This window comes from Neisseria sp. P0014.S009 (assembly GCF_051958155.1).
GTDB classification, from domain to species: Bacteria; Pseudomonadota; Gammaproteobacteria; order Burkholderiales; family Neisseriaceae; genus Neisseria; species Neisseria flavescens_C.
In genome coordinates, this window is the sequence record NZ_JBQCVS010000017.1 from 668 (window position 1) to 41,151 (window position 40,484).

Genomic DNA, 40,484 nt, shown 5'->3' on the forward strand with positions numbered 1-40,484 from the left:
TGAAAGCAGCGGAAGCGGCAGAAAAAGCCGCGGAAGACGCGTTGGCGGATGCGAACGCAGACGGCATCATCAGCCAAGCAGAAGCGGACAAACTGACAGCACTGAACGCCAAAGTCGCTGAAACCAAAGCGGCGGCGGATGCGGCAGTGAAAGCATTGCCGGAAGGTGCGAAAGATGCGGAAGGCAACACCAAAGCATCCTTGCAAACCCGTACAGACGATGTGAACGAAGTGACCGTACCGTCCGTCACCGATGCAGACAACAACGGCATCAAAGACAGCGACGAGCAAGCGGTAGCCGATGCATTGGCGAAAGTGAAAGCAGCGGAAGCGGCAGAAAAAGCCGCGGAAGACGCGTTGGCGGATGCGAACGCAGACGGCATCATCAGCCAAAAAGAAGCAGATAACTTAACTAAGTTAAATGCTAAAGTGGCTGAAACCAAAGCAGCAGCAGATGCAGCAGTGAAAGCACTTCCTGCAACAGCAAAAGATGTGGAAGGAAATACACCTGCTTCATTACAATCTCGCGTAGATAATGTAAATGAAGTAAATGTTCCAGTAGTGACTGAAGCTAAAGTAACTATCGTTAACTATACTGATGATTACGGCAGCCAAACAGGTACATTTGGAACCAATACAAAAACTGATGACAATACGCCAACTATTAATGGTAAAACAACGCTTCCATCTAGCACAGTTCATCTCTATGAGATCAACTTAGATGGTGTGTTCGTGAAATTGGGTTCAACAACAGCGGATTCTTCAGGTAGCTGGAGTTATACGCCGACTTGGGTAACTAACCGTGAACACAATATTTATGCATCTAGCACTGAAATTACAGCAAAAGAAGATGCACAATCTTCTATCGTAATTGATGTAGAAGGTGTAACAACACCTCCAACTTCAGTAGGAAACCAAAGAGAATATTGGAGTGCAACGACCGTTGGTGATATCAATGGTGATGGCTATGACGATATTGGTATGGGATCTTGGAATGCTGGTAAAGCTGATACGATCCTAGGTGGTACGACCTTGAAGTTGGCTGGCAACAATTATATCGGTAGTCCTGTATGGCACCAAGCTGGTGTGGGTGATGTCAATGGTGACGGCTATAACGATGTATTGTTTGGTACTGCTGCAGAAAATGGTGGTGCAACTCGCCTCTATACTGGTAGTCCAATTGGGTTGGTGAATGCAGCCGGTATCGGTAACGGTGTTGCTGCTGCAGCTGGCGATGTAAATGGCGATGGTATCGTTGATATGATCTTAATGGGGGCGACCTCATCTAATGTTTACTACGGCAGCACCAATGGTAGCTATACTAAGAGTGGAAACTTGTCATTTGGTTATAATAGTGGCGACAATAGTGCATCTTGGGGAGCTCAACAATATGCTGCTGGCGTGGGTGACTTCAATGGTGATGGCTATAATGATGTTGTGACAACTACAGGAATCTATTTAGGTAGTAAAAATGGTCTGAGTGAATCCAATAAAATTAGCTTTAACCATGCTGTAACTTCTGCAAATGCGGCTGGTGATGTGAATGGTGATGGCTATGCTGATGTAGTTGTTGTTGACGGAAAATACGGTAATTCTTACGTATTATTTGGTGGTGAAAATAAAGCTCCAATTTCACTTTCAGCAACAAAAGGAAGCGGTTCAATTTCTGGTGCTAATGGTGGTTTTGCAATTGCTTCAAGTAATTCTGCATATCAAACAGTTATATACAGTAATGCTGTAGGGCTTGGTGATGTGAATGGTGATGGCTTAAGTGATGTATTAATTACGACATTTGGTAACAATGGAAGAGGTACTGCGACAAGAGCTTATAATCAGATGACTACTGATTCTTATATTGTATTCGGGAAAACGAATTCAGAAGCCGTAAATCCATCATCTTTAGGTAAACAAGGTATTTTTGTACCACACAGTCAAGCGGATGGCTCATCTTCAGTCGGTATGGTTGATGTAAACGGTGATGGTTTGGGTGATATTTACGTTAACTCATACAATAGTTCTGGTAAATTGTTCCTTGGTGGTTCAAGCTTAGGTGCTGAACCAACAGTACAAGGTTCTGGAGAGGTAAGAGGTAACGCACACAGTAACTTTATTGCTGGAAGTAATGGTGATGACACCATCTATGGTGAAGGTGGTGCGGATATCATCTACGCTGGTTCAGGTGATGACCGCATCGTATTAAATGCTGATAACTTGAACTATTTAAGCAAAGGATTCCAAACTGTTAATGCTGATGGTTCAGTAATCAATGAAGGTAAAGGACGCCTTGCTCGCATTGATGGTGGTAATGGCCATAATACGCTAGCCTTTGACAGTGATGTAACCGAAGTTGATTTAACTAAAATCGACAATGTAGGTACGGGCTTTATGAAGACTGCTGTAGGTATGTCTCGTATTGCTAATATCGACCACATTGATTTAACAAACGGTGTCGCAACTAAATTAGTGTTGGAAGCTAAAGATGTATTAGATATGAACCCTGGTTTGAAATCTTATACTTCCGATGCTAAACACCAATTAATGATTAGCGGTGAGGGTGGTGATACTGTTACAATCAAAGATGTTGGTAACTGGAATAAAACTTCAACCACAACCATTGTAAACGGAGAAACTTATGACATTTACACATCAACAAGCACAAACGGTGTTCAACTCTTGGTTGAGACGGATGTTCATGTTGAATTTGTTGGTTAATTTATAAACTAAGCATAAAAGCCCTCCTAGTGATAGGAGGGCTTTTTTTTTATTTTAGCTTTGATTGAGAATGAATTGAAATTGGGTAAAGAAAAAGGCAAAGGTCTCAGGCCGTCTGAAATCTGAATCTTGGTTTCAGACGGCCTTTTTTAAACCACTTTTTATGGACGGTATTCCGGTTTCATGCCGTTGGGCAGGAGCTGCCATACATAGCCGGTGGTTTTCATTTTACCGGCCACTTCGCCTGCTTCGTCACCATAGCCCCAGAAATAATCCACACGGACCGCGCCTTTAATCGCGCTGCCGGTGTCTTGCGCCATAATCAGGCGGTTGAGGGCTTTTTTGGTGATCGGATGGGCAGTGGCGACAAATAATGGTGTGCCAAGCGTGATGTAGTGACGGTCGATGGCACCGGCGTATTCGCCCATCAACGGCGTACCCAATGCGCCCACCGGGCCGGAATCGCCGCTGCCGGTCAGCTCGCGGAAGAAGACGTAGCTTGGATTTTGTCCCAAAACTTCGGCAAGGCGGCCGGGGTTTTGCTTCATATAGGCCTTGATGCCCTGCATGCTGGTCTGACCCAGCGGCAGATAGCCTTTGTCCGCCATATAGCGGCCGATGGAAACATACGGATGTTCGTTTTTATCGGCAAATCCGACACGGATGTATTTGCCGGACGGCGTTTTCAGACGGCCTGAACCTTGAATGTGCATAAAGAAAAGTTCGACCGGATCATCTGCGTAACCCAAAATCGGCGCTTTGCCGTTAAGCGCGCCGCCGTTGATTTGGCTGCGGGTGTAGTAAGGAACGAAACGGCTGCCTTCAAAACGGCCTTTCAGCGCGGTGCTGCGTGCTGTAATCGGGAATCTGGACAAGTCGGCCGTGTATGCGCCGCTGTTGTCGATGACGCCGCTGTTTGGGCCGGTTTGGCGGATGCGGACGGTGGCTTTGCTGCCCCTCAAGTTTGCAGCCAGCGGAACGGAAACAAAATCGTTCGGAATGCCGTAAATAGGGAAACGGGATTGGCTCGTGGATTTGTCGTCGCCGCGCAGGACCGGTTCGTAATAACCGGTAATGGTGCCGGCAGGATTGCCGCCGTTATCGACGCGCCATGCGGTGAAATAGCGCTCGAAAAAGTGCTTGGCTTGGAAATGGTGCACCGGTGTTTGCATGGCCTGGATACAAACGTCCTGCCAGCCTTGGCGGTTTTTAAGTTTTTCACAGCCTAAACGGAAAGATTGCAGGCTTTTGGTAAAGTGTTGGAGGTCCCAGTGCGGCAATTCGTTGTAGGAAACTACGGTGTAGTTTGCTCCTCCCCCGCTCACTGTCGTACCGACGGGATCGGGCGTACCGGTGGGGCGGTCAGGGCCTTTGATAACGCTGGTGTCGGTTTCGGGGAGGTTTTTAATGCTTTTGCTCGGACAGGCGGCAAGAATGGCCGCGGCAATGCTGACGAGCGTAATGCGGTACAAATGTTTTTTCATGAAATCAATAGCGTGTCGAAAGGCCGTCTGAAAGCGATTTTTCAGACGGCCTATGTTGGAAAGTGCTGATTTTACATAAACATAAAATACACTAAGTTATTTTATTGAACATATATCGTACTTTATCTATCCGACTATTTGGACGACGGGGCTGGCAAACAGGTTCACCGGTAGTAACATGGTACCCTTTTAACTCTGTTAAACAAACACTACGTCCATTTGTAAAGAAAGTTAAATCACTACGATATTCTTGAATACACCGAGCAGGGATTTCTCCACTAAGAATGACCTCATTATTTTTCAATTGAGTGTCTACGATGTTCGCACAATATTTAGGAGCATCGTTGTATGCTCGTGAAAGATATTCCTGTGGCGCATAAATTTTAAAACTAAGATATGGCTCTAACAATTCTGTTCCAGCTTTTTTTAAGACTTGTTCCAATACAATAGGAGCAAGCATCCGAAAATCTGCTGGGGTACTAACAGGGCTATAGTATAAGCCATACTTAAAACAGATTTTACAATCCGTCACATTCCAACCATATAATCCTTGTTCGCAACCATAGCGTATCCCTTCCATAACTGCATTTTGAAATGATTGATTTAAGTATCCAAGAGAAACCGAGCTCTCATACTGCATTCCACTTCCCAACGGAAGCGGTGATACAGATAAACCAATGGAAGCCCAGAAAGGATTTGGCGGCACTTCGATGTGAATGGTATATTCTGCATTTTTTAACGGTCTCTCCATATAAATGACTGTAGGCTCTTTTAGTTCTATCTCCACATGATACTTTTCTTGCAACAGTGCACTAATCACTTCCATTTGTACTTTCCCTAAGAAAGAAAGTATGATTTCATGTGTCGCAGAATCCACATAATATCGCAGAAGCGGGTCACTGTCGGAGATTTCTAAAAGTGCATCAAGTAACATTTCCCTTTGTTGAGGTTTGCTCGGTTCAACAGTCGTTTGCAGCAGAGGGAGGGGATTTTCAATTCTCTCTCTCTGTGGCAATAGCTTTGTATCTCCAAGAACACTATTTAACTTCAAAAACTCATTCTGCAAAATAACAATTTCCCCGGAATAAGCCTTATCGATTTTACATAATTCACCATTTATTGAAGTATACATTTCTGTAATTTTTATTTTTTCCTTTTCCGATATTCTAACCGAATCTCGCAAATGCAGTACGCCACTATAAAGACGTATATATGCAAGACGCTGTCTTTTTTCCGAATACTCAATTTTGAAAACTTTTCCGCAAAGTTCAGACTGACCTCGATGTGTTGATGAATAAAATTTATTCGTAATCACTTCTATAAGGTTATCAATCCCTATATTGTTTTTTGCACTTCCGTGATAAACAGGGAACAGGGAACAATTATGAAATCTTATGCTTTCCTCTTGTTCGAGTTCTAATGCTTCCAATAATTTCCCAGACGTATATTTCTCCAAAAGGTAATCATTTCCTTCTATTACCATATCCCATTGTTCAGATTCGGTAAAGTTCATTACACGCATATTAGGATGCAGTTCTACCTTCTGTTTGATTACAATTTCGGCAGAAAGTTTCTCTTTAATATCCTGATAAACCGTTGATAAATCAATTCCATTTTGGTCAATCTTATTGATAAAAAAGATTGTGGGAATCCCCATTTTCCTAAGTGCATGAAATAATATACGAGTTTGTGCTTGTACGCCATCTTTTGCAGAAATCAGTAGAATTGCCCCATCTAAAACTGATAATGAACGATATACTTCTGCTAAGAAATCCATATGTCCTGGCGTGTCTATGATGTTCACCTTCGTATTTTCCCACTGAAAAGAGGTTATTCCTGTCTGAATTGTAATTCCTCTCTGACGTTCTAAAAGCGTATTATCCGTCCTCGTTGTACCTTTGTCCACGCTTCCTAATTCTGTAATCGCTCCACTGTTATATAATAAGCTTTCTGTTAAGGTAGTTTTTCCTGCATCAACATGAGCTAAAACTCCAATATTAATAATTTTCATGTGATTTTCCTCCATTCAAAAACCCAAAAGGGCATAAAAATCCCAGTGATAAATACTTTTATCACTGGGATTTTTATGCATAACCATAGGTATACAAAGCATACAGATATTCTCTGGATACTTTAGAATCACATGATAAAGGTATTCTTAAACTGGGTACAAAAAACTAAGCCCTCCTAAAAAAGGACATCTAATTATTTGTTCCCGCTATCAAATTGACAGTTTATTTAAGAATACCTTGCCGCATATTTATTAACTCCTTTTAAATAGTCACTTAAATAATAGCACGTAAGAGCATATTTGTAAAGGAATCTCCAATTTTTTATCAAAAAAAGCGATTTATCGGCGCGGCGGCAATTTGACGACAACCGTATCGGCCAGCATATCGTAGAGCGTGCGGCGGTCGCGTTTGACGGAAAAGAGCATGATGAAGTTGATGAAGGCTATAAGCAGAGAAATCAGGTTTCCACCCGTGTCACTTATTGCCAACGATACAATAGTTACCACAACACCAACAGCAAGCGCCCAAACAACTTCGCGGATTAAAACTGTTCCTTCAAAACCTGGATTATTCCCGTCACTTTTTAACACGCGGATGCCCATAATTTTTTTACCTAAAGACTGACCGTCCCGGCTCATGTAATACAGTTGGAAGATACCGAAAACCAAATAAACAGCCAAAGAAATAAAAAATGTTATGGCAAAATATTCAGGGGTATTAGAAAGAGAAGACTCCGAAACTAATTCTTTGCTTTCATCTAAAGTGAAAACTACCATCACAATGAATGGCAACCATATCAAAAAAGTAAACAGATTATTCAACAAATATGCCGCAACCCTCGCCCCCGGCGAAGCAATATGGACATCTACTATTTCTGTTTGGGGCAAATCCGACAAATTGATTTTGCTCATTTAATCTTCCTCTGTACCATTAATGAAATGCAATTTCATTGCCATCTTAACCTATTTTCCTATCATTCTAAAAATTTTCGATAAAAACCTTTACATTTTCCGCAGACGGCGTTAAAACGTTTGTTTTCCCCTTTTTTATAGTGGGTTAACAAAAATCTGAACAAAGCGGCAGGCGATGCCGTTCCGATTTTTGTTAATGCACTATAAACTTATCCGGATTTTCTTTGTAAGGAGTAACACATGAAAGTAGGTTTTGTCGGCTGGCGCGGTATGGTCGGCTCTGTTTTGATGCAGCGTATGAAAGAAGAAAACGACTTCGCCCATATTCCCGAAGCGTTTTTCTTTACCACTTCCAACGTCGGCGGTGCTGCCCCTGATTTCGGTCAGGCGGCCAAAACATTGTTGGATGCCAACGATGTTGCCAAATTGGCAAAAATGGACATCATCGTTACCTGTCAGGGCGGCGATTACACCAAATCCGTGTTCCAACCCCTGCGCGACAGCGGCTGGAACGGATACTGGGTTGACGCGGCTTCTTCCCTGCGCATGAAAGACGACGCGATTATCGTCCTCGACCCGGTCAACCGCAACGTCATCGACAACGGCCTCAAAAACGGCGTGAAAAACTACATCGGCGGCAACTGCACCGTTTCCCTGATGCTGATGGCTTTGGGCGGCCTGTTCCAAAACGATTTGGTCGAATGGGCAACCAGCATGACCTACCAAGCCGCTTCCGGCGCGGGTGCGAAAAACATGCGCGAACTCATCAGCGGCATGGGCGCGATTCACGCCCAAGTGGCAGACGAGCTTGCCGACCCTTCCAGCGCGATCCTCGACATCGACCGCAAAGTGTCCGATTTCCTGCGCAGCGAAGACTATCCGAAAGCCAACTTCGGCGTACCGCTCGCCGGCAGCCTGATTCCTTGGATTGACGTGGATTTGGGTAATGGCCAGTCCAAAGAAGAATGGAAGGGCGGCGTGGAAACCAACAAAATCCTCGGCCGCAGCGACAATCCGACCGTAATCGACGGCTTGTGCGTGCGCATCGGTTCTATGCGCTGCCACAGCCAAGCCATTACCCTGAAGCTGAAAAAAGACCTGCCTGTTTCTGAAATCGAAGCGATTTTGGCAGGCGCGAACGACTGGGTGAAAGTCATCCCCAACGAAAAAGAAGCCAGCATCCACGAGCTGACTCCTGCCAAAGTTACCGGCACGCTGTCTGTTCCTGTTGGCCGTATCCGCAAACTGGAGATGGGCGGCGAATACATCAGCGCGTTCACTGTCGGCGACCAACTCTTGTGGGGCGCTGCCGAACCGTTGCGCCGCGTATTGCGCATTATCTTGGGCAGCCTGTAATTTAGGTTGGCATGAAAAAAGCAACGGTTTGGGCCGTTGCTTTTTTTGTCACAATAAGGCCGTCTGAAATGTTCAGACGGCCTTATTTCCTATTCTTTCTTACCGGCCAAACCGATTTCTTTGGTAGAGTCGCCAACTTTGATTTGCGCCTTACCGGCAATTTCTTCAGCCTGCGAGCCGAAGAGTTTCAAATCATAACGGCCGTTTTCGATACCGTTCAAACTGGTTTTACCGCTGATGGCGGCTTTGCCATTGTTATTGGCAATACCTGCGGCAAGCAGGTCGACATTATTGTGGGAAGCCATGCTGCTAATTTTGCCGTAACCTTGTTTTTTATCGAAATCAACGGTGTATTTCAGACGGCCGCTGCGGTCGTCGCCGTTAAACGCGATCCCCGAATACTGATAGCTGCCTTGTTTGGGTAAATTGCGATACGCTGTTTCATCGCCTTGGACTTCGCCGACGGTGAATGTGTATGTATCAAGGTTTTGCAGCTTGCCTGCGTCATCGGCTTTTTGTTTGGTGTAACGCGCAGCAACAGTGGAATAATTTTGTTTATACACTTGGAAGTCGCCCGTTTCCAAAGTAATGACTTGGCCGTTTACCTTAATTTTTTGGGCGTAGTCGTAAGAAGATACTTTATCGGTTTTCAAAAAGCCGGTATCGAGTTTGCCGCCTTTTTGCAGGGTTTGCGTTTTACCGTTGGCCGTCAGCTCCAACGTACCGTTTTCAGGGACGGATTCGTTCAATTCAACGGACAACACGCCTTTCGGATGCGGATTGAGCGGCTCGGTCACGGCATTCGACAAGCCGCTTGTTGCGCCGCCGCAGGCAGCCAACATCAAAGACAGGGAAGCAGTCAAAGCAGAAATACGGAGGGTTCTCATCATTTTTTCCTTTCCTTTTTTATTTGGTATGATATTTATCATATACCTAAAAAAATGAACAATAAATGATTTTTGTCAAAATTAAGTATTTTGAATATTAATTTTATAAATATTGAAACATTTTTAGAATATCGGACATTCAGTCTATCCCGCCTCCCTTCCGCTATAATCATTTTATTTTGCAAACGGACTTCATCATGCCGAAAATCACCCTTATCGCCGCCTACGCCGCCCGCCGCTGTATCGGCATCAACAACACCATGCCTTGGCATTTGCCCGAGGATTTTGCCTTTTTCAAATCCTACACCATCGGCAAACCCGTCATTATGGGCCGCAAAACATGGGAGTCGCTGCCGCGCAAGCCGCTGCCCGGCCGTCAAAATATCGTCATCACCCGCCAAGATTATCAGGCCGAAGGCGCGCAAACAGCGGCTTCTTTGGAAGATGCGCTGGCTTTGTGTCAGGGGGTTGAAGAAGTCATCATCATGGGCGGCGCGCAAATTTATGCACAAGCCCTGCCGATTGCCACGGATTTGCGTTTGACCGAAGTCGGTTTGGATGTGGACGGCGATGCGTTTTTTCCTGAGTTTTCCACAGAAACATGGAAAGAAGCCTCTCGGGAAAACCATGTTTCCGCCAAAGGCATAGAATACGCGTTTGTGCATTATGTGAAGGCATAATCCGACAACGCAAAGGCCGTCTGAAACCCTGTTTTTCAGGTTTCAGACGGCCTTTTTTTATCTCGTTTGTTTACGGTATTCCGTTTAAGCCGTTTTGTTTTTCAAAGGCAGCTTGATATGCGGTTTGGCCGGTTTGGGCGCTTCTTTTAGTCCAAGTTCGATTTGCTGCTCTTCGCTCAACAAATTGCTCCAGTCGCCTTTTTTATACCAGTCGCGGCCGTCCAACTCGATAGGATGTTGGATGCGCTCGCAACCGTTGCCGCATTGCAAATCGTCTTCTTTGCAGTATTTGTCGCAACCCCAGCAGATACGCTCGGGATTTTTCGGAAAAATGGGAAATTTCTTGGCCATGATGTTCTTCTTTTGTTTGTGTGCGGTACGGGCAGAATTATAAGTGATTTGAATGGGGCTGGCGGCGGGTTTATCGTGTTTTACGCTGATTTTTTAAGATGTGTTAACCTTTCAGACGGCCTATACTGTAAAAACTATCCCTATGCGGTACAACAAGAGGAGCCAATATGAACATATGCCGTCTGAAGCCTGAATTTGTTGAGCCTTTAGCCCTCGCACTGTTTGAGGAATGGCACGATTTTGCGCCATGGTCGTCTCTGGATAAAATCCGTGCGTACTATGCGCAGTGCCTCGATGGGGATGATTTGCCGCTGGCGTTTGCGACTGTGGATAAAGAAGGGCGGCTGATGGGTTCGGCGGCATTGAAGCAGTTTGATATGGCGTGTTTTCCCGAATACGAATATTGGCTCGGCGATGTATTCGTTTTGCCGCAATTTCGTGGTTTGGGCGTAGGCAGGCAACTGGTTTCGTTTTGTCTGGATAAAGCACGCGAACTGGGTTTGCCGCATCTGTTTCTCTATCCAGCCGCTGCTTTTGTTGTTGCTGCGTTCGCTGCTGCTTTGTTCGGCGGATTGGAGTGTGATGTCGTTATCGGCAATCAGGCCGGTTCCTGCTTTACCTGAAACATCCGATCCTGTGATGTTGATATTGGATTGTTCGCCTGCACCTCCGGCAATAAGGGTAGTTTTACCGCCTGCTTGAATTTGGCTGGCTTGGGCTTGATTTACTTGAACTTGGGTGGTTTGTCGGTTTTGCTGTTCGCCGTAGGTTATGGAAATGCTGACTTCTGCTGCTGCAACCGCTGCTTCTAAATACCGCTTGGGCAAGGATATACGCGGTTTTTTGTCATGTGCTTAATTCTTCTTGCTTGGTTTTTTCGGTGAGTTGATTTTCTTTTTTTACACAGGCAATAGGCACTTGGCGGTGCATGGGATTGATACCACAACCAAGTGATAGCACCGGGTGCTTCGCTTTCGTTATATGGCTCACTGGGATAGAGCTTGGGTGAGAGAATGTTTAGGGGGGAGTGGGCATAGTTTAGAGTTACGATTAGTTCAAAGTAAAAAGGAAGGTAAGTGGTTTTAAGGCAGCCTGAAACGGAGTTCAGCGAAACCAAAACCGCGTGTGCATGAATGCACATCCTACCATTTCACTTTTTTGGTTGGTTACACAGGCTATGCTGGTTAGTAGTGCCAGTTAATCTACATCTTGATAAAGTTTATCTATAAAACTATCAAAATCAGGTGCGATGGGAACTGTAATCATCTTGGTATTACCTAGTTCATCTTCGTAAAATTCATCATGATACATAAGTACGATGGATGGATTACTTGAATTTTTACGGTAATCAAAACAAATATAATCGCCATTTGCACTTATTCCAAATGCAACAACTTGGTTTCCATAGCCATATTCATTATCAATGCATGAATAGGTATAGATATTTTCATGACAGGAGGCATCTTTTTTATATCCTAAAAATAAAATATTTCTGTCATCTGTATTCTTATTATTATCAATAAAAATAAAACAATCTTCTTCGGGATATAAATAATCATGTTCACTTATCAAATCTATATACGATCTAGGGAATGTTACACCTAAATTTTCTGCAAATTTTTCAATGATTGAAGCAGAAACTTTTCCTTCATCTCTCCAGATATTTAATTTTTTCATTATTTATTTCCTTGATTAACGTCCTTTTTTTAATGCATTTTGACCAGTATGTCTAACTGCATCATGTATTTCCAATGGTACTAGCTGCATGTTATTTGGTGCACTTTGTGCATTATGATGCCAAATATATCCATTAATAGTCCGTTTTCCAGCCATAATATCTTCTAACTGTGTGCTAGTAAAATTTGATTTAGGAATTACCCCACGCCGGATGTGCAGGCCGTGTATGAAAAGTTCAGCTGGAAAGAAATCACGCAGACTTGCACAATGGGGAAACCGTATCCGTCATGAAATTGGATTTATAGTTTGAAAAGAATAAAAGGCCGTCTGAACATTTGGTTTCAGACGGCCCTTTACCTTTTGAACAATCCACAACTACCCTATCCGCTTAAACGGCGGTAGACAAGCCAATAATTGTTGGCCATAGCGTTGCGTTTTGACGCGGTTGTCGAGGATGGTCACGCGGCCGTAATCCTGTTCGGTACGGATAAGGCGGCCGACGGCTTGGATTAATTTGATGCTGGCTTCGGGAACGGTGATTTCGATAAAAGGATTGCCGCCGCGTTGTTCAATCCAACGGTTTTGGGTTTTCTCGATGGGATTATCCGGCATGGCAAACGGCAGCTTGGCAATAATGACTTGCACGCAGGCCGTGCCGGGCAGGTCGAGGCCTTCGGCAAAACTGTCGAGGCCGAAAATAATGCTGGCTTTGCCTTCGGCAATGGCTTGATGGTGTCTTTGTAAAAGAACGGCCTTGGGCAACTCGCCCTGCACAAGCAGAAGCGGCAAGTATTCGTCAGGCAGTCGTAAGGCGACATCCTGCATTTGCTTGCGCGAGGAAAACAACACCAGCGTACCGATGGCTTCAACCGGCGAAACCAGCTTCGGCAACCATTCGACAATGGCGGCCGTGTGCGCATCAGGATCTTTCGGGCTCGCATGTACGGGCGGAATATACAGCTCGCCTTGCGTATCGAAATTAAACGGGCTTTCCAAAGCAAGCGTAGTGGTTTCGGGCAGCCACAGCAGACCGGTTTGGCGCAAAATCAGGTTGAAGCTGCCGAGCGATTGCAGGGTGGCCGAAGTCAACACCGCGCCTGCCGCGCGCCGCCACAGGCTGTTGGCAAGGTGGGATGCGCTGCTGATGGGGCTGGCGTTGAAAATGTAGTCGTTTTTGTCGTCGGCACGGCGGGTTATCCATTTCGCCAACGGCTCTTCGCCCTCAATGGGAACGGTAGAGAGTAAATCCCAAACCGCGCTGATTTGTTCGATACGAGCAATAAAAAGGCCGAACTCGCTGGTCAGGCGGTCGATGAGCGCGCCGTCCTGTTCTTTTTCGCGGCGTGCGGCGGAAAGCGCATCGTTCAGGCCGATAACGTGTTTGAGCAGGCTGCGCGCAGCAATGGCCGTATTGGAAACCGTCGTTTCCAGGCCTTCGGGGATTTTGCCGTCTTCCCACAGCCAAGTCGGTTCGTTGTGTTTCCGCCTGTCGTTTTCAGACGACCCCAGACTTAAAGACGGCTCTTCCGCCAAATGAAACTGCCATTCATGCAGGCTGTCGAGCAAGGATGTTGCAGCTTCGTCGGCAAGGTTGGCAAGTTCGGCTTTATCGGTAAGCGCGGCAATTTTGCCGGTCAGCTGCGGCAGTTTTTCCAGCGTCCAAACGGCAATATTCCATGAATGTTCGGCGGCAAAACGGCTGAGGGCTTTTTTGGGTAGGTGGTGCGCTTCGTCTATGCAATAGAAACTGTTTTCAGGCGCAGGCAGAATCACGCCGCCGCCCATGCTGATGTCGGCAAGCAGAAGGTCATGGTTGGCAACGACGACATCGACGGTTTCCAAGACATCGCGTGCCAGGTAAAACGGGCATTCCGGACGGTTGGGACAGGCGGATTTCAGGCAGCCGTGGCGGTCGTTGGTCACTTTGAGCCAAATCGTGTCATCGATTTTTTCCGGCCAAGTGTCACGGTCGCCATCAAAGCGGCGGGCGGAAAATTCATCGGCAATGTCGCGCAGCAGGTTCAATTCTTCCGGCTTGGGTTTGCTGTCCCACAATACTTCCGGCGCTTCAAAACCAAGCAGGTTTTGCTGGGCGTTGTTTTGCGTCAGTTGATAGAGTTTGTAGGGGCAAAGATAACGGCCGCGCCCTTTGGCAAGCGCAAAGGTCAGCTCCAAACCGCTTTTTTCCACCAGAAACGGCAAATCGCGGTCAACCAACTGCTCCTGCAAAGCCACCGTAGCGCTGCTGACGATCAGCCGTTTGCCACGCGTTTGCGCCATGATGCCGCCGGCCAAAAGATAGGCCAACGATTTACCCACGCCGGTCGGCCCTTCGATCACGGCAATGCTCTCACCCTCGCGTTTGGGCGCTTCTTCGCCTTCTTCACGCGTCAACGTCCGCGAAAAAGCGTTGGCAATCGCCGCAATCATTTCCCGCTGCGAAGCGCGCGGACGGAAACCGGGCAGGTTTTTGCCGATGTTTTGGTAATGGTCGCGGATGGCGTTTTTTTCTAAATCGGTGAGCATTGAGGCCGTCTGAATGGGTTTGCAAGAATAGCGTATTTTAGCATTTTTACCTTCATGAAGCCTTCGTAAAGTCTTACTCTATTTTAGGGTTTGGCATTTTGATGGCGCTGGACGAACCGCAAAGGCATAATCGGTTTTAATCAAGCAAAAGGCCGTCTGAAACTTTAGCCGCACTGATGCAGAGGCACCCACAATTTTTGCTTTTCGGATTTATTTTTCTCGTAGCGGTTCCACGCTTTTTCATGAAAATAAAAGACGACGGTATTGACGATGGGTTCGACCAAAGCGACCGCGCTGGAAACGCCGATACTGCCGGTCAGAATATAGGCGACACTAAATGCGACGCTGAAATGCAAAATAGCAAATGTAATGGTTTTAATCATTTTGTTTTCCTGCTACATTGATGTTTTAATTGCTACATAATAATTATTATCAACTAACGCGTATATTTTAAATCCTTTATCCTGATTTAGATTTTATAAATAGATATTTTATTTTTGATAGGAATTTTATGAATCCGCTCCATATTGTCGTCCTCGACCGCGACACCCTTGTCACCCGTCCGTTTGACTTTGATTTTCCACATACATTGAGCAGCTACGGCACAACCGAAGCGCACGAAACACTGGAGCGCATCCGCGGCGCGGACATTGTGATTACCAACAAAGTCGTGATTTCCGCCCAAGCATTTGCCGAAAATCCACAACTCAAGCTGGTTGCCGTTACCGCGACAGGCGTCAACAATGTGGACGTTGAGGCTGCCAAACAAAACGGCACGGCCGTGTGCAATATCCGCGCTTACGGCAATGAATCCGTGGCGGAACACGCGTTTATGATGATGATTACCCTGATGCGCAACCTGCCTGCCTATCAGCGTGACGTTGCGGCAGGCTTGTGGGAAAACTCACCGTTTTTCTGCCACCTCGGCGCACCGATGCGCGATTTGAACGGTAAAACGCTGGCGATTTTCGGTCGCGGCAATATCGGGAAAACGCTGGCAACTTATGCTCAGGCTTTCAAAATGAATGTCGTGTTCGCCGAACATAAAAATGCCCAAAGCGTCCGCGACGGCTATGTTTCCTTTGACGAAGCCATCCGCTCCGCCGATGTCGTGTCGCTTAATTGCCCGCTCACGCCGCAAACGGCCAACATGATAGGCGAAGCCGAATTGCAGCAAATGAAACCCGGCGCTATCCTCATCAACTGCGGGCGCGGCGGTTTGGTTGATGAAGCCGCTTTGGTTGCGGCGTTGAAATACGGACAAATCGGCGGGGCAGGTTTTGACGTGTTGACACAAGAGCCGCCGCGCGACGGCAATCCTCTGCTGAAAGCCCGACTGCCCAACCTCATCGTCACGCCACACATTGCATGGGCAAGCCAAGAAGCCGCCAACCGTCTGTTTGACATCCTTTTGGACAACATCAACCGCTTTGTGGCCGGCAATCCGCAAAATCTGGTTTAATCTATGGAAAACCTGTTGATAAGGTTGTGAACAATTTTAAAGGCCGTCTGAAATATTCAGACGGCCTTTATTAATCTTTATTTATTTCATAGAGTTATCTATCAAATAGGCTAAATCGTTTCTTTCTTTATTGTGGATAACCCTATAAAAGCTAAAATCAGGCTTTCGGCTGGATGAGGTGGACATCGCGTTGCGGGAACGGGATGTTGATGTTGGCTTCGCGCAGGTTTTCAACCACTTGCTCGTTCAGGGCGAATCGGAACGGGCCGAGATTTTCTTCTTGCGTCCACGCCCAAAGGGTAATTTCGATGGCACTGTCGCCAAGGTTGGTAATGTATACGACGGCAGGTCGTTCTTCGGTTTGAACACACAATGGATGCTCGGTTGCCGATCTCAATACGGCGGCTTTGGCGGCTTTCAAGTCGCAGGCGTAGTCGACGCCGACAACGACTTGGGCGCGGCACAGGGGCAGGGAGGAGCGGTTGGTGATGCTGTTGGTCATGACCACGCTGTTGGGCAGGACGACTTCTTCGTTGTCCGGTGTGCTTAAAGAGGTCTGCACCATTTTGATTTCGCGGACGATGCCTTCAAAACCGTTGACGCGGATAAAGTCGCCGACTTTAAACGGGCGGAACAGGATAATCAGCGCGCCGGCAGCGAAGTTGGACAGTTGGTCTTTCAAAGATAAAGCCACGGCCAAGCCTGCGCCACCGATCAAGGCGGTCACGGAAGTGGTCGGGATGCCGAGTTTGCCCAGTGCGGCGATGATGACGAGGATCAGCAGGCCGATGTTGGCAACGTTGCCGAGGAAGCTGACCAGCGTTTTATCGACTTTGGCGCGAGTCAGCGCGGCTTTCATCAGTGTCACCACGCGCGTGGCGACCCAGCGGCCGATAAAGAAGATGGCTAAGGCGGCCAGCAGGTTTGTGCCGAAAGACATGCCGGTTTGGGCGAGTTGTTCCCAGCCGGAGAACGAAGAGAGGACTTGAAGATCGAAATTCATAATTGTGTGTGCGTGTGAAGTTGTTTAAAAGGTTATTGTAAAACAAGGCCGTCTGAAAACCTAATGATTTGGTTTTTCAGACGGCCTTGATGTGTTTTTAAGTTTTTCGGTTTAACGTAAAACAGTTTTGCTCCAACGGCTCACCCATTGTTTTTGTTTGGTGTTGATGTCGGCGCGGTTGGGGGAATCGCTGTGTTTCGGGGTTTGGGCAAACTCGAATACTTTGGGCAGCGGCGTGTTTTTGGCAGCCGGATAGACCCACATTTCGGCAGGCAGGGCTTTTTGCACGTCGCCGCTTTGCAGCCAGCTCACCAGTTTGGCCGCCAGCTCGGGTTGTTTCGCACCTTTTAAAACGGCCGCGCCTTCAACTTGGCGGAATGTGCCGCCTTTGAGGAAGAGGTTGCCGGTGGGCGGGGTGCTGTATTTGCCTTTGGAGTAGTGGACTTCGGCCGCCGGGCTGGTGGCATAGCTGACCACGAGGGGATAGGCGCCGCCGTTTTGGGTGAAATCGGTGTAGTAGGCTTCGCTCCAGCCTTTGGCAACTTTCACGCCGTTTTGGCGCATTTGCGCCCACCATTTGAACGCGCCTTCTTCACCCATGCCGCCGATGTTGGCCAAGAGGAAGGAGAGGCCGGGCGAGGATGTGGCGGGAGACGGGGTTACCAGAAGGTTTTTATATTCCGGTTTGGTCAGGTCTTGCAGGGTTTGCGGCAGGGGCAGTTTTTTCTGTTCAAACCATTTTTTGTCGTAGTTGATGGCGACATAGGCGTAATCGACAGCCAGCGCATCGGGCAGGGAAGCGGTTACGGGCGCGGATTTGGGTTGGTTGGCGGCGAGGATGCCGGCGGCTTTGGCTTTACCAATGTTGGCGTTGTCCAAACCGTAAACCGCATCGGCAATCGGGTTGGCCTTGCTCAAAATCAGCTTGTTGAGCATTTCGTTGCCGCTGCCTGCCTTGATGACGGACACTTTGGCATCGTTGGCTTTTTCAAATTGTGCGATGACGGTTTGGGGCAGGCTGAAGGATTTGTGCACAGCCAAACGCACTTCGGTTTGGGCGTACAGGTTTGCTGAAGCCAGCAACAGGGCCAAGGCGGACAATTTCAGTTTCATTCTCTTTCCTTTGTGCGGGTAAAATACGAAATATCATAACAAAATCTGCATATCAAGGCACGATATGAATCATTCTCCCGTTTGGCTGTTTGACCTCGACAATACTTTGCACAATGCCGAAGCCGGCATTTTCTACATCATCAACCGCGCCATGACCGAATACATGGCAGGCCGTCTGAAACTTTCCGAAGAAGCCGCCTCCCATCTGCGCCAAGATTATTGGCACCGATACGGCGCGACGCTTGCCGGTTTGCAAATCCACCATCCCGAAGTCGATATCGATGAATTTTTGCGTGAAAGTCACCCCCTTAAGCAAATTTTGGCAAAGGTGGAGGGTATGGATGGAACTGATGACGTTTTAGGCCGTCTGAAAGGGCGAAAAGCCGTATTTTCCAACGGGCCTTCGTTTTATGTCCGCGCATTGGTTGAAGCCTTGGGCTTGGAAGCGCATTTTGACGGCTTGTTCGGCACGGACGACTTCGGCCTGCTCTACAAACCCAATCCGCAAGCCTATCTCAACGTCTGCCGCCTGTTGGGCGTCAAACCCGAACAGTGCATTATGGTGGACGACAGCGCCGACAATCTGCACCAAGCCAAAGCCTTGGGCATGAAGACCGTTTGGTACGGCGAAAAAGCCCATCCGCTGCCATTTGCCGACGGCATAGCGAAAGATATGCAGGGTTTGCTTGAATTTTGCACAAAACTGCCGTGAAGTTTTGAAAAAACAAGTACAATACACGGTATTGCCGACATTTAAAAACAAGGACAACATCATGCGTAAACTCGCTTTAATTCTGACCGCCACCGCCGTTTTGGCCGGTTGCTCTTGGGAAACCTACACCAACGAATCCGGCCGTACCGCCGTACGCCAAAAATATGCTACTGGCACACCTATCGTTTATCAGGACGGTACTTATTCTAAAAACATGAATTACAACCAGTTCCGCCCTGAGCGCCGCGCCGTCCAATCCAATCAAGCGGATCATGCTGAACACGGCGAACGCGGCCAGCACTGGCAAAAACCGCAATTTGCCAACCAACAGCCAGCAACCGAATAACAATATCCCCAAGGCCGTCTGAAACGGAGTGAAAAACAATCAACACTTGTTGCCACACTTTTCAGATGGCCTCAAACAACGACAACGGAAACCGTATCATGGCTCAGACAGCTTTAAATATCGTCATCCTCGCCGCCGGCAAAGGCACGCGCATGTACTCCAAAATGCCCAAAGTGCTGCACCGCATCGGCGGCCTTCCCATGGTTGAGCGCGTTATCGACACCGCTGCCTCCCTGAATCCCCAAAACATCTGCGTCGTCATCGGCCACGGCAAAGAGCAAGTCTTGGACACCGTCAAACGCGATGTCGTTTGGGTTGAACAAACCGAACAGCTCGGTACCGGCCACGCCGTCAAAACCGCCCTGCCGCACCTGTCTGCCGAAGGCCGCACGCTGGTGTTGTACGGCGACGTTCCCCTGATTGATGCAGCCACCCTCGAAACCCTGCTCGAAGCCGCAGGCGACGAAGTTGGCTTGTTGACCGACGTGCCCAACGACCCGACAGGTTTGGGCCGCATCATCCGCGACAGCAACGGCAGCGTAACCGCCATTGTCGAAGAAAAAGACGCCGATGCCGCCCAAAAAGCCGTGAAAGAAATCAATACCGGCATTTTGGTTTTGCCCAACGCCAAACTCGAAGCTTGGTTGAACAGCCTTTCCAGCAACAATGCCCAAGGCGAATACTACCTGACCGACCTCATCGCCAAAGCCGTTGCCGACGGCATCAAAGTTCATCCCGTCCAAGTCCGCTCCTCCCATCTGGCTGCCGGTGTGAACAACAAACTCCAACTGGCCGAACTCGAGCGTATTTTCCAAACCGAACAGGCGCAAGAATTGCTCAAAGCAGGCGTAACCCTGCGCGATCCGGCACGTTTCGATTTACGAGGCCGTCTGAAACACGGACAAGATGTCGTGATTGACGTCAACGTCGTCATCGAAGGCGAAGTCGAACTCGGCGACAACGTCGAAATCGGTGCCAACTGCGTGATCAAAAACGCCAAAATCGGTGCCAACACCAAAATCGCCCCATTCTCCCATTTTGAAGGTTGCGAAGTCGGCGAAAACAACCAAATCGGCCCATACGCCCGTTTGCGTCCGCAAGCCAAACTGGCCGACGACGTACACATCGGCAACTTCGTCGAAGTCAAAAACGCCACCATCGGCAACGGCACCAAAGCCAACCACCTCACCTACATCGGCGACGCCGAAGTCGGCAGCAAAACCAACTTCGGCGCAGGCACAATCATTGCCAACTACGACGGCGTGAACAAATACAAAACCGTCATCGGCGACGAAGTCCGCATCGGCTCCAACTGCGTCTTAGTCGCCCCCGTCACCCTCGGCAACAAAGTGACAACCGGCGCAGGCAGCACGATTACCCGCAACGTCGAAGACAACAAACTCACCCTCGCCCGCGCCCGCCAAACCGTGATCGAAGGCTGGGTGCGTCCGGAAAAAGGCGATAAGAAGTAAGGCCGGTCTTTTATTTACTTTCAGACGGCCTTGAGAAACAACAGGCTGTCTGAAACCTAGATTTGCCGTTTTAATGAATATAAAACGGCGTTTTCCGACTGCCGCTTTCGGGAGCCGGAGCAGCAGTCATTTTCTCAAACTTTTGATACTAAGGAACTTATATGTGCGGTATCGTAGGTGCTATTCGCGCCAATCACAATGTAGTCGATTTTCTGACCGACGGTCTCAAACGCCTTGAATACCGAGGCTATGATTCGTCGGGTATTGCCGTAAACATGGACGGCAAAATCAAACGCGTCCGCCGTGTCGGCCGTGTTCAGCTGATGGAAGATGCAGCACGCGAAAAAGGCGTGTTCGGCCATATCGGCATCGGCCACACCCGTTGGGCAACCCACGGCGGTGTAACCGAGCCTAATGCCCACCCTCATATTTCCGGCGGCATGATCGCGGTTGTCCACAACGGCATCATCGAAAACTTTGAAGCCGAACGCGAACGCCTGAAAGCGTTGGGTTACACCTTCGAATCGCAAACCGATACTGAAGTCATCGCCCACAGCGTCAACCACGAATACACACAAAACGGCGGGAAACTGTTTGAAGCCGTCCAAGCTGCGACTGCCCGTTTCCATGGCGCATACGCCATTGCCGTTATCGCACAAGACAACCCTGAAGAAATGGTTGTTGCGCGCATGGGCTGCCCGCTGTTGGTGGCCTTGGGCGACCAAGAAACCTTCATCGCTTCCGATGTATCCGCCGTGATCGCCTTTACCCGCCGCATCGCTTACTTGGAAGACGGCGACATCGCCCTGCTGAACGCAAACGGTATCGAAAAATTGCTCGATAAAACTGGTGCGCAAACCGAACGCGCGGTTAAAGTATCCGAGTTGTCTTTGGCTTCTTTGGAGTTGGGTCCATACAGCCACTTCATGCAAAAAGAAATCCACGAGCAACCCCGTGCCATCGCCGATACTGCCGAAGTCTTCTTGGACGGCGGTTTCGAACCTGAAAATTTCGGTGCCAACGCCCGCGACGTGTTCGACGATATCCACAGCATCAAAATCCTTGCCTGCGGTACGTCCTACTATGCCGCGCTGACCGCCAAATACTGGCTCGAATCCATCGCCAAAGTGCCGACCGACGTGGAAATCGCCAGCGAATACCGCTACCGCGACGTGATTGCCGATCCGAAACAACTGGTCATCACCATTTCCCAATCCGGCGAAACTTTGGACACCATGGAAGCCCTGAAATACGCGCAATCCTTGGGACACAAACACAGTCTGTCTATCTGTAACGTGATGGAATCCGCCCTGCCGCGTGAAAGCGAGTTGGTACTGTACACACGCGCCGGTGCAGAAATCGGCGTTGCCTCTACCAAAGCGTTCACGACCCAACTGGTTGTCCTGTTCGGCCTGGCCGTTACCCTGGGTAAACAGCGCGGCCTGGTTTCCGATGAACAGGCGCGTGAATACGTTGAAGAATTGCGCCAACTGCCGGGCAGCATTCAGCACGTTCTCAACCTTGAGCCGCAAATCGCCGCTTGGGCGCAAAAATTTGCCAAGAAATCCAGCGCACTCTTCCTCGGCCGCGGCATCCACTTCCCAATCGCCCTCGAAGGCGCATTGAAGCTGAAAGAGATTACCTATATCCACGCCGAAGCTTATCCTGCGGGTGAGTTGAAACACGGCCCGTTGGCCTTGGTGGACGAAAATATGCCTGTTGTCGTGATTGCCCCGAACGACAGCCTGTTGGACAAAGTGAAAGCCAATATGCAGGAAGTCGGCGCACGCGGCGGCGAACTCTTCGTCTTCGCCGACCTCGACAGCAACTTTAACGCCACCGAAGGCGTGCACGTTATCCGCGCCCCACGCCATGTCGGCGTACTCTCGCCGATTGTGCACACCATCCCCGTGCAACTCCTGTCTTACCACGCAGCCCTTGCACGCGGTACAGACGTGGACAAACCGCGTAACTTGGCTAAATCGGTAACGGTTGAATAAAGCCTAGCTTGAACGATAAAAGGTCGTCTGAAAAGTTTCAGACGACCTTAATTATTAATTGAAGGCAAGCATAATGAATAAAATCTACAAATACCTACTGGCAATCGCTGCTTTGGCGGCAGCAGGCTTCGGTATATATCAATATACCGCGCCCGACAAATATCAATACTGGAAAGAACTGATTGCCAAAGACCCGAAGCCTGACAGAGTTTCGGAACAGGAATACAGGGAAAAACTCAAGGCGGGCTATTGCTGGCGGGATAGGAAGTTTTACACCCCTGAGGAATTACACAGGAAAGCAATGGTCAGCTTCACAGAAATAATGCTAGGAGTAGCAATTATTCTACAGAATAGTTCTATTACTACTTTAGCAGGAAATTCTTATGTTGATTGCCAAAAAAACGTAAACTCTTGCAGTGTTTGGCTTATTCCGAAAAATTATACTAACAGGCAGTGGGATAACTTATTTTTATCGGCAAAAAAATCCACAGATTATGTTTTATTAGAGGAATACCCTAAAAAACAAATTAAACAATCTATTGATTTAGAGAAGTATTTTATACAATACGGTAATAAGGGATTTACCTTGGTGGCCACAGGTGCAGAAGGGGGAGAATCAGTTTATGGTTCGGACTGTTGTAAGGTTTTAAGTAGAAAGGACGTAGAACCTATAATTAAAAACAGACATTTAATTACTTTTGCAGAAGTTTTTCCTGAGAAATATATCCCAAGCAGTATTGAGATCGAAAATTATGGAATAGGAAATTTTTATTTCAATTCTAGGGAAGTAATTCCAAGCTTGTCCTATTCAAATAAGGAGGGAAAAGTTTCTCATCAGGCAGATTATTCAGAACTTCTCTTAATGAACAATTGTGGTGATGTTCTGTGGAAACCATATTATCATTTATCTTTGTATTGATTATAAAAGGATGTAGGAAATGCCAAATTTAAGCATTCAAAAATCTCTATCGGTTTCCGAGGTAACTATTGATAACGTTTTATCACGATACTTATGGAATAGTCCTACACCACCTAAACGAGAAGATGTGGGAATATCTATAACATCAGCTAATCGTACACCAGTAAAAATTGACGCAACCGACTATATGCAAAATGGTGCAAACCAATATGCTGTATTGGAACTTCTTACAAACAAAGAGGTCGTCTGAAAAGTTTCAGACGACCTTGATTATTAATTAAAGGCAAACAAATGAATAAAGTCTACAAATACCTACTGGCAATCGCTGCTTTGGCGGCAGCAGGCTTCGGTATATATGAATATACTGCGCCCGATAAATACCAATACTGGAAAGAACTGATTGCCAAAGACCCCAAGCCTGATGGGGTTTCGGAACAGGAATACAGGGAAAAACTCAGGGCAGGTTACTGCTGGCGGGATAGGAAATTTTACACATCTGAGGAATTACACAGGAAAGCAATGGTCAGTTTTGCAGGTAGGTTGTTGGGGGAGGCTGAAGCCTTTCGGACAGATTCGACTACACTTCAGGGAGAAATCAGTTTTACAGGAGGGCAGTGCAGAGCATATCAGGCAGAAAAAGCCTGTAGCATCTGGTTTTCTACAAAGGGATATTCTAATGATCAATGGGATAAACAATTTTTAGCAGAAGAAAGACCGGCTGACTTTAAATTTCTTGAGCAATATTTAGACAAAGAGATCAAGCAGACTAAAGATTTGGAAAGATATTTATCAGAACATGGAAATAAGAAGTTTTCTTTGATTGATAGGTGGATGGGTAAGGAAGGTGCGTCTGTTTACGGTTCTGATTGTTGTCGAGTGTTAGATAAAAAGATGGCAGCTCCAGTCATAGGGGGTAAGGAGTGGAGTGGTTATTTTGAACTATCTTCTGTTTTCCCTGAAAATAATATTCCAAAAGGAGTTAATATTCAGGATTATGGCATTGGAAATTTCTATTTTGATTTTAGAGATGTTGTTCCAATGAATCAAACTGATTGGGGAAAAGATGAGAAAAAAACTTATCAATCAAAATTTCCAACTATACTGATGATGAATAACTGTGGTGATATATTATGGTTATCTTCTATTGTATATGAGATTTAATCTAACTAAGGAGTAAGTTGATGAAGAATAAGCAAAAATCATTAAGGGTATTAGAAGTAACCATAGATAGAGTTTTATCTCATTATTTATGAAATACTGCAATGCTTCCAAAGAAAGAAAATATGGCTTCATTAGTAACTTCCACAAATCGTAACCCTATCAAAATAGATGCAACTGATTATATGCAAAATGGTGTAAACCAATATGCTGTATTGGAACTTCTTGCAAGCAAAGAGGTCGTCTGAAAAGTTTTAGACAACCTTGGTTATTAATTAAAGGCAAGCAAATGAATAAAACCTACAAATACCTGTTGGCAATCGCTGCATTGGCGGCAGCAGGCTTCGGTATATATGAATATACCGCGCCCGACAAATATCAATACTGGAAAGAATTGATTGCCAAAGACCCCAAGCCTGACGGGGTTTCAGAACAAGAATACAGGGAAAAACTCAGGGCGGGCTATTGCTGGCGGGACAGGAAGTTTTACACGCCCGCAGAATTACACAGGAAAGCAATGGTCAGCTTTGCAGGCAGGTTATTGGGAGAAACAGAAGCCTATAAGGCCAACATGACCACCAATCAGGGCGGACGGGATTATTCTACGGGAGCAGACTGCGTACGTCACGAAAAAGCCTGTAGTGTTTGGTTTGTCCCGCAAGATTACACCAATGAGCAATGGGACAGGATGTTTTTGGCGGAGAAAGACCCGACGGATGGGGCATTGCTGGCAAAGTATTTAAAATATGAAATTAAACAACAGGATGATTTAAAAAAATATTTGGAACAATATAATGTAAAAGGTTTTTCATTGATTATCAGAGGATATAATCAGGGAGGAGCAAGCATTTATGGATCTGACTGCTGTAAAGTTTTAAGTATCAAAGAAGCTGCCCCGATAATAAAAAATAATACGTTGATTACTTATTTAGAGGGAGCGGCAACGTTTCCAGAGAGTGAGATACCAAAGAATATCGATATCGAAAATTACGGGGTTGGTAATTTTTATTTTAGTTATTCAGAGGTTAGTCCAGGATTTCACCAATGGGGTGAAAATAAAGAAAAAACTTATCAGATTGACTTTTCAGATATGTTATTCATGAATAATTGTGGCGATGTATTGTGGCAGCCTCATTATATTTATTAACCTATATCCAATAGGAATGTTATGTAAGACAGCGAAAATCATTAAGAGTATCAGAAGTAACCATAGATGGAATTTTATCTCATTATTTATGGAATATTGCAATGCTTCCAGAGAAAGAAAATATGGCTTCATTAGTAACTTCTACAAATCGTAATCCTATCAAAATAGATGCAACTAACTATATGAAAAATGGTGCAAACCAATATGCTATATTGGAACCTCTTACAAGCAAAGAGGTCGTCTGAAAAGTTTTAGACAACCTTGGTTATTAATTAAAGGCAAGCAAATGAATAAAGTCTACAAATACCTACTGGTAATCGCTGCTTTGGCGGCAGCAGGCTTCGGTATATATGAATATACCGCACCCGACAAATACCAATACTGGAAAGAACTGATTGCCAAAGACCCAAAGCCTGACGGGGTTTCGGAACAGGAATACAGGGAAAAACTCAGAGCGGGCTATTGCTGGCGGGATAGAAAGTTTTATACGCCCGCAGAATTACACAGGAAAGCAATGGTCAGTTTTGCAGGTAGGTTGTTGGGGGTTGCAGAAGCTTATCGGACAGATTTTACTACTACATTGGCTGGGGATGCTTATACCAGCGAGGATTGTATTCGTAATAAAAAAGCTTGCCGTGTGTGGTTTGTCCCACAAGATTATACTAACGGAAAATGGGATAGCCTTTTTTTAGAAAAGAAAGACCCAAGAGATCATCCTCTATTACCACAATATCAGGAAAAAGAAATAGAAAAAACTGAAGATTTAGAGAAATATTTAACCGGCTATGGCAGCAAAGGATTTACCCTGGTGTTTAGAGCACCTGAAGAGGAAGAAGTTATTTTTGGCTCGGACTGCTGTAATATCTTAAATAAAAAAGAAGCTATATTAAAAATAAAAAATAGTGAATTAGTTACCTATATAGAATTTGCAAGAATTTTTCCGGAAAACGAAATTCCAAAAAATATTAATATTATGGATTATGGTGTGGGGAATTTTTATGTAGAGATCAAAGAGATTATTCCTGGATTACGCCAAGATGAAACGAAAAAAGAAAAAACATATCAGAGTAGATTTTCAGAAATCCTATTTATGAATAATTGTGGAGATATACTCTGGCAACCATATTATATCCATCAAACTAAACTGAAAGGATAAGACATGCCTAATGTAAGTGGAATTTCTCGTAATGCGTTAAAAGTATCTGAAGTATCAGTAGATAAAGTTTTATCACATTATTTGTGGAATGCTGCAATCCCTCCAAAGAAAGAAGATATGCTTACTGCGGCAACCTCTACCGAACGAAAACCTATTCATATTGACGCAACAGACTATATGAGAAATGGTGCAGGACGATATGCTTCGGCAGCAGATTTTAAAATGTTTGAAAACTTTTTTAATGCTAAAAATCTACTTGTTAGAGATAAGCCTTACTCTTTTGATGAAGCTATCGATTTGATTTATGGAAAGACAAAGATTGCTCAAAGAGTTAGAGAATTACCTAAAACAGAAAGAGGATTTACTACAGCTATTTCCCAATACGGCATAGATACCTCATCCTCCGATTACGTCGAACGCGCTTTTATTTTCGGCTCAACCCAAGTAACCGTTACCCAAACGGATATTGCCAAACTCCAATTCTTCGTCCGGCCCGACGGCAGTCGAGAAATCCGCAACCTCAGAATCACGCCTAAAAACGACAACTTCGACTTTATCGGAGGTTCATCTTCCCAAGACGCTTCGGGAAAACTTCAGAAATGGGCGGTAGGCAAAGCAAATGCAGTGTTCAATTCCGTATTGGACCCGAAAGGTATAGGCAGATCGGTCCCGCTCGTCTATACCGATACCGACAAGCTGCCATTTGTCAATATTACGGATAAGGACTTCAAAAGACTCCAATCGGAGAAATCGAACCAAGAAAAACCAGATATTCTGATGGAAGAAACAGGTATTCTTCTGTTTCGTCAAGGAGGAGGGTTATTTAATAAGCTGAAAAAATCACCAGCCTTATATGATAAAAGCCTGCTGGGGCGTTGGCGAGACATTGAGCAGAATGCCAACGAAATGTACCAAAAAACCCGTGACCTTATCGAAAAAGATCCGAATATGATGTCTTTGGATGAAAGGGATGAACGCGATCAATACGCGGCGGATATTGATAAACCAACGGCTTTAACTATTGAGGATATGCCGCAAAACGCCCAAAAAATCTATCATCAAGGGAAACAGATTTTTGCTGATTTTTGTGCCCAGAAAAACATCGCTTACGATGCAAATAGTTTGGACAATATTGCGATGTCGTTAGCTTCAGTGGCTTATAAAAACAAGATGAGTGGTGTGTCTTTAATCAATATTAACGATAATGGGAAAGTCTCGGTCGGACACAGAGCCCCCGGATTAATAATGGCTTCTGTAGATATGTGGGAAGCGGCTAAGACGCCGGTAGAGGAAAGCCTGAGCCAAATTCAGCAAACAGCACAACAAATTGAATATGAGGAGCAACAAAAACAAATCGTGCAATCCCAATCACATGGAGCGAGGATTTCTTAAGTAAAATCAAAAGAAAATGTAAAAAGAGGACTTAAATTCTACCAATTATCTACAAATGGTTTGATTGATTTTAAACAAAGCTAAAGGCCGTCTGAAAAATCTTTCAGACGGCCTGTTGTTTTAAAGCGTTTTATTCTGCACCGACAACGACGGTGTTGAGGTCTTTGAATTTGACGCGGTGTTGCCATGCGTCGCGGACTTGTTCGACGGTCAGGCTGTTGATGGCTTTGGGATAGGCTTCCAAGTAGTCGTTGGGTAGGTCGTAGAGGCCGATCAGGCTCAGGTAGTTGAGCAGCTTGTCGTTGGAGTCGTAGCGCAGGGGAAAGCCGCCGACGATGTTGGCTTTGGCCTGTTTCAGCTCGGCTTCGGTCGGGCCTTCGGCGATAAACTGCTCGATGACGGCTTGGGTGTCGGCCAGTGAGGCTTTGGTGTTTTTCTTTTGGGTGGAGTAGGAAACGGCAAACGTGCCTTCTTCTGTCGCCGGGGCAAGGCTGCTGTATACGCCGTAGGTGTAGCCGTGTTGGTCGCGCAAAACTTTCATGAGGCGGCTGTCGAAACCGCCGCCGCCGAGGATGTAGTTGCCGGCAACGAGGGCGTAGTAGTCGGGGTCGTGGCGTTTGATGAGGGAGGTGCCGAGCAGGACTTGTGCCTGTGTGCCGGCAAAGGGGATGTCGCGGCGTTGGGCGGTTTGTTTGGGAACGGGCGGGATGGCGTGGGTTGCGGTGGCTTTGGCCGGCAGGTCTTTGAGGACGCGTTCGACCAGTTGCTCTGCCTGTTTGCGGTTGAGGTCGCCGACGATGGCGACGATGGCGTTGTCTTTGCCATAGTGGGTGCGGTGGAAGGTGCGGATGTCGTCCAGACTAACTTGTTTGAGGCTGTCGACGGTTATGTTTGCGCCGCTGCCGTAGGGGTGGTTCGGGTAGATGAGCTTGGTCAGTTCGCGCGTGGCGGTGTAGTCGGGGGTGGTTTCTTGTTGCTGCAAGCCGGTAATGGATTGGATTTGACGGCGGCGGAAAACGGTTTCGTCAAAGCGCGGACGGGTCAGCGAGTGGTTGAGCAAGTTGGCGGCTTTGTCGCGGATGTCGGCTTTGCTGAGGCTGCGGAAGCCTGCGGACGCGCTTTCGGCATTGCTGTCGCTGCTGATTTGTGCGCCGATGTTGTCGGCTTCGGCATTGAAGGCTTCTTCGTCCAGCTCTTGGGTGCCGTCGGTCAGGAGGGCGGCAGTAAATTCGGCAACTTGGCTTTTGCCGTCCGGATTGGCGACGCTGCCTGCGCCCTTGAAGCTGACTTCAAGGTCGATGATGGGGTTTTCGTGGCGTTCGACAAGGAGAATTTGGGTGCCGTCGCGGTTGCGCCAGCGTTGGATGTCGGTGGCGGCTTGGACGCTTAAGGGCAGGAGTAGGGCAAGGGCGAGCAGGGTGGGTTTCATGTTGTGGCTTTCTGTTAAGGCCGTCTGAAAGGGTATGGGCTTTCAGACGGCCTGATGTTTATCGGCGTTTGGCAGCTTTTTTGCTTGGCGCGGTGGCTGTTTTTTGCGGCTCGATGATGACGGTACTCATGCGCTCGTCGGTCAACATCCGGGCGGCGGCCTGTACTTCTTGCGCGCTGACTGCCTGTAAGCGGCGGTGGATTTCTTGTTCGTCGGTATATTGGAAACCGCGCGCTTCGAGGCGGCCCATCATGGAGGCTTGGGAAGATATGGAGTCTTTGGCGTAGATTTCGCTGACCGCTGCCTGGGTTTTGACGCGCTGCAATTCTTCTTCGGAAACGCCGTTGTCGGCAATGTCTTTGATTTCTTGGCGCAGCTGGGCAATCAAAGTATCGGTTTTCACGCCTTCGGCAGGCATGGCCATTACGCTGAACAGCGGCATTTCACGGCTGATGATGTCGTAATGCGTTCCTGCGTTCAATGCGGTTTGCTTGCCGCGCACGAGGTTTTTGTCAAAACGGCTGGACGCGTTGCCTGCCAAAATATCGGAGAGGATGTCGAGGGCGAAAGGCATCGTGTCATCCAATTTTTGGAGTTTCGGCACACGGAAGTTGATGGCAATCAGCGGTTGGTGTGTGACCGGAGAAGTGGCTTTGACCGTAACAGGCTTGCGCAAATAGGGTTCGGTATGGAGTTTGTTGCGCGGTGGCTGGGCTTTGGCCGGAATATCGCCAAAGAGTTTGGCGGCCGTATGAAGCGTTTGTTTGGCATCGACATCGCCGACAATGACCAATACGGCATTGTTGGGTGCGTAATATTGTTTGTACCACGCGCGCAGGTCATCGGCTTTTAGCGTGTGCAAATCTTTCATGTAGCCGATGACGGAGGCGCGCATCGACGGTTGGGTAAAGGCGGCAAGATAGGCTTGCTCCCACATTTTGCCGTCGGCCGTGTCTTCCGTGCGTTGGCGGCGTTCTTCGCGGATGACGTTCATCTCGTTGAGGAATTCTTTGTCACTGAAGTTGAGGTTGTGCATGCGGTCGGCTTCGAGCTTTAGAATCTCGGGCAGATTGACGGCGGCGACGTTTTCGTAATACACCGTTTCATTGCGGTTGGTATAGGCGTTGTTTTGTCCGCCCAGCTCGGATACGCGGCGGTTGAACTCGCCGGAGGGAACGTCTTTCGTGCCTTTAAACATCATGTGTTCCAAAGCGTGGCTCAGGCCGCTTTTGCCCGGTTTTTCATCCACGCTGCCGATTTTGTACCAAATCTGCGAAACGGCCACAGGCGCGCGATGGTCTTCTTTAACGATGATTTTCAGACCGTTGGGCAGGGTTTCAGAAAGCGTCTGCGCCCATGAGGCGGCAGGCAGCGCGAAGGCAAGCATTAAAACAATTCGGCGTAACATGGTTCAATCCGTAAAATGAAAATCAATTGCCAAAGTATAGCGGAAAATCTGAAAGATTGGCCGAATGTTTCAGACGGCCTGAGACTTTATCTGCTGATTCACATCAAGCGCGGCCGTTGCCAATCTTTACCATCGCGCCTCATTCGCGGATAATCCCAAACATTCCCGTTTCCAACCATCACAAAGGAATCATCATGGCATTTTTGAAACTGACCGAACAAAATGTTCAAGGCAAAACCGTTCTGATCCGCGCCGATATGAACGTACCGTTTAAAGACGGCAAAATCAGCGACGACACCCGTATCCGCGCTTCGCTTGCATCCATCAAATACTGCTTGGACAACGGCGCGTCTGTGATCGTGATGACCCACCTCGGCCGTCCGACCGAAGGCGAATTCCATCCTGAGGACGATGTGGCGCCTGTTGCCGCGCATTTGGGCAAACTGTTGGGCAAAGACGTGAAAGTATTGAACGACTGGCGTGAAAACAAACCAACTTTGAACGCCGGTGATGTTGTGATGTTGCAAAACGTGCGCATCAACAAAGGTGAGAAGAAAAACGACTTGGAGTTGGGCAAAGCCTACGCTTCTTTGTGCGACGTGTTCGTCAACGACGCATTCGGTACTGCCCACCGCGCCCAAGCTTCGACTGAAGCCGTTGCCCAAGCCGCACCGGTTGCCTGCGCCGGCGTGTTGATGGCGGGCGAACTCGACGCTTTGGGCAAAGCACTGAAACAACCGGCTCATCCGATGGTCGCCATCGTTGCCGGCAGCAAAGTGTCTACCAAACTGACCATCCTCGAATCTTTGGCCGATAAAGTTGATCAACTCATCGTCGGCGGCGGCATTGCCAATACTTTCCTGTTGGCAGAAGGCAAAGCCATCGGCAAATCTTTGGCCGAACACGACTTAGTGGAAGAATCCAAAAAAATCATGGCGAAAATGGCGGCTAAAGGCGGCTCTGTTCCGCTGCCGACCGATGTGGTTGTCGCTAAAGCCTTTGCCGCCGATGCCGAAGCTGTGGTGAAAGACATTGCCGACGTTGCCGAAGACGACATGATTTTGGACATCGGCCCGAAATCCGCTGCTGCTTTGGCCGATTTGCTCAAAGCTGCTGGTACGGTCGTATGGAATGGCCCGGTCGGCGTGTTTGAATTTGACCAATTTGCCGGCGGTACTAAAGTATTGGCCGAAGCGATTGCCCAAAGCGATGCGTTCTCGATTGCCGGCGGCGGCGATACTTTGGCGGCGATTGCCAAATTCGGCGTAACCGACCAAATCAGCTACATTTCTACCGGCGGCGGCGCGTTCCTTGAATTCTTGGAAGGCAAAGAGTTGCCTGCCGTTGCTGCTTTGGAAAAACGCGGTGCGTAATCGGTTTTAATATCGATGGCTGAATAAAGGCCGTCTGAAATCCAAATCGGGTTTCAGACGGCCTTATTTATTTTGTTGAAATGTGTTATCGGTTTAGGCGGTTTGCGTATCCGACTGTCTGTGCAATGCCTGATAACACGGTGCAAGCTGGCGGATGATGAGGTCGAGCTGGTGTTTGAGGATTTGGTTTTGTTGGGACTGCTCTTTGTCGGTCTGCTCCAAATCGGCAAACTCCTGTCGGATGGCTTCGATGCTTGCATCGAAGGTGGCCGGTTCGGTCTGCGGCATTTGGTTGAGGAGTTCGGCGATGTGGTGGGTCAGGCGAGCATATGGGGCGAAGGTATCGCTGCCGTCGTGATGAACCTGGTCGCGGTACGCGCCGAGCGCGGAAATGTGGCCGGTCAGCGCATAGCTGGTTTTGAGCAGGGTAAAACCGTCTTGCAGGCGGTCTTGGTATTTTTTCGGGTTGCTGCTCATGTCGGATAAGGTGCTGCTGAGGGCGGCGGTACTTTCGTGGGCTTGGCGGCGGGTGAGGCGGTAGTCGACATCATCGCGGCTGCCGTTTTGCAGCTGGTCGAGGATGGCGTCGAGATAGCGGCCGTTGGCAGTGATGGTCTGGGCGGCGGTATGGCTGAGGGTGAGGTAACGCCAATCAGGCCAGAGGTAGGTGGCGGCAGCCCATGCGATAACGGAACCGACGATGGTGTCGATGATGCGGATGGGCATGGCGTGGTACACGTCCAAACCGGCAAGCGAGAGGCTGGTCAGGGCTTGGATGGTGATGAAGAAGGTGGAGAAGCTGTATTTGTAGCTTCGGGTCATGAAGAACAGGGTGGTGCTGGCGATGACAATCCAGAGTTTGGTTTCAACGGACGGGGTGAAGTAGGGGACGAGAGAACCGACAATTACGCCGAGAATCGTGCCGGCGATACGTTGGTACACGCGGCTTTTGGTGGCGGTGTAGTTGGGCTGGCAGACGAAAAGGGCGGTCAGCAGAATCCAGTAGCCGAGATTGAGATGGAGGATTTCGACAATGATGCAGGCCGCGGCCACGACGATGGAGAGGCGGGTGGCATGGCGGAATACGCCGGAGTCGAAATTGAGTTGGCTGATGACGGTTTCGCCGATATTGCGGAACTTGGTGTTTTCAAGGGCGGCGATGCGGGTGTCGGCGTTGTCGTTTTCGGCAAGGGACGCATCGTTTTGCAGTTGCCGCAGTTGGTAATCGACGCTGCTGAGATTGTCGAGCAGACGGCGGATATTGTAGAGGTTGGCATTATCGGCATGGGTCTCGGCAAAATGGCTGAGGGATTGGCGGCAGCCTTCCATGGCGCGGCCGAGGCGTTTGCTGTATGCGTAGGGTTTGTTGTTGCGCAGGGAGGCGGCAACGTTGCGGCACGCCTGGCCTTGCATTTCGAGCAGGCGGCGGATGCGGAAGATGAGGTCGGTATTTTTGAGCTGCTCGGCCATTTCGCTGTAATCGACGTGGGCGGAGCTGATGCGTTCGTGCATGTCTTGCGCGCAGAGGTAGTAGCGCAGCATTTTGGCGGTACGCGGATGGCGGTGTTGGCCGCGCAACCGGTAGAAAAGTGCGCCGCGGCATTGGTTGAAGGCGGTAATCACGCCGGTGTTGCTCATGGCCAAGTCGATTTGGCGGTTGCCCAACCATGCGGCTTCGTCTGGATCGAAAAAGTCGGCTTTGGCATCGAAGTAGTTGCTGAGTGCGTCGTAGGCGTTGGCAACGGTTTCTTGGACGGGGCGGTGGGGCAGGATGATTTGGAAGATCAGGGTGTTGACGCTGTATAGAACAGTGCCCAACAGAATCATGACGGGATTGGTCAGCCGGTAGGTCTCGGGGGTGTAGGTCAGCGTGGTGTAGGTGGCGACGGCGAGCGCACCGAAAGCGAAGGTGCGGTATTTGAGGCCGACGGTGCCGAGGATGGTAAAGCCGAAAGTCATCAGGGTCATGGCCAAGATGAAGGGGACGCCTGTGCCGATGGTGCTTTGGGCAAGCAATGAGGAGAGGGTAAACAGGGCAACGGTGATGACGATGTTTTTCAGACGGCCTGTGAGGCGGTTGTCCAAATCGACCAAACCGCCGGCAATAATGCCGAGTACGAAGGGCATCACCAGTTTGGGCGTGTCGAAGTGCCAAACGAGGGTGGCGGCGATGAATACGCTGGCGAAGACGGGCAGGGAGGCAATGATCAGAGGTTTGAGCGGCGGAGTGTTCATGATGGTGTTGTTTATTATTCGTTATGAGGAGAATGATTGGATTTTAACAGGATTTTCAGTCGGTTTCAGAATGCTTTAAATGAGATAAGGCCGTCTGAACGGATACGGGGAAATACTTGATTTCGTTTCCACATCCGTTCAGACGGCCTTGTTTGGCTTATGCCATCAGGTCATCAGGTTGAGGTCGCTGATGCGGTCGTAGAGGCGTTCGGTATTGTTGCCCTCGTCGTGCATTTGAATGCGCAGGCGCAAATCGTTGGCGGATACCGCTTGGCGCAGAGCTTCGCTGAGTTCGATCTGGCCCTGTGCGTAGAGGTTGAAGAGGTTTTGGTCGAACGTCTGCATGCCGTTGCTGCCGGAGCGTGCCATCAGGTCGCGGATTTCCAGTAATTCGCCTTTGAAAATCAGGTCCTGCATGGCTGGAGTGTTGAGCAGGAGGTCGGTAACGGCCGTGCGTTGGCGGTTTTTCTTGATGGTGAGGCGTTGGCCGATGATGCCGACGAGGTTTAACGCTAAATCCATCAAAACCTGTTGGCGTCGGTCTTCCGGATAGAAGTTGATGATGCGCTCGATGGTTTGGGAGGCTGTGCTGGCATGGATGGTGAAAACGCACAGATGGCCGGTTTGAGCCAACTGGAGGGCGTATTCCATGCTTTCTTCGCTGCGGACTTCGCCGATACAGACGACATCGGGTGCTTGACGCATGGCGCTTTGAACGGCGGTTTTCCAGTTGTCGGTATCGATGCCGATTTCGCGCTGGGTGAAGATGCTGCGGCAAGGTTTGTAGATAAACTCGATGGGGTCTTCGATGGTGACGATATGGCCGGGCAGCTTTTGGTTGCGGTAGTTGAGCATGGAGGCCATGGTGGTGGACTTACCCGAACCGGTCGGGCCGGCGAGGATCAGCAGGCCGCGTGGCGCGAGTGCAAGCTCTTGGAGCTTTTCGGGTAAGCCGAGTGTCTTCATTTCGGGAATGTCTTGGCTGACGCGGCGCAATACCATGCCGACGCGGCCTTGCTCGTGGTAGGCGTTGACGCGGTAGCGCGTGTTGCTGCGCGATTGGACGGAATAGTTGATTTCCCAGTCGCGATTGAAGGCTTCGAGCTGGTCGGGGTTCATGGTGGATTCGGCGATGGCGGCGGTGTCCGCGCCGGTCAGCGCCTTGTGGGGCATGGGCGTGAGGGTGCCGCCGACTTTGATGGCAGGGGGAAAGCCTGCGCTGATGAAGATGTCGGATGCGTTGCGTTTTTCGGCCTCTTCACACATGCGGTCGAGCAGGGGATGAAGATGCGTGCCGATTTCGGCCGGGGTGGGGATGTGCGGTGCTTGGTTTTTTTGTGAGTAGGCTTGCACCATTTCGCTTAACAGGTCGTGCAGAGGGGCGAGGTCGCTCATGATGATTCTCTTTAAAACGGGTATTCGGTCAGGCTGAAAGGCCGTCTGAAAACGGGATGATGGGGTTCAGACGGCCTGAATATGGTTTAGAAAACAGAGAGGTTTTCGATGTTTTGCGCTTTGCTGCGTGCCAGCTCGGGGCTGATGGTGCCTTGGCGGACAAGGGTTTGCAGGGCTTGATCGAGGGTTTGCATACCGTGGGCCTGACCGGTTTGGAGGACGGCGTTGATTTGGGCGATTTTATTCTCGCGGATGAGGTTGCGTACGGCCGGTGTGGAAATTAGGATTTCGTGTGCGGCGACGCGGCCGTTGCCGTCGCGGGTTTTCAGCAGGGTTTGGGAAATAATGGCGCGCAAGGATTCGGACAACATGGAGCGCACGATTTCTTTTTCGCCTGCAGGGAATACGTCGACAATACGGTCGATGGTTTTGGCGGCGCCGGTCGTGTGCAGCGTGCCGAAAACCAAGTGGCCGGTTTCGGCGGCGGTCAGGGCGAGGGAGATGGTTTCAGGGTCGCGCATCTCACCGATCAAAATCACGTCGGGGTCTTCGCGCAGTGCGGAACGCAGGGCGTTGGTGAAGCTGTGGGTGTGTTGATGCAGCTCGCGCTGGTTGATGAGCGCCTTTTTGCTTTGGTGGACGAACTCAATCGGGTCTTCGATGGTCAGAATGTGGGCCGGTTGGGTTTCGTTGATGTAGTTGACCATCGCCGCCAGCGTGGTGGATTTACCCGAACCGGTCGGGCCGGTTACCAAGACCAAACCGCGTGGATTTTCGGCAATTTTTTGGAAAATGCGCGGCGCACGCAATTCTTCCAGCGTTAGGACGGTGCTCGGAATGGTACGGAATACGGCGGCCGGGCCGCGTTCGGTCATAAAGGCGTTGACGCGGAAACGGGCAACATTGGGCAGCTCAAATGAGAAATCGACTTCAAAATCCTGTTGGTAGAGCTTGCGCTGGTGGTCGTTCATGACCGAGGTAATCATGGTACCGACTTCTTCCGAACTCATCTCGGGCAGGTTGATGCGGCGGATGTCGCCGTGTACGCGTATCATGGGGGAAATGCCCGAACTTAAATGGAGGTCGGAGGCTTTGTTTTTCACGCCGAACGCGAGTAAGTCGGTAATCTGCATAATGTGGCCTTGTTTTGGTTTAGAATAATAAAATCGCTTTATTTTAAATAGATAAACCCGTTCGACCAAGTAAAATTTTCAAAATGCCGAGTGATGAACGGGTTAAAGGAGAAAACCATGTCGGTATTGCAACAAAACTATCGGGACGTATGCCGGGCGGTTGAACAGGCGGCTGAGGCTGCCGGACGGCCTGCGGAAGCGGTGAAGCTGGTAGCGGTCAGCAAGACCTTTCCGGCAGACGATATCCGCGCAGTATATGCGGCCGGTCAGCGCGATTTTGGCGAGAACTATATTCAGGAATGGTTTGAGAAAACGGAAACGCTGGCCGATTTGCCGGATATTGTTTGGCACGTTATCGGCGATGTGCAGTCCAATAAAACCAAATTTGTGGCCGAACGCGCACATTGGGTGCATACGATAGGCCGTCTGAAAACGGCGCGGCGCTTGAGCGAACAAAGGTCGTCTGAAATGCCGCCGTTGCAGGTGTGCATTGAAGTGAACATTGCCGCAGAGGAGGCGAAACACGGCGTAGCGCCCGCAGAAGCGATTGCGCTGGCCCTTGAAGTGGCCAAGTTGCCGAATATTAAAGTGCGCGGATTGATGTGTGTGGCCAAGGCCGACAGCAGCGACGATGAGTTACGCAGCCAGTTTCATACCATGCAGCGGCTGTTGGCTGAGTTGAATGCGGCAGGCGTCGAAGCAGATGTTTTGTCTATGGGTATGTCCGGAGATATGCCAATCGCGGTAGAATGCGGCGCAACCCACGTCCGCATCGGCAGCGCGATTTTCGGTAAGCGGCATTATCCTCAATAAAAGTAATAGGCCGTCTGAACAGGGTAGACAGCAGTTTCAGACGGCCTGATCGATATCACAAAGGAGTGACATATATATGAATATCTATTTTCTCGGCGGCGGCAATATGGCGACTGCCATTGCAGGCGGTTTGGTCAAACAAGACGGTTATCGTGTTCACATTGTCGAACGCGGCGCCGAAAGACGAGCGCAACTGGAGCAAGAATTGGGCGTAGCCACTTCTGAAAACCTGCCAGAATTGAGTGCGGACGATGTCCTCATTCTCGCCGTCAAACCGCAAGACATGCAGGCAGCCTGTCAAAACATCCGTTTGAATGGTGCGCTGGTGTTGTCCGTAGCGGCAGGTTTGTCCATCGATACCCTCAGCCATTATCTGGACGGTACACGCCGTATCGTGCGCATCATGCCCAATACGCCGGCCAAAATCGGTTTGGGCGTATCCGGTATGTTTGCCGATGCAGGCGTTTCAGAAGCCGACCGCACAGCCGCAGACGGCATCATGCGCTCTGTCGGCACAACCGTTTGGCTGAACGAGGAAGAGCAACTCCACAATATTACCGGCATCAGCGGCAGCGGCCCCGCCTATGTTTTCTATCTGTTGGGCGCGCTCCAAAATGCGGCTTTGGCACAAGGTTTCAACGAACAAGATGCACGCGAACTGAGCCTCGCTACATTTAAAGGCGCAGTGGCTTTGGCCGAACAAACCGGCGAAGCATTCGCACAATTACAGCAAAACGTGACTTCCAAAGGCGGCACGACACACGAAGCCATCGAAACCTTCAAAGCACGTCACGTTGCCGAAGCCATCGAACAGGGCGTAGAAGCTTGCGTTAAACGTTCGCAAGAAATGGCACAACAATATAAGGCCGTCTGAACATGCGTGGCGACTTGCTCTTATTATTGGCAGACGCTATTGCCATCCTGTGTATCACACGCTTTTTGCTCCGATACGCAGGATTGGCAGCAGAACATCCCCTGCTCAAATTCAGCATACAGGCAACAGGTTGGCTGACCAAACCTTGGCAAAAAGCATTTCCATCCGGCGCGAAAACCGATTGGTACTGCCTGCCTTCAGGTTTTCTGGTGTACTACCTTGCCTGTACCGCCATTATTTTCATCTCGCCGGCGCTATCCATCAGCAATAAGCTGATTTTGGCAAACTTCTGGTTTGCCGCACTCCATATGCTGAAGGCCGCAGCTTATACATTACTTATTGGTCTGATTATTAGAATGGTGTCCAGTATACAGGGCCGGTATTCGCCGTTGACTTATGCCATCGAACGAATCTTGCAGCCATTGCTCAAACCGTTTTCCTTCTTACGCGCAGGACGATACGATTTTTCAGGCAGTTTGTTGGCACTCTTATTATGGTTGTGGCTGACCCGATGGTTTCCCCAACTTATCCAGCAAACCAACCTGTGGTTGCTTCAATAGGCCGTCTGAAAGCGCAGCAGGTATTAACGACCAAAAATACAACGTCCTAAAAAGTGCTTTAATACATTTAGGTGTAAGGTAGTGCAAAAAAGTGCAAATCGAAATATAAAGAACAAATGAATAGGTAAAACATGATATGATTCGCCCAATTTCCAAAACGGAAATTCAAGAAAACCCAATAAAAGCAAACCCGTAGCATCCAAATCATTAACAACAAACCGAAAGCAGACACCATGGCAAAGCTGACAGAACAAGATATTTTAAACTGGGATGGTCCTGAAGAGGACTACATGAACAGCGACCAATTGGCCTTCTTCCGCGAACTACTGGTTAAAATGCAAGAAGAACTGATTGAAAATGCAAACACCACTACTGGCCATCTTCAAGAGCACGAATCCGCTCCCGATCCTGCCGATAGAGCTACTCAAGAAGAAGAATACGCTTTAGAACTGCGCACCCGCGATCGCGAGCGTAAACTTCTCAATAAAGTGCAAGCGACTCTCCGCAGTATTGACGAAGGCGATTACGGTTTCTGTGCCGATACCGGCGAACCCATCGGCCTCAAACGCCTGCTGGCACGTCCGACTGCGACATTGTCCGTAGAAGCGCAAGAGCGACGCGAACGAATGAAAAAACAGTTCGCCGACTAAGAATTATAGATATAGAAACCTCAAAAGGCCGTCTGAAAGAGCAATTCAGACGGCCTTTAGTTTGAGACCTTTGCAAAATTCCCCAAAATCCCCTAAATTCCCACCAAGACATTTAGGGGATTTTCCATGAGCACCTTCT

Annotated in this window: 37 protein-coding genes and 1 pseudogene; 20 read left to right on the forward strand and 18 right to left on the reverse strand. The window is 48.6% G+C overall.

Going from position 1 to position 40,484, the window contains the following annotated elements; all coding sequences use genetic code 11:
- Positions 1-2,711: GA-like domain-containing protein (locus tag ACTHS4_RS10255; RefSeq protein WP_440365897.1), on the forward strand; the 2,711-nt coding region annotated here is incomplete at its 5' end.
- 161 nt (positions 2,712-2,872) lie between these two features.
- On the opposite strand, the gene mltA is transcribed toward ACTHS4_RS10255, so the two are convergent.
- The 4 genes from mltA to ACTHS4_RS10275 all read right to left on the reverse strand — a co-directional run bounded on the left by mltA (position 2,873) and on the right by ACTHS4_RS10275 (position 7,118).
- Positions 2,873-4,195 (reverse strand): murein transglycosylase A, encoded by a 1,323-nt coding sequence (mltA, locus tag ACTHS4_RS10260; RefSeq protein ID WP_070606572.1) that lies wholly within the window; start codon positions 4,193-4,195, stop codon positions 2,873-2,875.
- 91 nt (positions 4,196-4,286) lie between these two features.
- Entirely contained in the window at positions 4,287-6,206 is a 1,920-nt protein-coding gene (tet(M), locus tag ACTHS4_RS10265) for a tetracycline resistance ribosomal protection protein Tet(M) (RefSeq protein WP_063856397.1), read from the reverse strand.
- Positions 6,207-6,221: 15 nt separating this feature from the next.
- A complete protein-coding gene (locus ACTHS4_RS10270; protein ID WP_011058339.1) occupies positions 6,222-6,308 on the reverse strand; it encodes a tetracycline resistance determinant leader peptide in 87 nt (28 codons plus the stop codon).
- A 237-nt stretch (positions 6,309-6,545) separates the two neighbouring features.
- A complete protein-coding gene (locus ACTHS4_RS10275) occupies positions 6,546-7,118 on the reverse strand; it encodes an RDD family protein (protein WP_070587859.1) in 573 nt (190 codons plus the stop codon).
- A gap of 240 nt (positions 7,119-7,358) precedes the next feature.
- On the opposite strand from ACTHS4_RS10275, the gene asd reads away from it, so the two are divergent.
- Positions 7,359-8,474: an aspartate-semialdehyde dehydrogenase gene (gene asd, locus ACTHS4_RS10280; protein ID WP_049344926.1), complete on the forward strand. Its 1,116-nt coding sequence runs from the start codon at positions 7,359-7,361 to the stop codon at positions 8,472-8,474.
- Between the two features lie 89 nt (positions 8,475-8,563).
- On the opposite strand, the gene ACTHS4_RS10285 is transcribed toward asd, so the two are convergent.
- Positions 8,564-9,361: a factor H-binding protein gene (locus tag ACTHS4_RS10285; protein WP_440365903.1), complete on the reverse strand. Its 798-nt coding sequence runs from the start codon at positions 9,359-9,361 to the stop codon at positions 8,564-8,566.
- Positions 9,362-9,558: 197 nt separating this feature from the next.
- On the opposite strand from ACTHS4_RS10285, the gene ACTHS4_RS10290 reads away from it, so the two are divergent.
- Positions 9,559-10,041: a dihydrofolate reductase gene (locus tag ACTHS4_RS10290; RefSeq protein ID WP_107868155.1), complete on the forward strand. Its 483-nt coding sequence runs from the start codon at positions 9,559-9,561 to the stop codon at positions 10,039-10,041.
- Between the two features lie 84 nt (positions 10,042-10,125).
- On the opposite strand, the gene ACTHS4_RS10295 is transcribed toward ACTHS4_RS10290, so the two are convergent.
- Positions 10,126-10,392, reverse strand: coding sequence for a DUF3079 domain-containing protein (locus ACTHS4_RS10295; RefSeq protein WP_003686685.1), 267 nt, complete (start codon positions 10,390-10,392; stop codon positions 10,126-10,128).
- A gap of 167 nt (positions 10,393-10,559) precedes the next feature.
- Between ACTHS4_RS10295 and ACTHS4_RS10300 the strand changes: the two genes are divergently transcribed.
- On the forward strand, positions 10,560-11,015 hold the full coding sequence (locus tag ACTHS4_RS10300; RefSeq protein ID WP_440365898.1) for a GNAT family N-acetyltransferase: 456 nt from the start codon (positions 10,560-10,562) through the stop codon (positions 11,013-11,015).
- Here the strand turns inward: ACTHS4_RS10300 and ACTHS4_RS10305 are convergent.
- From ACTHS4_RS10305 to ACTHS4_RS10325, 5 genes and pseudogenes are all read right to left on the reverse strand, one after another.
- Positions 10,914-11,186 (reverse strand): annotated as a pseudogene (locus tag ACTHS4_RS10305) (hemagglutinin repeat-containing protein); the annotation flags it as partial. The gene ACTHS4_RS10300 and the pseudogene ACTHS4_RS10305 sit on opposite strands and share 102 nt — an antisense overlap.
- Before the next feature lie 403 nt (positions 11,187-11,589).
- Positions 11,590-12,069, reverse strand: coding sequence for an SMI1/KNR4 family protein (locus ACTHS4_RS10310; RefSeq protein WP_070826383.1), 480 nt, complete (start codon positions 12,067-12,069; stop codon positions 11,590-11,592).
- 15 nt (positions 12,070-12,084) lie between these two features.
- A complete protein-coding gene (locus ACTHS4_RS10315) occupies positions 12,085-12,351 on the reverse strand; it encodes an HNH endonuclease (protein WP_440365904.1) in 267 nt (88 codons plus the stop codon).
- A 93-nt stretch (positions 12,352-12,444) separates the two neighbouring features.
- The gene (dinG, locus tag ACTHS4_RS10320; RefSeq protein ID WP_070826382.1) at positions 12,445-14,595 is read right to left on the reverse strand and encodes an ATP-dependent DNA helicase DinG; all 2,151 of its coding nucleotides are present in this window, start codon (positions 14,593-14,595) and stop codon (positions 12,445-12,447) included.
- 164 nt (positions 14,596-14,759) lie between these two features.
- The gene (locus ACTHS4_RS10325; protein WP_070826381.1) at positions 14,760-14,978 is read right to left on the reverse strand and encodes a DUF2061 domain-containing protein; all 219 of its coding nucleotides are present in this window, start codon (positions 14,976-14,978) and stop codon (positions 14,760-14,762) included.
- Between the two features lie 128 nt (positions 14,979-15,106).
- On the opposite strand from ACTHS4_RS10325, the gene ACTHS4_RS10330 reads away from it, so the two are divergent.
- Positions 15,107-16,057 (forward strand): D-2-hydroxyacid dehydrogenase, encoded by a 951-nt coding sequence (locus ACTHS4_RS10330; RefSeq protein WP_070826380.1) that lies wholly within the window; start codon positions 15,107-15,109, stop codon positions 16,055-16,057.
- A 157-nt stretch (positions 16,058-16,214) separates the two neighbouring features.
- On the opposite strand, the gene ACTHS4_RS10335 is transcribed toward ACTHS4_RS10330, so the two are convergent.
- Positions 16,215-17,060, reverse strand: coding sequence for a mechanosensitive ion channel family protein (locus tag ACTHS4_RS10335; protein ID WP_070826379.1), 846 nt, complete (start codon positions 17,058-17,060; stop codon positions 16,215-16,217).
- A gap of 111 nt (positions 17,061-17,171) precedes the next feature.
- Positions 17,172-18,173: a thiamine ABC transporter substrate-binding protein gene (locus tag ACTHS4_RS10340; protein WP_371460455.1), complete on the reverse strand. Its 1,002-nt coding sequence runs from the start codon at positions 18,171-18,173 to the stop codon at positions 17,172-17,174.
- A 64-nt stretch (positions 18,174-18,237) separates the two neighbouring features.
- Here ACTHS4_RS10340 and ACTHS4_RS10345 point away from each other — a divergent pair, with 64 nt between their 5' ends.
- The 10 genes from ACTHS4_RS10345 to ACTHS4_RS10390 all read left to right on the forward strand — a co-directional run bounded on the left by ACTHS4_RS10345 (position 18,238) and on the right by ACTHS4_RS10390 (position 28,475).
- On the forward strand, positions 18,238-18,885 hold the full coding sequence (locus ACTHS4_RS10345; RefSeq protein WP_049333140.1) for a pyrimidine 5'-nucleotidase: 648 nt from the start codon (positions 18,238-18,240) through the stop codon (positions 18,883-18,885).
- A 61-nt stretch (positions 18,886-18,946) separates the two neighbouring features.
- Positions 18,947-19,231, forward strand: coding sequence for a membrane lipoprotein lipid attachment site-containing protein (locus tag ACTHS4_RS10350; protein ID WP_070826391.1), 285 nt, complete (start codon positions 18,947-18,949; stop codon positions 19,229-19,231).
- Between the two features lie 98 nt (positions 19,232-19,329).
- Positions 19,330-20,703 (forward strand): bifunctional UDP-N-acetylglucosamine diphosphorylase/glucosamine-1-phosphate N-acetyltransferase GlmU, encoded by a 1,374-nt coding sequence (glmU, locus tag ACTHS4_RS10355; protein WP_070826377.1) that lies wholly within the window; start codon positions 19,330-19,332, stop codon positions 20,701-20,703.
- A gap of 161 nt (positions 20,704-20,864) precedes the next feature.
- Entirely contained in the window at positions 20,865-22,703 is a 1,839-nt protein-coding gene (gene glmS, locus ACTHS4_RS10360) for a glutamine--fructose-6-phosphate transaminase (isomerizing) (RefSeq protein WP_070826376.1), read from the forward strand.
- A gap of 73 nt (positions 22,704-22,776) precedes the next feature.
- The gene (locus ACTHS4_RS10365; RefSeq protein WP_128582460.1) at positions 22,777-23,622 is read left to right on the forward strand and encodes a hypothetical protein; all 846 of its coding nucleotides are present in this window, start codon (positions 22,777-22,779) and stop codon (positions 23,620-23,622) included.
- Between the two features lie 19 nt (positions 23,623-23,641).
- On the forward strand, positions 23,642-23,872 hold the full coding sequence (locus ACTHS4_RS10370; RefSeq protein ID WP_070826375.1) for a hypothetical protein: 231 nt from the start codon (positions 23,642-23,644) through the stop codon (positions 23,870-23,872).
- Between the two features lie 41 nt (positions 23,873-23,913).
- The gene (locus tag ACTHS4_RS10375; RefSeq protein WP_070826374.1) at positions 23,914-24,783 is read left to right on the forward strand and encodes a hypothetical protein; all 870 of its coding nucleotides are present in this window, start codon (positions 23,914-23,916) and stop codon (positions 24,781-24,783) included.
- A gap of 286 nt (positions 24,784-25,069) precedes the next feature.
- Positions 25,070-25,927, forward strand: a complete 858-nt coding sequence (locus tag ACTHS4_RS10380) for a hypothetical protein (protein ID WP_070826373.1) — start codon at positions 25,070-25,072, stop codon at positions 25,925-25,927.
- Positions 25,928-26,213: 286 nt separating this feature from the next.
- A complete protein-coding gene (locus ACTHS4_RS10385; RefSeq protein ID WP_371459489.1) occupies positions 26,214-27,083 on the forward strand; it encodes a hypothetical protein in 870 nt (289 codons plus the stop codon).
- Between the two features lie 3 nt (positions 27,084-27,086).
- A complete protein-coding gene (locus ACTHS4_RS10390; protein WP_283122298.1) occupies positions 27,087-28,475 on the forward strand; it encodes a calcium-binding protein in 1,389 nt (462 codons plus the stop codon).
- A gap of 130 nt (positions 28,476-28,605) precedes the next feature.
- On the opposite strand, the gene ACTHS4_RS10395 is transcribed toward ACTHS4_RS10390, so the two are convergent.
- A complete protein-coding gene (locus tag ACTHS4_RS10395; RefSeq protein WP_440365899.1) occupies positions 28,606-29,904 on the reverse strand; it encodes a M16 family metallopeptidase in 1,299 nt (432 codons plus the stop codon).
- A 58-nt stretch (positions 29,905-29,962) separates the two neighbouring features.
- Positions 29,963-31,312 (reverse strand): M16 family metallopeptidase, encoded by a 1,350-nt coding sequence (locus tag ACTHS4_RS10400; protein WP_440365900.1) that lies wholly within the window; start codon positions 31,310-31,312, stop codon positions 29,963-29,965.
- 194 nt (positions 31,313-31,506) lie between these two features.
- Between ACTHS4_RS10400 and ACTHS4_RS10405 the strand changes: the two genes are divergently transcribed.
- Positions 31,507-32,685, forward strand: a complete 1,179-nt coding sequence (locus ACTHS4_RS10405; protein WP_440365901.1) for a phosphoglycerate kinase — start codon at positions 31,507-31,509, stop codon at positions 32,683-32,685.
- 93 nt (positions 32,686-32,778) lie between these two features.
- Here ACTHS4_RS10405 and yccS read toward each other — a convergent pair whose 3' ends face one another.
- The 3 genes from yccS to ACTHS4_RS10420 all read right to left on the reverse strand — a co-directional run bounded on the left by yccS (position 32,779) and on the right by ACTHS4_RS10420 (position 37,448).
- Positions 32,779-34,920 (reverse strand): YccS family putative transporter, encoded by a 2,142-nt coding sequence (gene yccS / locus ACTHS4_RS10410; protein WP_440365902.1) that lies wholly within the window; start codon positions 34,918-34,920, stop codon positions 32,779-32,781.
- A 165-nt stretch (positions 34,921-35,085) separates the two neighbouring features.
- Positions 35,086-36,315 carry a PilT/PilU family type 4a pilus ATPase gene (locus ACTHS4_RS10415; RefSeq protein WP_049333157.1) on the reverse strand — a complete coding sequence of 410 codons (1,230 nt, stop codon included), beginning with the start codon at positions 36,313-36,315 and terminating at the stop codon, positions 35,086-35,088.
- Positions 36,316-36,401: 86 nt separating this feature from the next.
- Positions 36,402-37,448: a type IV pilus twitching motility protein PilT gene (locus ACTHS4_RS10420; RefSeq protein WP_070826367.1), complete on the reverse strand. Its 1,047-nt coding sequence runs from the start codon at positions 37,446-37,448 to the stop codon at positions 36,402-36,404.
- Between the two features lie 117 nt (positions 37,449-37,565).
- Between ACTHS4_RS10420 and ACTHS4_RS10425 the strand changes: the two genes are divergently transcribed.
- The 4 genes from ACTHS4_RS10425 to dksA all read left to right on the forward strand — a co-directional run bounded on the left by ACTHS4_RS10425 (position 37,566) and on the right by dksA (position 40,345).
- The gene (locus ACTHS4_RS10425) at positions 37,566-38,261 is read left to right on the forward strand and encodes a YggS family pyridoxal phosphate-dependent enzyme (protein WP_070826366.1); all 696 of its coding nucleotides are present in this window, start codon (positions 37,566-37,568) and stop codon (positions 38,259-38,261) included.
- A 76-nt stretch (positions 38,262-38,337) separates the two neighbouring features.
- On the forward strand, positions 38,338-39,135 hold the full coding sequence (proC, locus tag ACTHS4_RS10430; protein WP_150537101.1) for a pyrroline-5-carboxylate reductase: 798 nt from the start codon (positions 38,338-38,340) through the stop codon (positions 39,133-39,135).
- A 2-nt stretch (positions 39,136-39,137) separates the two neighbouring features.
- Positions 39,138-39,695 carry a YggT family protein gene (locus ACTHS4_RS10435; RefSeq protein ID WP_070826364.1) on the forward strand — a complete coding sequence of 186 codons (558 nt, stop codon included), beginning with the start codon at positions 39,138-39,140 and terminating at the stop codon, positions 39,693-39,695.
- A gap of 233 nt (positions 39,696-39,928) precedes the next feature.
- Positions 39,929-40,345: an RNA polymerase-binding protein DksA gene (gene dksA, locus ACTHS4_RS10440; protein ID WP_004519243.1), complete on the forward strand. Its 417-nt coding sequence runs from the start codon at positions 39,929-39,931 to the stop codon at positions 40,343-40,345.
- Positions 40,346-40,484 lie beyond the last annotated feature (139 nt).

Excerpts from the sequence above, each read along its gene's own strand:
- proC (WP_150537101.1), top strand. The coding sequence starts at position 38,338 with ATGAATATCTATTTTCTCGGCGGCGGCAATATGGCGACTGCCATTGCA.
- ACTHS4_RS10435 (WP_070826364.1), top strand. The coding sequence starts at position 39,138 with ATGCGTGGCGACTTGCTCTTATTATTGGCAGACGCTATTGCCATCCTG.
- ACTHS4_RS10335 (WP_070826379.1), bottom strand. The coding sequence starts at position 17,060 with ATGAATTTCGATCTTCAAGTCCTCTCTTCGTTCTCCGGCTGGGAACAA.
- yccS (WP_440365902.1), bottom strand. The coding sequence starts at position 34,920 with ATGAACACTCCGCCGCTCAAACCTCTGATCATTGCCTCCCTGCCCGTC.
- ACTHS4_RS10405 (WP_440365901.1), top strand. The coding sequence starts at position 31,507 with ATGGCATTTTTGAAACTGACCGAACAAAATGTTCAAGGCAAAACCGTT.
- ACTHS4_RS10400 (WP_440365900.1), bottom strand. The coding sequence starts at position 31,312 with ATGTTACGCCGAATTGTTTTAATGCTTGCCTTCGCGCTGCCTGCCGCC.
- ACTHS4_RS10310 (WP_070826383.1), bottom strand. The coding sequence starts at position 12,069 with ATGAAAAAATTAAATATCTGGAGAGATGAAGGAAAAGTTTCTGCTTCA.
- ACTHS4_RS10370 (WP_070826375.1), top strand. The coding sequence starts at position 23,642 with ATGCCAAATTTAAGCATTCAAAAATCTCTATCGGTTTCCGAGGTAACT.
- ACTHS4_RS10420 (WP_070826367.1), bottom strand. The coding sequence starts at position 37,448 with ATGCAGATTACCGACTTACTCGCGTTCGGCGTGAAAAACAAAGCCTCC.
- dinG (WP_070826382.1), bottom strand. The coding sequence starts at position 14,595 with ATGCTCACCGATTTAGAAAAAAACGCCATCCGCGACCATTACCAAAAC.
- asd (WP_049344926.1), top strand. The coding sequence starts at position 7,359 with ATGAAAGTAGGTTTTGTCGGCTGGCGCGGTATGGTCGGCTCTGTTTTG.
- ACTHS4_RS10425 (WP_070826366.1), top strand. The coding sequence starts at position 37,566 with ATGTCGGTATTGCAACAAAACTATCGGGACGTATGCCGGGCGGTTGAA.
- glmU (WP_070826377.1), top strand. The coding sequence starts at position 19,330 with ATGGCTCAGACAGCTTTAAATATCGTCATCCTCGCCGCCGGCAAAGGC.
- ACTHS4_RS10365 (WP_128582460.1), top strand. The coding sequence starts at position 22,777 with ATGAATAAAATCTACAAATACCTACTGGCAATCGCTGCTTTGGCGGCA.
- ACTHS4_RS10380 (WP_070826373.1), top strand. The coding sequence starts at position 25,070 with ATGAATAAAACCTACAAATACCTGTTGGCAATCGCTGCATTGGCGGCA.
- ACTHS4_RS10395 (WP_440365899.1), bottom strand. The coding sequence starts at position 29,904 with ATGAAACCCACCCTGCTCGCCCTTGCCCTACTCCTGCCCTTAAGCGTC.
- ACTHS4_RS10300 (WP_440365898.1), top strand. The coding sequence starts at position 10,560 with ATGAACATATGCCGTCTGAAGCCTGAATTTGTTGAGCCTTTAGCCCTC.
- ACTHS4_RS10285 (WP_440365903.1), bottom strand. The coding sequence starts at position 9,361 with ATGAGAACCCTCCGTATTTCTGCTTTGACTGCTTCCCTGTCTTTGATG.
- ACTHS4_RS10270 (WP_011058339.1), bottom strand. The coding sequence starts at position 6,308 with ATGCTTTGTATACCTATGGTTATGCATAAAAATCCCAGTGATAAAAGT.
- ACTHS4_RS10340 (WP_371460455.1), bottom strand. The coding sequence starts at position 18,173 with ATGAAACTGAAATTGTCCGCCTTGGCCCTGTTGCTGGCTTCAGCAAAC.
- ACTHS4_RS10415 (WP_049333157.1), bottom strand. The coding sequence starts at position 36,315 with ATGAGCGACCTCGCCCCTCTGCACGACCTGTTAAGCGAAATGGTGCAA.
- ACTHS4_RS10385 (WP_371459489.1), top strand. The coding sequence starts at position 26,214 with ATGAATAAAGTCTACAAATACCTACTGGTAATCGCTGCTTTGGCGGCA.
- ACTHS4_RS10375 (WP_070826374.1), top strand. The coding sequence starts at position 23,914 with ATGAATAAAGTCTACAAATACCTACTGGCAATCGCTGCTTTGGCGGCA.
- ACTHS4_RS10290 (WP_107868155.1), top strand. The coding sequence starts at position 9,559 with ATGCCGAAAATCACCCTTATCGCCGCCTACGCCGCCCGCCGCTGTATC.
- ACTHS4_RS10295 (WP_003686685.1), bottom strand. The coding sequence starts at position 10,392 with ATGGCCAAGAAATTTCCCATTTTTCCGAAAAATCCCGAGCGTATCTGC.
- ACTHS4_RS10330 (WP_070826380.1), top strand. The coding sequence starts at position 15,107 with ATGAATCCGCTCCATATTGTCGTCCTCGACCGCGACACCCTTGTCACC.
- dksA (WP_004519243.1), top strand. The coding sequence starts at position 39,929 with ATGGCAAAGCTGACAGAACAAGATATTTTAAACTGGGATGGTCCTGAA.
- ACTHS4_RS10275 (WP_070587859.1), bottom strand. The coding sequence starts at position 7,118 with ATGAGCAAAATCAATTTGTCGGATTTGCCCCAAACAGAAATAGTAGAT.
- ACTHS4_RS10350 (WP_070826391.1), top strand. The coding sequence starts at position 18,947 with ATGCGTAAACTCGCTTTAATTCTGACCGCCACCGCCGTTTTGGCCGGT.
- ACTHS4_RS10345 (WP_049333140.1), top strand. The coding sequence starts at position 18,238 with ATGAATCATTCTCCCGTTTGGCTGTTTGACCTCGACAATACTTTGCAC.
- ACTHS4_RS10325 (WP_070826381.1), bottom strand. The coding sequence starts at position 14,978 with ATGATTAAAACCATTACATTTGCTATTTTGCATTTCAGCGTCGCATTT.
- mltA (WP_070606572.1), bottom strand. The coding sequence starts at position 4,195 with ATGAAAAAACATTTGTACCGCATTACGCTCGTCAGCATTGCCGCGGCC.
- glmS (WP_070826376.1), top strand. The coding sequence starts at position 20,865 with ATGTGCGGTATCGTAGGTGCTATTCGCGCCAATCACAATGTAGTCGAT.
- ACTHS4_RS10390 (WP_283122298.1), top strand. The coding sequence starts at position 27,087 with ATGCCTAATGTAAGTGGAATTTCTCGTAATGCGTTAAAAGTATCTGAA.